This is a genomic window from Halolamina sp., assembly GCF_036626355.1.
Lineage (GTDB): Archaea > Halobacteriota > Halobacteria > Halobacteriales > Haloferacaceae > Halolamina.
The window spans coordinates 1-56,024 of record NZ_JAZKRY010000006.1; the positions used below are offsets into that span (position 1 = coordinate 1).

The following is a 56,024-nucleotide window of genomic DNA, read 5'->3' on the forward strand; positions in this document are numbered from 1 at the left end:
GCGAGTTCCTCGAGGAGTGTGGCGTCCGGAGCCGGTCGCTCCGCTCGCTGTTCGGCCTCTGATAGTGATTACGGCGAATAGGTTCATCGACGGTGTCGAACGACGCCGGTTCAGGGGCTCCCATCACCGACACGGATGGTCACGGCGGGACAGACTCGCAGTACTCACTATGAGTCGACTCAGGCGACGACTCAACAGTCGCGCTGGAACCGGCCAGGCCTTTCGACTCAACAGCAGAACAGGAACGGATACACCAGTGCGACCCGGTCGCTGTCGGACAGTTCAGTCGCGAAGCCGTCGAGGAGTTCGTTGAACCGGCCGTTGACCAGAACGCGAGCGAACGCCCGGGTCCGTTCGCCTTCCGGGTTCCGCTCCCACCGGCCCGGGAGTTCGCCGGGGTGGTCGGCCCAGCCGCCAGTTGTCTCCTCGGCTTCGGTTTCGGCCAGCAACAGGTCCGCACAGCCGTGTTCCTCGAAGAAGGCATCTAGGAACTCCCCGAGCGTCTCCCCCTCGAATGTGAACTCGAAGCGGTGCTCGCCCAGCTCCCGGCGCACGTGGCCGGTCGCTCGGACCTCCACCATCGTCGTCTGTTCTGCGTCGAGCGCGCTCATACGTGAGTATCACCGCGTGTGCTGCATACGAATACTCCCGAACATGTTCGCGTAACCAGCCGTGTTCGGGCGCCCGACGAACCTCCCCCGGACGACTGGCGACGGCACAGTTCACGGTGCTGTTCGACATGTCGGCGTCGGAAGCCGCGACGGTGGTGTCCGACGTGAAAGCCGCCGCGGCGGAAGCGGACGACAACATCGTCACGCATCAGGTCGAGTCCGAGCCCACCCCCCAGCGGTGTATCAGGCGTTCGACGACCGGGCGACTGCCACCAGTAGCTCGGAAACTGGGGGCGGTGGTTGGGTGAACCATGCTTTCCTCGAGGGCGACCGGGAGTTCGGCCGGTTCAGCATCGTCGTTCCGAGTGTCCGAATCGTCACCACGGACGATGGGCACGAGTACCGGATCAAACTGGACCGACTCGGCGGACTCAATCTCGCTATGCTGCTCGATCCCGGCGAAACGATGCCGGAGTCGGAGTATCGCGGCGTGTTTTCTCACATGTTCGAGACACTGGGACTGCCCGCCGAGCGCGTCGACGACTACGAGTTCGAGTACACGCCGAGCAACTGGTGAGGCTGGCCGACCCGCAAAAGCTTAAACCCTTCTGTCCCGTAGGGAGCAACGAAATGATGCTCCCGACCCACGCGCTGGCGGGGATGCTGCTCGCCCTGCCAGTCGCGATTCTCGCACCCGAGCACGCAGCCGCCGTGCTGGCTGCAGGGCTGTTCGGGGGTGTTCTCCCGGACCTCGACCTCTATACGGGTCACCGGAAGACGCTCCACTATCCGGTGTACTACAGTCTGCTCGCGGGCGTGACCGGCGTCGCCGCCGTGCTCCAACCCACCGGGCTGACAGTCGCCGTAGCGGTGCTGTTCGCCGCCGCCGCAGTCCACTGTCTCGGCGACGCGTTCGGTGGCGGGCTGGAACTCCGGCCGTGGGAAGGGACCTCCGAGCGGGCGGTGTACAACCACCACCGCGGGCGCTGGATCACCCCGCGGCGGTGGGTGCGCTACGACGGCGCGCCCGAGGATTTCCTCCTCACACTCGCGCTCGCAGCCCCGCTCTGGCTGACAGTCAGTGAGCCGTACCGCCCGGTCGTTCTGCTCGCGGTCGTCATCGCGGCAGGCTACGCCGCGACGCGTCGACTGCTCCCCCGGTTGGCGAGCCTCCTGTTCTCGACGGTGCTCCCCCGGTATCTCCCGGCGTCGCTGCTGGCAGTCGCGCCGGACAGATATCTCGCCGACGGGGAGTAGGGCCAGCCCGGCAGGCGACTACTCTTGGCAGTCAGAGCATTCTTCACGACGCCGTGGTGAGAGCACAACCGCACGATGACGAGCCTGCTCAGCCTTCTGTCGATGGAGGCTCCGCTGTTCGCGCTGCTTTACGCCGGCTATCGGCAGCAGAACGGGGCGGCTCTTTTCAACACGGTCGTCGCCATCCTCGCCACAGCCACCCCTGGCGCAGTCGAACTCGCGCTCCGCGCCCAGGGCGCGCCGCAGGCGTCGTTCACCTCGCTTCTCACGCTCTGGGTCGGCGTCGCCAGTGTCCTCCACTGTCTGGGGATGCTGGGCCTGTACGAATCGCTGGAGTGGTGGGACCACCTCACCCACACGATCTCCGCCGCGCTCACCGCGGCGCTCCTCTACGCGGCGCTGCTCGTCGCAGTCGGGCCGGCATCTGGCGGCGGGACGGCCCATCTCGCAGTCGCGACGCTTGGATTGGTTCTGGTGCTCAGCCTGCTCTGGGAACTCACCGAACTGGTGATGCGTGGCCTCGGGAAGCGGTACGGGATCGAACCGGTGCTGGTTCACTACGGCTGGCAGGATACCGAGTTCGACCTCGTGTTCGATATCGTCGGCGCCGTGCTCGTGCTCGCGCTCGACGTTCGGCTGTTCGTCCCCGTCTTCGAGACGCTGCACACAGCACTCTAAGCTCCCGAGAGCCTCGGCGCCACGTCCGCTACTTCACCGTCGCGTACGTCAGAAACGCGATTGCGACGAACTGCAGCCCACGCATCCCGAGCAGCACCATCCCGACCACCGGGTCCGAACCGTAGAGGGAGGTCATGCTGCCGAAAAAGAAGTAGAGCCCGACGAGGTTCTCGAGCAGCAGAACGGAGCCGAACCCGACCAGTCCGAGCACCATCGTCGACCGGAACTCCCGGTAGTTCCGAACCCAGACGCCGACGAGCACCAGCAGGAGGATGGCGTTGACGGCCGTGAGAACCATTCCACCTGTCGCCGGAAGCCCCATCGCCATCTCAGCTCACCTCCTCGCTGATGGACTCGAACGCCTCCCAGTGCTGTTCGAACCGGTCGGTGAGGAAAAACAGCGTCCCGTAGTCGGTGCCGCCGGATTCGACGACGTCGTGGTCCTGTAACATATCGAGATGGTGTGAAACGGTGTTGTAGTCCAGGTCGAGCCGATCTGCGAGTTCGTTCGTGTTGCGGGGCCTGGCCTCGAGTTCCCGCACTATGCGGACCCTGTTTGCTCCCCCGCGACTGCCGGCGAACAGGTACCACAGGGCCTTTTCCATCGACTGTCAGGTGCTGCAAGCGGTACGTGCAAAGGCGTTTCGCCGACAACCCAAAGGCAGCGATGAGCGACTCACTCCTCGCCGGTTACACCTCGATGGTTCGTCGCACCCAGCCTGTTGCACCGCTTGGGGCTGGGTCCGACGGGTCCTGGGTCTGAACGTTTCCGGACTGGTCGACCGCGCGGACGACAACCTCGTGGGTCGTGTCCGGGTCGTATCGATACCGCCACTGGCGCCAGACGTCCTCGTCCGGGAGCGGTTCAGAGAGCGTCGCGTCCGTCCAGCGTTCGCCGCCGTCGGTCGATACCTCGACGCGCTGGACGCCGCGCAGGCCAGCGTACGCGTGGCCGGCCAGCTCCATCCGGCCATCCTCGAGTTGCGTAATCCCCTCGTCCCAGAGCTTGGTGACGGTGGTCACCGTGCCAGTCCCTTCCCAGCCGCGCCGCTCCCAGTAGCCGTCCATCTCCTCGTCCAGGAGTTCAATCTCCGTGAGCCACTTCACGTTGGTCTCGCCCCAGTGGCCGGGAATGAGGATTCGCACGGGGTGGCCGTGGGAGCGGGGCAGCTTCCTGCCGTTCATCCCCCACGCGAGAAACCCGGTCCTGAGCACGTCCGTCGGGAACTCGACGAAGTAGTCGTCTGCCCCGCGGAGGAGCACACAGCCACAGTCGCTGTCTGGGTCGACCTCGTCGAGCAGCGGCTCGAGCGGCGTCCCCGTCCAGACCGCCGTATCCAGTTTGTGGCCGTTGATGCGCTCACCGACGCAGCGCAACGTGACGTAGCGATTCTCCGTGGGCAGCTCCTCCAGGTCGTCGGAGCTGATCGTCAGGTCGTCCTCGCGAGTCTCTCCCGTAATCGTCATCGACCAGTCCTCGGCTGTCAACTCCGGGTCGAACTCCGCGATATCGGTGTTGTAGAACCGCTCCGTCGAACTGACGAGACCGGGGAGGCTGTCGCTATCGACGCTGAGCGACCGCTCGGCCGCCGTCTGAAGCTTCTCATCCACAGCCATCGTGCGTGAGACAGTCCCGGTCGAGTCACCCCGAGAACGCACGGTTCCGACGCCCGCCGCGACGCCGACGAAGCCGAGGACTGCTCCGACCGACCCGAGTGTTCGTCTGCGCGAGGCGTCGAACGTGCCAGTCGCCGACCCTGGCTTGTTCGCCGGAACGAACACCGCAATCGGCGCCGCGGCGCCAATCGCGAGCAGCGGTTCGCCCGTGGTTGCTGCCGCGACTGCCCACGCCAGGATACCGCCCACGACGCCACCAGCGACCGAACTCTCGAAACGCGTGGCAGCCCGAAGCCCGGCGAGTACGACACCGCTGAACAGACAGAGCGCGAGCAGCAGTGAGAGCCCGATATGGAGCAGATGTCCCGCCGTGCCGATGGTCTCGATGACGAACGTCACGATCGCCCCCGGCGTCAGGCTGACCACGAGCGCGTCGATGGGGGCGACCACGAACGATGGCGTATAGCCCGAGACGGCATAGGAGCCCGCGACGCCGGTCACCCCGCCGAGCGTCGCCAGCCAAAGTTCGGAGCGTGTGGGAGATTCGAGCATTGGGCGTTACTGTGGCGTCAGCGTGAGTTCGAGAGCATCACTCGCGTCGGGGTAGTCGTAGCCGTCGTCGACATCCGCGAGACGGCGAACGACGCCATCCTCGTCGGCGCCCTGGTCGGGACTGTCCTGGGCGGGCGCCTGGTCGGGCCCCAGCCCCGGTTGTTGGTTGAGCTCAGTGCCAGCGTCCCAGAGCGCGATGCTCTCGGTCACGTCACCCTCAACGGGGGCATCGTCCATATCGAACAGCGGGATCGACGACTCCCCGGGCGCGAAGAACACGTCGTTCGACGGGACGAACATCGACGCGAGCGCGAGTCGCTGTCCGGGTTCGGCCTCGATTTCGAACTCGAACGCGCCGTCGGGAGCGATTGGCGGTGCGCCGGGCACCTCCCCAGTCGGGTCGTTCGGGTCCTCGACGGTGTCCTCGGGCGTGTAGGCGCCGGCGTGGGCGACCGAATCGGTGTTCTGTAGCTCCGTCACCAGGCCGTCCTCCATCTCGAACCCCGTCGGCGGGCCGGCTTCGGCCAGCGCTTCGAGACCCAGTGAGGCCGACTCTTCGGCTGTGAACACCGGGTTCGTCTCACTGTGCACCGCGTACGCGCCTGCTGTGATCCAGATCTGCCCACCCGTCGAGCCGTCCGAGGCGTAGAAATCCGTCGGCGCGACGTTCGCGATCCGGACGGTGAACGTCGTCGGACTCGCGTCCATCATCTCCTCGTCGGTGGATTCGTCATCCATCGACTCGTTCTCCATTGACTCGTCGTCCATGTCCTCCTCGGTCATGGTGTCGGTCACCATCGAGTCGTCCTCCATACTGTCGTCCTCACCACTGGCGCCGGAACAGCCGGCGAGACCGACGAGTGCCGCGCTACTCGTGAGCTGCAGGAACCGTCGTCGTGAACTGTCGTCTGACATACGGGAGAACGGAGGACCGACTCCCGAAAGTAAATTTTTCAACATCTCTTCGAACTCCGTTCGAGGTCCGACCAAACTCCGTTCAGTTTCGTCGGGGGAGTCCGCGCAGATGATCGAGTGGAGTCGCTCTCACGTTCACTCCACGAGCACGGACTCGGGAAGATACGCCGTCACCGTCCAGTTCGGCGCGTCGACCACTTCGCTGATTTTGAGGTCCACAGCCGCCGAACAGAGCACGTAGGCGTCCGCGCGCGAGAACCCCCGGCGCTCGTGGAGGTGGCCGATCATGTGCCACACTGCGTTCTTCGTCGCGTCCATCAGGTCCGGCGCGATCCCGGTCGTTGCGTACATCGGCTCGTCCTGCCCTGTCGGCGTGAACGGCCCCGACGTCTCGAACTCGGGCTGGGTGACCGACCGGTCGACCAGGTCGAACCGCGCAGTCACGGCCATCGGCGCCTCGATTCCGGTGATACAGACCTCACCGTCCCCCTGGGCGGCGTGGCAGTCGCCGATGGAGAACAGCGCGCCCGCGGCCTCGACGGGGAGGTAGAGCGACGAGCCAGCGGTGAGATGTTTCACGTCCATGTTGCCGCCGACCTGTCGTGGCGGCATGGTGTCGTGGGTTCCGTCGTCGCCCGGTGCGAGGCCGAGGTTTCCAGGGAACGGGTGGAGGGGAACGCCAACTGCCGGGGCGTCATCGTCGGCGAAGCGGGCCACGCGTCCGGTGTCGGTCGTCTCGTCCAGCTCCCAGCCCCGAACGTGCGCGTCCGGGAACTTCTCTGGGAGGAGCCCACCCTCCCGCTCGCCCGGCGGGACGACCGAGACACCCCACCCCTCGTGTTCGAACGCGAGGAGGTCGACCCGAAGGGTGTCTCCGGGTTCAGCGCCCTCGACAGCAACTGGCCCGGTGAGCGGGTGGCCCGCAGTCTCGACCGCCGCCAGGTCCGCGACGGTCCCGTCGACCGGGAGCTGCCGGTCGAACGCGTCCCGGCAGTCGAACTCCACGACTGCTCCGGGCTCGACGGTGAGGGCCGGCTCGATGGCGTTGTCCCACGTGTAGTGGAGATTCTCCGGGTCCTCAGTGAGCCGGTGATCGGGCGTCGGTGCGTCGTCGACGGCGAAGCGGCGGTCGGGCACGAAACGGTGTGTGCGCGCGGTACGTATAACTCTCCGTTCGGCGGTCGGCGGCTGGGGGCTGCGGGCGATGGCAACGGACCGCCGGTAGCTGAACGCTTTTGCATAGGCGACCCAACGCTTCACTGGATGACTGACACAGACCTCGAGTTCGTCTCGCTGGGCGAGAGCGGGCTACAGACCAGCGAGCTCCAGTTCGGCACCTGGCGCTTCGGCCGAGAGACCGCCGAGGGGAACCTCGAAATCGGCGAGGAGCGCGCCTACGAACTCCTCGACGCCTACGCCGACGCCGGTGGGCGCTACATCGACACCGCCGACGTCTACGGCGGCGGCGACAGCGAGCGCTGGATCGGCAACTGGCTGGCCGAGCGCGACCGGGAGCAGTACACGGTGGCCTCCAAGATCTACTGGCAGATTCGCGAGGGCGACCCCAACAGCAAGGGGACCAACCGGAAGAGTCTGCGTCACCGCCTCGACGCCATCCTCGACCGGCTGGACACCGACTACCTCGACGTGCTCTATCTCCACCGCTGGGACGACGAAACGCCCACCCGCGAGACCATGAAGACGCTCAATTCCTTCGTCGAGGCGGGGACGGTCCACTATCTCGGCGCCTCGACGGCCCGCCCCAACGCCTGGCGCGTCGCGAAGGCGAACGAGCGGGCGCGCGCGGAGGGCTGGGAGCCGTTCAGCGTGCTCCAGCCCCGCTACAACCTCGTCGACCGCGAAATCGAGGGAGACTACCTGGAGATGGCCCGAAACGAAGGGCTCGGCGTCTGTCCGTGGAGCCCGCTCGGCCAGGGGTTCCTCACCGGGAAGTACGACCGCGAGGAAGGACTGACCGGCGAGTCCCGCGCAGCCGAGTCGACCCGCTTCGAGGAGGCCTACCTCACCCCGGAGAACTTCGACGTCCACGACGAACTCGACACGGTGGCGCAGGCGGTCGATGCAAGCCCCGCACAGGTCGCGCTCGCGTGGCTAATGCACCGTGACGGCGTCACCGCACCGATTGTGGGGGCTCGGACGGCCGAACAGCTGGAGGAGAACCTCGGCGCCGCCGACATCGACCTCTCACAGGAGCAGGTCGACCGACTCACCGAGGCGAAGGGCGGGCCGTACGCCGACCTGTAGCCTGCACGGAGCAGTTTTCGTTCCAGCGCAATCGCTCACCGCACCGCTTAACCTTCGGCCACCCCCAGCGACGGGTATGGTCGTAGACCTTCGCTCTGACACTGTCACCAGACCCTCAGAAGAGATGCGGGAAGCTGCCAAAACCGCCGACGTCGGCGACGACGTCTACCGCGACGATCCGAGTGTCAACGAACTTGAACGCCGGGCCGCAGAGATGCTGGGCAAGGACGCCGCGCTCTTTCTCCCGACCGGGACGATGGCGAACCACGTCGCCATCCGGACCCATACCGACCGGGGCCAGGAGCTCGTCTGTGACGAGCACGCCCACGCGTTCAAGTGGGAGCTCGGCGGCGCCGCTCAACTGAACGGCCTCCAGACACATCCCATCGATTTCGGCGAGGACGCCGTGCCGGAGCCCGACCGTGTCGAGGAGGCGTTCGTCGAGGAGGGGCTCCACGAACCGGGTAGCGGGCTGGTCTGTCTGGAGAACACCCACAACTACCGTGGCGGCGTCGCCGTCTCGAAGGACGATATCGACGCCGTGGCCGAGGTGTGCCACGACCACGACATCCCGTTCCACATCGACGGCGCCCGGATATTCAACGCGAGCGTCGCGCTCGATACCCCTGTCGCCGATCTCGTCGAGGACGCCGACAGCGCGATGTTCTGTCTCTCGAAGGGGCTCGGTGCCCCCGTCGGCTCGATGCTAGTGGGTGATCAGGCGTTCATCGACGCCGCCCGGCGCGCCCGGAAGCTGTTCGGCGGCGGGATGCGACAGGCTGGCGTTATCGCCGCCCCGGGGCTGCTGGCGCTGGAGAACCGCGAGAACCTGTCGACCGACCACGAGAACGCCACCCGACTGGCCGAGGGGCTGGAGGGAATCCCGGGTATCGAGACGAACGACCCGGACACGAACATGGTCGTGGCTGACGTGTCCGGGGCGGGCTACACCGCCGAGGAGTTCGTCGCCGAGATCGAGCGCCACGACGTGCTCGCGGTGCCGTTCACCGAGACGACCGTTCGTCTCACCACGAACTGGGACGTGAGCGAGGGCGACATCGAGAGCGCCGTCGACTCCGTGCGGACCGCGCTGGCGGACTGAGACCGCGACTCACTCGACCCGGAACTCGAAGCGCGCGCCCCCATCATCGCTCTCCGCTGCCGTCACCGACCAGCCGTGGGCCTCGGCGATTCCCTCGACGATAGCGAGACCGAAGCCCGTCCCCTCCTCGCTGGTCGTCGTCCCCGTCTCGAACGGATCGATAGACGGATCGATACCGACGCCGTTGTCGGCGACGACGAAGCCGCGCCACTCCGCACCCTCGCAGAGATCCGAGACCGTCACCGTGAGCGCGTCGTTGGCGTCTGTGCCGCCCCCAGCCGGGGTGTTCTCCCTCCGGTGTTCCACCGTGTTCCGGTAGAGGTTCTCGAGCAGTTCGATCAACCGGTCCTGGTCTGCCTCGATACGCCGGTCCGTCTCGACGGCAAGTCTGACGCCCTCACTCGCAACGTGACTCCGTGCCGCCCGCGCGGTCTGGTCGAGCGCGATCGGCTCCGTCTCGCCAACGTCCCGCCCCTCACGGGCGAGCTCGAGATACCCCGAGGCGACGTTCAGCGGGTTGCGGAGGTCGTGAGAGACGACGCTCGCGAACTGGGCGAGCCGCTCGTTCTGTCGGCGGAGCGCCGCCTCCCGCTCGCGCTGGTCGGTTACGTCGGTGTAGATAGCGTACCCACGGGAGTTTTCCTCGCCGATCTCCAGCGGGATGACCTGCAGCAGAAACTGGCGGCGCCCGTCGACGGTCTGACGCTCGACCTCCGCCTGGATGCGCTCACCACGCTCCAGCCGGTCGCGCTGGGCACGCAGATCCGCTTTCGCACGCACTCGCTCGAGCGATACCGCGACGTGTGCCATCAGCAGTTCGGCCAGAGACACGTCGCCGGCGTCGAACGCGTTCGGCTCGGTCGCGATCGCCTGAAACACACCGAGATCGCCGATCGGGATGCTGATTCCCGAACGGTACTCCGGACGCGTCGGCTCCGTGCCGTTGCCATCAGCGATCTCGTCGACACGGAACGATTCGCCCGTTCTGGCCGTTTTCCTTTTCAGCCGCTCGGAACCGTGCATCGCTCGCGTGCCGTCGGGAGAAGTATCGCTCGACTGGATGGCGGGGACGAGCGTCTCCCCCTCCCGGAGCCCGATGGAGCACTGGTGGAACGCGAGTACCTCCTCGGCGGCGGCGATATCCGTCGCCGCGTCGTGGAGTCCCTCGCTGGGCTGTCGGGGCTCGCGGAGCGCCTGCTCCGAGCGGATGCGCGACAGCGCCGCGCCCGCGGAGGCAGCGAGCAGTTCAGCGTGTTCCAGATCCGTCTCGTCGAACGCCCCCGCCTCCGAGGAGAGCGCCTGGAAAACGACACCGTCGCCGACGGGGACGCTTAGCACAGAGTTGGTCGTCTCGTAAGTGGGGGAGGCCGCCGGCAGCCCCATCGACGGCCACCGTGATCCGGGCCGCGAGCGCGTCGGTGTCGACTGCCTCCTCGGACGGGAGGTCGACGACGGGGCAGTTCTCACGCGAGGCGCGGGCCGCAAGCGCCACGGGGATGGTTTCCACGCAGGTGACGAGACAGTCCGGGCGGCGCTCCTCGAACGCCGCCAGGGCCGCAGCTGGCTCCCGGGTTCGTGCGGTGAACCGATCCCGGTCCAACAGCGCTGCTCCCGAACCGCCGTGGCGCTGGCTGACGATGAGAAGATCGATAGCGTGAGACACTGGTTATGTCGGTCTACCGGTAGCTCACGGTAGCGTTTGATAGGCGTTTCGGTCAGTACGGGTGGTCGGGGGCGGCACAACCCCGGAATCCTTTTTGCCAGCGGTAGCCGATTGCGGCTAATGAGCGAGCTCGAGAGCGAATACCGCCTCGACTACTTCGCGGAGAACGGGTTCGACCGGCGAGCCTGTTCTGCCTGTGGTGCCCACTTCTGGAGTCGCGACCCCGAGCGGGAGACCTGCGGCGAGCCCCCCTGTGAGGAGTACGACTTCATCGACGACCCAGGCTTCGGCGAGGAGTTCTCCCTGTCGGAGATGCGAGAGGAGTTCCTCTCCTTCTTCGAGGAGCACGGCCACGAGCGGGTCGACCCCGCACCCGTCGCCGCCAACCGCTGGCGCGACGACGTGCTGTTGACACAGGCGTCTATCTACGACTTCCAGCCCCACGTCACCAGCGGCCAGTCGCCACCGCCGGCCAACCCGCTCGTCGTCTCCCAGCCCTGCATCCGGATGCAGGATATCGACAACGTCGGGAAAACCGGCCGCCACACGATGGCGTTCGAGATGGGCGGCCACCACGCGTTCAACGCCGACGAAGGCACCGACTACGCCTACCAGGGCGAGGTGTACTGGAAAGAGGAGTGCGTGGAGTACTGCGAGGACTTCTTCGCCTCGCTTGGCGTCGACCGGCAGGAGATCACGTTCATCGAGGACCCGTGGGTCGGCGGCGGCAACGCCGGCCCCGCTTTCGAGGTCATCTACAAAGGACTCGAACTGGCGACGCTCGTCTTCATGATGCTCGAGCAGGACCCCGACGGGGATATCGAGATGAAAGACGGGAACAGCTACTCCCGGATGGACCGACGGGTCGTCGACACCGGCTACGGCATCGAACGCTGGACCTGGATGAGCCAGGGCACCCCCACCGTCTACGAGGCGATCTACCCTGAGACGATCGAGTTCCTGAAAGAGAACGCCGGCGTCGAGTACGACGAGGAGGAGGCGGAGCTGGTCCACCGGGCCTCGAAGCTGGCGGGCCACATGGATATCGACGAGGCCGAGGACATGGACGCCGCTCGGAGCACTATCGCCGATCAGCTGGGTGTCGCCACCGCCCGGCTGGCGGAGCTGATGGAGCCCCTGGAGACCATCTACGCCGTTGCCGACCACTCGCGCTGTCTCGCCTACATGTTCGGCGACGAGATCGTCCCCTCGAACGTCGGGACAGGCTATCTCGCCCGGATGGTGCTCCGGCGAACCAAGCGACTGGTCGACGACGTGGGTATCGATGCCCCGCTCGACGAACTGGTCGACATGCAGGCCGGGCGGCTGGGCTACGAGAACCGCGACACCATCCGCGATATCGTCCGGACCGAGGAGCGGAAATACCGGGAGACGCTCGAACGCGGCGGCCGGAAGGTTCGCCAGCTCGCCGACGAGCACGCCGCGGCGGGCACCCCCATCCCGACCGAGACGCTCATCGAGCTCTACGATTCCCACGGCATCCAGCCCGCGATGGTGACGGAGATCGCCGAGGAGCGCGGCGCGACCGTCGACGAGCCCGACGATTTCTACTCGCTGGTCGCCGCGCGCCACGACTCCGGGGCCGCATTCGAGGAGGAAACGGAAGCACTCGACCGGGTCGAGGACCTCCCCGAGACCGAGAAGCTCTACTACGACGACCAGGAGCGCATGGAGTTCGAAGCGGTCGTCCTCGACGTGCTCGAGCGCGAAGCGGGGTGCGACGTGGTGCTCGACCAGACGATGTTCTACCCCGAGGGCGGGGGACAGCCGGCCGACCACGGCCGCCTCGTCTCCGAGGAAGGAAGCGTCGACGTGACTGACGTCCAGATTCAGGACGGCGTGATCCTCCACCGCACTGCCGAGAGCCCCGGGAAAGGCGAGTTCGTCACCGGGAAGGTCGACGCCGAGCGTCGCCGCCGGCTGATGCAGCACCACACCGCGACCCACATCGTCGGCGCCGCCGCCCGGCGGGTGCTCGGCGACCACATCCGGCAGGCCGGCGCCCAGAAAGGCGTCGACAGCTCCCGCCTGGACGTCGGCCACTACGAGCGGGTCAGCCGCGAGGAGGTCAAGGAGATCGAGCGGGTCGCCAACGAGATGGTGACCGAGAACACGCAGGTGAAAGCCGAGTGGCCCGGCCGCCACGAGGCCGAGGCCGAGCACGGCTTCGACCTCTACCAGGGCGGGATTCCGGCAGGCGAGAACATCCGGCTCATCCACGTCGGCGAGGACGTTCAGGCCTGCGGGGGGACGCACGTCAGCCGGACCGGCGACGTGGGCACCATCAAGATTCTCGACACCGAGCCCGTGCAGGACGGCGTCGAGCGGTTCGTCTTCGCGGCCGGCCAGGCGGCCATCGCGGCGACCCAGCGCACCGAGGACGCGCTCTACGGGGCCGCCGAGACGTTCGATGTGAACCCCGAGGAGGTGCCCGACACCGCCGAGCGCTTCTTCACGGAGTGGAAAGAACGGGGGAAAACGATCGAACAGCTGAAAGAGGAGCTGGCCGAGGCCCGCGCGAGCGGTGGTGGGGGCGGCGAGGAGGTCGACATCGACGGCACCACTGCGGTGATCCAGCGTCTCGACGCCGACGCCGACGAACTTCGCGCGACGGCGAACGCGCTTGTCGAGGAGGGGCAGGTCGCGGTACTGGGCTCGGGCGCCGGCGGCTCCGCACAGGTTGTCGTGGGCGTTCCCGACACCGTCGATATCGATGCCGGTGAGGTTATCAGCGAACTCGCCCGGAAAGTCGGCGGCGGTGGCGGCGGCCCGCCGGACTTCGCGCAGGGCGGCGGCCCAGACGTCGACGCCCTCGACGACGCACTGGCGGGCGCACCCGAGGTGCTTCGGGAGAAGAAGACGGCCTGAGACGCCCGAAAAACAACGAGCCGGCGACTACCGTTTTTTCAGCGTTCCGTCACACCGCGGGCAGTTCTCGGGTCCCCGGCCGGTCAGTCCGACGATGCGCTCGGGATTCCACGACGAACAGAGCAGCACGCCGCAGGGTCCACACTCGTCGCCGTCGTAGCTCCAGAGGCCGAATCCGTGCTTCAGGCCCCGAGTTTCCCGTCAAGTCCGCTGCCACAGCGTTCGCACTCGGGGATGGACGAACCCACTCAGGAACGCGGTCGACGCTGGTTACCAGCTCGGCGACCCGACAGGCGCCGCCCGGAACGGTCAACACGTGCCCGCTCGAACGTTCGGCCATGCCTTCCGCCAACAGCGACGGCGTCTCGCTCTACTACGAGGCCGATGGCGACGGCGAACCGGTGCTCTGCTGTGGCGATATCGGACTGGGTGCGTGGCAGTGGGGCTGGCAACACGCCGCCCTGGCCGGCCCCTACGAACTGCTGGTCGGCGATACTCGGGGCTGCGGGCGCTCGGACGACCCGCCTGCGCCTTGCACCATCGAGACATTGACTGCGGACGCCGTTTCACTGCTCCGGGACCACGGCGTTCGGTCAGCGCACGTCGTCGGCGCCGGCCTGGGCGGGATGGTCGCGCTCGAACTCGCCCGCACGACCGGCCGGGTGCGCTCGCTCACGCTCGTCGGGACGGCACTCGCCGGCGACGGCTACCGCCCCGAGCCGATGCGAGGTGACCCGACTGACGACCAGGAGCTCAGGCAGTCCCTCGAGGCCGCGTTCTCCCGAGAGTTCGTCGATGCCCAGCCCGGGGCCATCGGGGATATCATCGAGTGGCGGGCCGCCGAGGATGCCGACCCCGACTCGTGGGAGAAACAGGCTGCCGCCCTCGACACGTTCGCTATCGGCGCTCCCTACGAGATTACGGAGCCCGCGCTGGTGGTTCACGGCACCGACGACCGGCTCTGTCCGCCGGCTCGAGGCGAAGAACTCGCCGCCGACCTGCCGAAGGGCGAGCTGTACGAGGTGGAGGGTGCCGGGCATCTCGCCCACATCGAGGCGTCTCGAGCGGTCAACGATCAGCTACTGGCCTTCCTCGCCGAGCACTGAGTCCGCTATCGAGGGCGTTCGCCGGAACCGAACTCCTCTTGCCCGCCCCGCCGGGAGCGGTGGGTAGTGGCGCTGCTCGATATCTTCGCCTCGGCGATCCTTCCCATCGTGCTCATCGCAGCGGTAGGGTTCGTCCTCGGGCGAAGGAAGGACGTCGACCCCGGGCCCCTCAACACCGCCGTGGTCTACGTGCTCGCGCCCGCGCTGGTGCTGCACAGCCTCGCGGCGACTGAGATCGCCGGCGCGACGCTGCTCAAACTCGCCGCCGCGGCGACCGCGTACACGCTGGGGATGGTGGTGCTGGTAGAGCTCCTGGGTCGAGCGGTCGGTCTCGAAGATCCGACGCTCGCGGCGCTCGTGCTGGTCGCCACGTTCCCCAACGCCGGCAACTACGGGATTCCCGTCTCCTCGTTCGCCTTCGGCTCGGTCGGCCGTGGCACGGCGGTGCTGTATATCGCGGTCCAGGCAGTGCTCATCTACACCGTCGGCGTCTACATCGCCTCCCGGAGCGGCGGGAGCGCGGGTCTGGGCGCCGTGAAACGGGTGTTCCGCATCCCGCTGGTCTACGCCGTCGCCGTTGCCCTGCTGGCGCGGGCGCTCGGAGTCGTGCCCGCCCTCGACTCCACGACGATGCAGACGCTCCAACTGGTCGGGGACTCATCCATCCCGGTGATGCTGCTGATTCTCGGGCTGCAGCTCGCGGACACGGATTTCGGTGCCGCGCTCTCGACGGTCGGGGCGGCGACGGTGCTGAAGATGGCTGTCGCGCCGGTCGTGGCCGTCGCGATCGCGCTCGTCATCGGTTTCGAGAACCCGACTGTGGCCCGGACGTTCATCCTGGAGTCGTCGATGCCCGCGGCGGTGACGCCGCTGATTCTGCTCATCGAGTTCGCCGGCGACGTGGAGGTGGGCGGGGTGACGGCGCCGGAGTTCGTCTCGACGGTGGTCGCGGTGACGACGGTGCTGTCGGTGCCGCTGCTGACGCTCCTGATCGCGTTGCTCCAGTCCGGCGTGATCGTGTGAGCCCGTCACCGTTCTGGCCGGTGAGCACTGTCTGCGTGCTCAGTCCACACCATCTGGGCAAGAGATCGTGGGGCATCGCAGGTCGAGCTATCTGGCGGCCGGTTCCTCGAGCGAGCCGTCAGTCGCTGGGCGGAGACCATGCCACGTGAACACGTCGCATCCTACCAGAAAACTAAAATTTGTGGTGTGGTATACAGCCACTCGAGATGGCGGCACGGCGGCTCCCACCGGGCGAGATTCTGCGGTACTACGCGTTCCGGGCCAGCCAGTCAGCGACGTTCAGCCTCCCGATCCACGTCCTGTTTTTCCAGTCCCGTGGACTCTCGCTGGCTGAGATCGGTGGTATCGAGGCGCTCTACACCGTCGTCGTCCTGCTCGCGGAGACGCCGACGGGGTATCTCGGCGACCGGTTCGGCCGGCGGGCGAGCCTGCTCGCCGCCACCGCACTGTCGGCACTGGGGATTGTCGGATTCGTCTTCGCTCACAGCGTCGCCGTGTTCGCCGCGGTCGTCGTCATCCGGGCCTTCGCCGGCGCGTTCCGATCGGGAACGACCGACGCGTGGCTCTACGAGACGCTCGCCGGCGAGGCCGAGAGCGATTCCGACCGCTTCGCACACGTCTCCGGGCGCGCGAGCGCCTCCGGGCTGGCGACCCTCGCTGTCGCGTCGCTCGCCGGTGGGGCGCTCTACGCGATGGACCCGCTCTACCCCTGGCTGCTCGAAGGCGCGGCCGGTTCGGTTGGGCTCCTCGTCCTGCTCACGATGAGCGAACCCGAGCGAACCGAGGAACGCGAGCAGGGAGAGAACGCAGACGCACCCACGTTCGACGTACTGGCGACACTGGGTGCAGTCCGGTCGACACTCGGAAGCCGCACAATCGGGCCGCTGGTGCTCGCGGTGGGACTCCTCGCCGGCATCAGCAACACGATGGCGTTCTACCTCCAGCCGGTCGCCGTGGCCACGCCCGGGCTCTCGCCGACGTCGCTCGGCCCGCTTTACGCCGGGCTCACGCTGGTCTCGGCCGGCGTGGCCGCCCGAGTGGGCTGGCTGCAGGACCGCCTCGGGGTCCGGGGCTGGTTCCTCACTGGTCCGCCGCTGCTGGCGGTCGGGCTGATTACTGTGGGGCTCGTGCCCACGCTGGCGCTTCCCGTGTTCGTGCTCGCTCGCGCGGTAGGCAGCGCGACGAACCCCCTGTTCGGGCAGTACCTCAACGACCGGACCGGTGAGAGCCGGGCGACCGTGCTCTCGGCGGCGTCGACGGTCCGCTCGCTGTTCACCGCCCCACTAAATCTCGTCGGTGGAGGTCTCGCAACGGCGTACGCGCTCTCGACCGGGCTGGGCGCGCTGGGCATGGTGCTGCTCGTCGGGCTCGCGGTCACGCTCGGCGCGTGGGTCGTGGGTGAGCGGAAGCGACCGTCGACGACGACCGCCTAAAACCGGACTCGGTCGTCGAGCAGCGCCGTCTCCGAAGTGGATGCCGTCCCGACACCGGTGCCGGGTTTCTCGACGATACCGCGCTTCCACGTGCGCGGGAGAACCATGCAAGCGCCACCGGACAGCCGACGACGTCGGCAAGTGCGATGGCGACCCAGATGCCGGTCGGGCCCCAGCCCAACGGGAACGCCAGGCTAAGCACACCGACGTTCACGGAGCGAAGCGAGTGAGAGTACGTCAGATCTTGCGCTGACGGAGCGAGCCTTCCGCTACCTGAGCGGGCAGGGGTTTTCCCAGTGTTGCTATCTGCGATAATCTCGCCGTCGAAGTAGCGCAGAACCAAGAGGTCAGTCGACGGAAAATCACCCCAATTTACGCACCACCCAACCGAACTCCGACGTATGACTATCGGCTTCATCGGCGGCTCAGGAATCTACGAATCCCTGCCCCTCGAGAACATCCGCGACGTGGAGACCACCACCCCCTACGGCGACCCATCCGCCGCAGTAACCATCGGCGAGTTCGGCGACACCGGGCGCGAAGTCGCGTTCCTCCCTCGGCACGGCCCCGACCACCAGCACTCCCCAACCAACCTGCCCTACCACGCCAATATCTACGCGCTGAAGCAGGTGGGGGTCACCCACGTGCTCGCGACCAACGCCGTCGGAAGCCTGACCGAGGCGCTCTCGCCCCGGACGCTCGTCGTCCCGGACCAGATCTACGACCGCACGAAGAACCGCGACCTCTCCTTCTTCGGCGACGGCATCGTCGTCCACCAGCCGTTCGCCGAGCCCTACTGCCCCGAGATGGTCGAGCATCTCGCCGACTCCGCCGAGGCCGTCGATGCAGCGGTCAGTCAGGGCGGCACCTACGTCTGCATCGAGGGGCCACAGTACTCCACCAGAGCCGAGTCGGAGTTCTACCGTGCCCAGGGCTGGGACGTCGTCGGGATGACCGCGATTCCGGAGGCCAAACTGGCTCGCGAGGCCGAGATGTGCTACGCCACCCTCGCCGGCGTCACCGACTACGACGTCTGGAAGGAGGACCACGAGGTCACGCTGGAGGAGGTGCTCGAGAACGCCGCTGCGAACGAAGACGCCATCAAGGCAGCCATCGAGGAGGCCATCCGAGCGTTCCCCGAGGACCACGACTGCTCCTGTCACAGTTCGCTGGAGGGAACGATCAACACGTCGAGCGAGGCGATTCCCGAAGAAACTCGCAAGCGGGTCGAGCTACTGGTCGGGGAGTATCTGGACTGACGTCGGAGGCGACCGTCGAACCACCCAGACGGTCGTGCGTACCGATTCTCAGCGACTTTCGGAACATTGTCGTTTCAACACCGAGAGACGGAACTCGTCTCTGCGAGGCGCTACCGGATTACGCACGACCGTATCAGTCGTCGACGGCGGCCGTCGAGGCGTCGGCCCCGGATTCCTCCCTCGCCTCCTCGACCCCTGCACCGCCGGGACTGTCCGCCTCGACGGCCGCCGGGTCCTGCACCCAGAGGTCGCCGAACAGGTCGTCCTGGCTGAGCCGGGCATCGCCGCGGTGGGAGAGAAACAGCAGGCCCAGATACGTCATCATCGGTCGGCCGCCGGCATCCTGGATCTCGGCGAACAGCACCTCGTCGCGGCCGCGGTCGTACTGCTCGGCCAGCGCGGCCCAGACGCTCTCGATGACCTCGTCGATCCCCTCGTCGTGGGCCGTTCCCGTCACGTCCCCCTCCGTCGGCTCGTCGTCACGACGCACGTCATCAGCAGCATGATAATCGAGCGTCTGGGTCCCCCTGGCGAACCCCCGCGGGGAGTCTGAAGTGTCGTAGCTCCGGGACTCCTTCCAGGGGCTGTCCCGCTCGGCCTCCCGAAGCTCTCGGACCAGTTCGTCCAGCGTCTCGGGGGTCCCTCGGGTGGATTTGCGCTCCAGCCGGCGGTCCATCTCCTCCTCGAGCGCGTCGACGGGGTCGAACTCGTCCATCTCGTCGTGCCGGCGCTCGTCGAGCGGGGCGCCACCCTCCAGCGCCGCCTCCCACGGTTCAGGTTCCGGGTCCGCCGGCTCGTCCCCGCCAAGCATCGCGTCGGATTTCATGCGCAACAGCACCGAAGCGTAGAACAGCGCCCGGCCGGAGGCGCGCAGGTCAGCCTCGTCCAACTTTTCGAGGAACGCGTCGGTGACGGCGACGATGTCGATATCCCACGGGTCGATTTTGCCGTTCTCTGCGAGCGTGACCAGCACTTCGACCGGTTCGACCTCGCCGTTGTCCGCCGCGCCTGCCCCTGCCGCGGCGCCGTTGTCCGCCGCGCCTGCCCCTGCCGCGGCGCCGTTGTCCGCCGCGCCTGCCCCTGCCGCGGCGCCCTTGTCGGCAGCCGGTTCGGTGCCCGCATCGGCGTCCAACGCAGAATCTCCGTTCGCCATGGCGGGGTCCTCGCCATCAGCTGCTGCGTTCTCCTCGGCCAGCAGGCCGCTATCGACTGACGACTCGCCCGTGTCGGGGTTGTCCGGCGAGAGGCTGAACGAGAACTCCTCGTCGTTTTCGCTCATGGGTGCCTCCGCGACCGTCGCTCTGGGGGTTGAGTCTCAGTCGTCATTGGCGAGCACCTCGTCTGGCTCCTGGCCGTCGCCGAGGTCGATCCCCGTCACCGCCGAGATGTTGTTCTCCTGCATCGTGACGCCGATGGCGCGCTCGGAGCGGTCGAGCAGCGCCGAGCGGTGGCTGACGACGATGAACTGCGCTTGGCCCGCCAGGTCGTCGACCATCTTGCCGACCCGCTCGGCGTTGACCGCGTCGAGGAACGCGTCGATCTCGTCCAGCGCGTAGAACGGCGCGGGGTTGTAGCGCTGGATAGCGAAGATGAACGCGAGCGCGGTCAGGGACTTCTCCCCGCCGCTCATCGCGTCCAGCCGCTGAACCGGCTTGTCCCCTGGCTGGGCCTTCATCGTCAGTCCCTCCTCGAAGGGGTCCTCCGGGTCCTCGAGCACGAGCTCCCCGCTCCCCTCCGAGAGCCGGGAGAAGATGCGCTCGAACTGCTCGTTGATGGCCTCGAAAGAGTCCATGAACGTCTCGACCTTCCGCTGTTCGAACCCCTCGATGCGCTCCTCGATGCCGTCGCGCTCCTCGGCGAGTACGCGCCGCTGTTCCCGGAGTTCGTCGAGTTTGGCCTCCACCTCGTCGTAGTCGTCGATGGCGAGCATGTTCACCGGCTCGAGGTCCTCCATCTCGGCGGTGAGGCGCTCGATCTCGCTTTCGACCTCGTCGTGGTCGGGGATTTCCTCCGGGTCGTACTCGCCGACCTGGGCTTCGAGTTCCTCGATCTCCGTTTCGAGCCGCTCGGCACTGTTGAGCAGCGATTCGAGTTTCGACTCGACTTTGTCGACGATATCGCGGCGCTCGTCCCGCGTGGACCGGGCCTCCCGGACCTCGGCCTTGAGCTCCTCGCGCTCGGCTTTGAGCTCCGAGAGCTCCTCCTCCAGTTCGTCGACCTGCTCGTGTTTCTCCGCGAGCAGCGCCTCCTGGTCCTCGATATTCGCCTCGTACTCCTCGATGTTCCCCTCGAGTTCGGCTTTCTTGTTCTGTGCCTCCTCGACCGTGTCGTGGAGGTCGTCGATGGACTCCTCGACGTACTCCTTCTCCCGTCGGAGCTCGTTCAGGTCGGCGTCGATGCTATCGCTCCGGCCCTCGAGGGCCGAAATCTCGTCACGAATCTCGTCGGCCCGCGCCGAGAGCTCGGGGATGTCGGATTCGGCCATCTCGGCCTCGATATCGGCGACGCGCTCCTCGGTCGCAGCGATTTCGGTATCGAGATCCGAGATCTCCTCGTCGAGTGCCGTCATCTGCTCGTCGACGGACTCTCGCTCTTCGCGCAGTTCGTCGAGTTCGGCGTGCAACTCGTCGATGCGCTCCTCGGCCTCCTCGACGTCGCTCTCGGCGCGCTCGATGTCGGCCTCGATGGAGCGAACCTTCTCGGCGGCGTCGCTCTTTCGCTCGCGGGCGTCGGTGAGCTTCGACTCCACGCCGTCGATGTCGCCCTGGATGGACTGGCGCTCCTCCTCGAGGTCGTGGATCTCCTCGGCGAGCCGTTCCAGCCGGCCACCCCCGGATTTCGAGAACGAGTAGCGCGAGCCGCCGCCCGAGCCACCGGTCATGGCGCCGGATTTCTCGACCAGGTCGCCGCCGAGCGTCACCATCCGGAACTGGCCCATGAACTGCCGGGCGGTCTCCATGTCCTCGACGACCAGCGTCGAGCCGAGGACGTACGAGAAGATTCCCGAGTAGCGCTCGTCGTAGTCGACGAGTTCGCGCGCGAAGCCGACGACGCCAGGGTCGGTGGGCTCGCGGGGGAGGCCGCGGTCGTCCATCTCCGTCATCGGGAGGAACGTCGCCCGGCCTGCGTTACGCGATTTGAGGTAGTCGATACAGGAGGAGCCGACGCCGTCGTCGTCGACGACCACGTTCGCGAGCCGGCCGCCGGCGGCCGTCTCACACGCCTCGGCGTACTCCCGCGGGACGGACGCCAGTTCACCGACGGGACCATGGGCGCCCGCCATCCCGGCGTTCTTGATCGTCGTCACCGCGCGCGGCCACGAGCTATCGCCCGTGTCGCCGGCTTTGGCCTCCAGTTCGGCGTACTCGTTGCGACGCTCCCGTAGCGTCTCCTCCACGTCGGAGAGCGACCCCTTCAGCTCCCCTTTCTCGGCTTTCAGCTCCGAGAGCATCGAATCGGCTTTCGACTCGTTCTTTTTGGCCTTGTCCAGCTCCGAGTGGAGGTTCGAGACGCGCTCCCGGAGGGAGGGGAGCGAGTTCCGGGTCTCCTGCAGTTCGTCCTCGGTGTCGCTCACGCGGTTCGAGCGGCGGCGGGCCTCGTCCAGCAGCCGGTCTTTCTCGCGCTGTGTGTCGTTTTTCTCCGAACGGAGCTCCTCCAGCGCCGCCTTCTCTGCTTCGAGGTCTGCCTTCAGCTCGTCGAACTCGGTGTCGACGTTCTCAATCTCCTCCTCGATCTCTTTGAGCTCCGTCTCCTCCGAGACGATATCGCTTTTGAGGTTCGCCTTCTCGACTTTGAGGCTCCTGAGCTCGTCCTCGAGTTCGTCGACCTTCTCGGTTTTCCGGTCGATTTCGACGAACGCGCTCCGGCGGTCGGACTCGGCCTCGTCGATGCGCTCCTCGGATGCGTCGATGCGGTCCTCCAGGCGGGAGATCTCGCCTTTCACTTCCTCGATCTCGGCTTTGACCCGGAGCTGCTCCTCCTCGCCTTTCCGCTCGATTTCGGCGTTGAGCTCCTCCAGTTCGTCCTCCAGCCGGTCGAGCTTCCCGGCGGCCGCGTCGAGCTCGCCCTGTTTCTCCTCAAGGGTCCCCTCTTTGGTCTCGATGCGGCCCTCGGTGCGTTCGTAATCCGCGCGTTTTTCTTCTAGCTCCGCAGCCCGGAGATACCCCTCGTACTCCTCGCGCTCGTCACGCAGCTCCTGGTACTGGAGCGCCGTCTCGCGCTCCTCGCGAAGCTGGTCGAGGCGCTCTTCTTTCTCCTCGATGCGGAGGTCGGCCTCGTCGATACGCTCTTCGACGACGCCGAGCTCCTCGCGAGCCGACTCCTTTTTCGCGTCGAACTCCGCGACGCCGGCGATCTCGTCGATGATCCCCCGCCGCTGGTAGGCGGTCATGTTGATGATCTCGGTCACGTCGCCCTGCATCACGACGTTGTACCCCTCCGGCGTGACGCCGGCCTGGGCGAGCAGGTCCTGGATGTCCGAGAGGTTCGTCGACCGACCGTTGAGATAGTAGTAGGAGTAGTAGTTCTCCTCGGTCTCTTTCACCCGGCGCTTGACTCGGATCTCGTCGACGTCGCCGACGTTCTCGCTGCCGGCAGCGGTCGTTACCTGCGAGCGAGAGAGCGTGCCCTCCCTGTTGTCGAGGACGACGGTGACTGACGCCTCACGCGGGCCGCCGGTGGGCGTGCCCTCGCCACCGGGGTTGTAGATGAGGTCAGTGAGCTTCTCCGCGCGGATGCCGCGGGTACGCGCGAGTCCGAGAGCGAACAGCACCCCGTCGATGATGTTGGATTTCCCAGAGCCGTTCGGACCAGTGACGACGGTGAAGTCCTCGTAGAACGGAATCCGGGTTTTCCGCCCGAAGCTCTTGAAGTCGTCCAGAACGAGTTCCTGGATATGCATATGAGCCTACGCAACGATGATTCCGTCGTCGTCGTCATCGTCCTCGGCCTCTTCAGCAGGGGCGTCGGTCGGCTCCTCGGCCGCCGCGTCCGCCGCCTCTGCCTCAGCCTCGACTGGCTCCTGGTTCTCGACGATCTGGGCGTCTCGGCGCTCGTCCGTGCCGCGGGCCTCGGCCTGCTGCTCGGCAGTCGTCTGGGCCTGTTTGGCTCGCGGGGGCGCCTGCTCGGCGCTCGCCGAGACAACGAGATCCTCGAACTCCTCGGTCTGGGCTTCCAGCTCTCGCACCCGCTCTTTTGTTTCTACGAGTTCCTCGGTCAGCCCGTCGATGGTTGCCTGTAGCTCGGCGACCTGGTTTTCGAGGTCCTCCACCCGGTTGCTCATGGGCGGGATACCGCGTCCACCGATATAAAGCCACGGTAGCGTCAGACGAAAATAACCCGACTCGATAAACCGAATATAACGATAGCGAAGCTGTCGCGTGGCTGCTCGGTTGCCCTGGATGGCGTCGATCACCATCGCGGCGGCGATGACTGGTTCGGTCGGCACGTCGCTCGCGTCATCAACAGAGACGTCGTAGGTATCCCGGAACGAGAAGCGGCCCTCGATGCTCCCGACGTGGTCGTCATCGAGGTCCGTTATCTCGTACTTGTGGGGGATCCAGTGGCCGAACGAGAGCACGTTCCGAAACAGCGTCGTGAACGCGCCGCGGGAGGTAATCTCCGCGAGTTTCGCCTCCGTCTCGGCATCACGAATCGTCCACCTGTCCTGGAGAACCGAGTAGTCGTTATCCGGAACGACGAGGTCCTGGCCCGTCTGGGTGTCGGTCAGCACGTAGTTGCCGGCCACGTCCACGATGCCGCCGGCCTTGACCTCGAACACGTCGTTGCCCTCGCCGTCGGTGAGCGGGAACTGCTCGTTCAGCTTCACGATCTTCTGTTTCCCGCGCGGCGCCACGCTACCGTCGCTGTCCGTCGCTTTGAACGTGTTCCGGAGCCACCCTTGAACAACGGTGTAGGAGTCGTCGTCGAGGTCGATACCCGCGATGTCGTAGGTGGTCTCGCTCATGGCCCGCAGGAAAGCGGTGGGGGGATAAACGTTCGCTCCAGCTGGCAGCTTCGAGACGACCGGTGGGTCACACGACGGAACCGTTCCCGACACGCTTAACCACGAACCGGCGGAATCCACAGTTAATGAGCCAGACGCTCCAGGACCGCGAACTCGCGGCCGTCATCGGACTGGAGGTCCACGTCCAGTTGGAGACCGAGACGAAGATCTTCTGCAACTGTTCGACGACGGCCACCGAGAACGAGGAGCCTAACACCCGCACCTGCCCGGTCTGTCTCGGACTGCCCGGCGCGCTCCCGGTACTCAACGAGGCCGCCGTTGAGTCGGCGGTGAAGATCGGGAAGGCGCTCTCGGCGGATATCCCCGAGGAGACGACGTTCCACCGGAAGAACTACTTCTACCCCGATCTTCCGAAGGGGTTCCAGCTCACCCAGTACGACGCCCCGATCTGTGCCGACGGGGAACTGGAACTCCGCGTCGAGGGCGAGCGCCGCAGTATCGGCATCCGGCGCGCACACCTGGAGGAGGACCCGGGCAGTCTCCAGCACGAGGGGGGCAACATCGACACCGCCGACTACACGCTGGTGAACTACAACCGCGCGGGCACGCCGCTGATGGAGATCGTCACCAGGCCCGACTTCCGCTCACCGGCCGAGACCCGGGCGTTCCTCGCCAAACTGGAGGAGGTGCTCGAGTATCTCGGCGTCTTCGACGCCACCCGTGACGGCAGCCTCCGCGTCGACGCCAACATCTCGATAGTCGCCGCCGCCGACGTTTCCGAGGGCGGGGAGATCAGCGAGGCGGTGCTCGAGAACGCCAACCGGACGGAGGTGAAGAACATCTCCAGCCACAGGGCCGCCGAGGATGCGCTGGCCTACGAGGTGACCCGGCAGCGCAACGCGGTCCAGCGTGGTCGTGCCGTCGAGCAGGAGACCCGTCACTGGGACGAGAGCCGCGGCGTCACCGTCTCGATGCGCTCGAAGGAGGCCGAGAAGGATTACCGCTACTTCCGCGAAGCCGACCTCCCGCCACTCCAGGTCGCCGACTGGAAAGAGCGCATCCCCATCCCCGAACTCCCCGACGCCCGCCGCGAGCGGTTCCAGGCCGAGTACGACCGGAGCGAGGAGGCGGCCTCGAAGCTCACCTCCCGGAAAGCCGTCGCCGACCTCTACGAGGAGGTGGCCGAGGAGTTCGATCCCGGTCTCGCCGCGACGTGGGTCGCCGACAACCTGCTGGGCGAGCTCAACTACCGCGACATGACCGTCGCCGACATCACAGCCCGCCTCGACGAGTTCGAGGAGCTGGTCCGGCTCGTCGCCGAGGACGAGGTGACCACGAAGAACGCCGAGGAGGTCATCCTCCGGCAGATGCTCGACGACGGCGAGTCGCCACACGAGGTCATCGAGGCCGAAGGGTTGGGGAAAGCCTCCGGCGGCGAAGTCGAGCAGGCCGTGACCGAGGCCATCGAGGAGAACCCCGAGGCCGTCGAAGATTACCACGCCGGTGAGGGCGGTGCGCTCAACTTCCTGGTCGGTCAGGTGATGGCCAAGACCGGCGGCTCCGCCGACCCCGGAACGGTGAACCAGCTCCTTCGTGAGGAGCTGGCGTCCTGACCGATCATGCACAGTAGTAATTTTTCGGAGACTGCCGTATTACCGCGCTACGACAAGGTTTATTCGGAAATCACACCGAGCGTGAGGTATGGGAGACCGTGACGATCACCGCTTTGCAACTCGGGCTGTCTCGTGGGGCGAGGATCCGGCGAGTTCGGAGGTCGGCGACGTGGTCTCGCCGATCCACCTGAGCTCGACGTACGCCGTTCCCGGCATCGACGAGGAGTTCAAACTCGACGAGGCCGACCCCGACGCCGGCGAATTCCTCTATGGCCGGCTTTCGAACCCGACGCGCCACGCCGCCGAGAAGCGGCTGGCGGCGCTGGAGGACGGCGCCCACGGGCTCGCATTCGCCTCGGGCACCGCCGCCATCTCGACGCTGTTTTTCGCGACGCTGACACCGGGTGACCACGTCGTCGCCTTCGACGACCTCTACGCCGGCACCCGGCGGATGCTCGAAACGCTATTCCGCGACCGATTAACCGTCGACGTGTCGTTCGTCGACGCCACCGACGCCGGAAACGTCGCCGACGCGATGCGACGCGAGACGGCGCTGGTGTACATGGAGACGCCGACGAATCCGCTGTTGCGGTGCTGTGACCTCGCTGCCATCGCCGATGTCGCCGACGCGGGCGACGCGCTGCTGGCTGTCGACAACACCTTCCCCTCGCCGTTTCTCCAGAGACCGCTGGAGTTGGGTGCGGATATCGTTGCCCACAGCACGACGAAGTATCTCAACGGCCACTCCGACTCCATCGGCGGTGCGCTCGTGCTGGACGACGACGACCTCGCGGCGGAGTGTTACCACCTACAGCGCGTGCTACTGGGGAACACAATGGCACCGTTCGACGCCTACCTCACCCTCCGCGGGATGAAGACGCTCCCGATGCGGATGCGCCAGCACGAGGCCAACGCCCGCGAGATCGCGAGGTTCCTCGACGAGCACCCGAAGGTCGAAACGGTCCACTACCCCGGGCTGGAGAGCCACCCCCAGCACGAGCTCGCGAGCCAGCAGATGGCGGGCTACGGCGGGATGCTCTCCTTCGAGCTCGACGGCGACATGGACGACGCCGCGGCGTTTCTCGAGGCGCTCACGACGTTCACGCTCGCGGTGTCGCTCGGCGGCGTCGAGTCCCTCGTGGAGCTGCCCGCCGGGATGACCCACGAGCCCATTCCGAAAGCGGAACGCGAGAAGCTGGGCATTACGGACACGCTCGTCCGGATGTCCGTCGGCGTCGAGGCCGTCGAGGATCTGCTGGCAGATCTGGAGCGCGGGTTCGCGGCGATGGGCGAGTTCGCCGAGCACCGGCCGTCGGCCGACGACTGAGCCGGCTCAGCCGGCCCGCGAAGAGCGCCTTTCCGCCTGAACGCCGTCGCTCGTCGTCGTTCCCGATTTCGCCGGAGCGCAGGCCGTATCGAGTCGTCGACCGCCTCGGTGAGCACGCTGTTGGCCGTGACCGAAACGGCGTCTGCGAACGCCGGGGCGGCCGCTCGGGGGCAGGCGGCGAACGGTATCGGCCTCGTAGTGGCCGGCAGCCCGGGAGCGTTCGTCGACGTTGCCGAGGCTCGGGACCGTACTTCGGGCTCCGGACCGGCCGAGAACGGCTGCTCTCTGGTGAGGATCGGTCCCGGGGTCAGTCCTCGGCTACCGCAGAGGCCGCTTCCTCCGTTTGGCCCCGGTCGAGCACACCCTTCTGCCACCGGCCCAGCCTGAACCAGGCGGCACCGATGACGAACGTGATGACGCCCGAGAACGCCATCGCCCACCAGAGCCCGTTGGCATCCCAGGCCCAGTAGTAGGCCAGCAGCCACGCCACAGGGATGCGGAACAGCCAGCGCGAGGCCAACGAGAGCGCCATCGCCTGCTTGGTCTGGCCGGCGCCACGGAAGCCGCCCTGGAGCACCATCAGCCCGCCCATGAACGCCCAGAACGGCGCGATGATGCGCAGCAGCTCCACCCCGGCCTGGATGACGGCAGCGTCGTCGACGAAGATATCGATCGCCACGGCGGGGAAAACAAAGGCGAGCGCGCCCGCGGCGAAAAGGAACACCATCGTCGCACCGGTCGCCTTCCACGCCACCTCCTCGGCGCGCTCGGGCGTGTCGGCGCCGAGGTTCTGGCCCACACCGGTGGCCGTCGCCTGCCCCACAGCGCCGGAGACAGTCCAGGAGACGGACATCAGCCGGATGCCGATTCCGTATGCTGCGGTGGCGACGGGGCCGAACCGAGCGACCAGCGCGGCGAAGAAGACGGCGGCGAACGAACGCGCGAGGCCGTCAGCCGTGCCGGGGACGCCGATACGGACCAGCTTGGTCAGCACCTCCGGGTCGGGTTTGAGGTCCGCTATGTGGAGTTTGACCCCCCAACTGCCGTCGAGCAGGACGTAGAACCCGACGAGCGCGACGAGCACGCGGGAGATGAGCGTCGCGATCCCTGCACCGCGGACCCCCATCACCGGGAACGGCCCCCAGCCGAGGATGAGGAACGGGTCGAGCAGTACGTTGATGCCCGCCGAGACGACGACAAGCCACATCGCCGTGCGCACGTCGCCCGCCGCGCGCAGCACCGCGCGGAACGCGAAAAAGAGGAACGTGAAGGGAATCGCCGCCAGAATCGGCTCGAGATAATCCAACGAGTAATCGAACACCTGCCCCTGTGCGCCGATGAGCGTCACGAGCGGGTAGCGAACGAGATACCCGATGGCGGCGAGCGCGAGACCGACAGCCACCGTCAGCAACACCGTCTGGGCGACGGCGTGGTCGGCTTTGCGATCCTCGCCGGCGCCGACGTACTGGGAAACCAGTGCGACTGCGGCGGCGGTGATTCCCATCGCCACCGAGACGAACATCCAGCCGGTGGGGAACATCAGCGAGACGGCGGCGACCGCCTCGGCGTTCACCCGACCGACCCAGAACATGTCTGCGAGATTGTACATCGTCTGGACGATGTTCCCGAGGACGAGCGGCCACGCTAGCGAGAACAGCTTCGGCGTCACCGCTCCCGTGGTCATATCCACGCGCGAGTCGCTTCCGCTCACATCTCAGAGGAAGATACCTTTCCGGATAAACCCCGCCGTTGCGGTCGGGTTGTGGGGGTTCTTGGCCGTTCGTCCTGCGGTCGCGGTGGCGCGAACCAGGAGCACCCTGGGGAGGGACCAGCGCGGGGACGAGGGAGCGCGAGGGACCGAATCGGCTGGAGATGTGTGGGCGGTGCGGTCGGATGGCGGTGCTGTGCAATTGTCCACGCTTCGAGACGCCGTTGCTGTTGCCGATACGCGACGAGAACGAGAACACTGTCGTAGGGGTGGCATAGACAGAAGCGTTCCCGAAGTTGCTGCTCCGACACCAGCCGGCAACCAGTCCGCCAAAATTCCATACCGGCACAGCCGGCCCGGGCCTGAATCCTTTTCCCCGAACCGGAACACCACCTGACCATGAGCCACGGAGTCGAACGCTACCTCAGTATCGACAGCACCGACACGCCGACGTTCACCCCCGACGGTAACCTGGCGTTCCTCGCGGACACGACCGGCACGCCGCAGGTGTATCGTCTCGACGCCGCAGGCGAGTGGCCCGAACGCCTCACCGCCCACTCCGAACGGGTGTCGTTCGTCGACGGCTCGCCCAGCCACGACGAACTCGTGTTCGGGATGGACGAGGGGAGCAACGAACGCGACCAGCTCTATCGCTACGACCTGGACACCGGCGAGGAGCTGCCGCTGACCGAAGAGCCCGATGCCAAACATCTCTGGGGCGGCTGGGGGCCCGAGGGCGAGCAGTTCGCCTTCGCCGCCAACCGCCGGCAGACCGACACGTTCGACGTGTACGTCCAGGACCGCGACGCCGAGGAAGCAGACCTGCTCTGGGAAGGCCCCGGCGGCTTCGTCGGCGTCGCCGCCTGGCACCCCGACGGCGATGCGCTGGTGCTCCAGGAGTCGAACTCCAGTGCCGACCAAGTGCTCTACCGTCTGGATATCGACTCTGGCGAGATCGAGCAGGCCACCGACCCGGACGAGGAGGCCCGCTACGGCCACGTCAGCTACGGACCCAACGGTGGGCTCTACGCCGTCACGGACTACACCGAAGAAACGGCGTACGTCGGCCGCATCGAGAACGGCTCGGTCGAGCGTATCGAGGCGGGGCCCGAGGAGTGGAACGTCGACTCGCTCGTCCTCGACGACGACACGGGCCGGGTCGGGTACACAGTGAACGTCGACGGCTACACCGAGGCCACGGTCGGCACACTACGCGAGGGAGACATCGTCGACACCGCAGCGGTCGACCTGCCGGATGGCGTCGTCGCCGACGTCGAACTCGGGCCGGACGCGGAGCGCCTGGCCGTCACGTTCAGCGCCGACGACCACCCCTACTCCATCTACGTCGCCGACGTGACCTCGGGTGAAACTGAGCGCTGGACCACGCCCGGCACGCTCGGCATCCCCGAGGACCGGTTCCTGCAGTCGGAGACCATCCGCTACGAGACGTTCGACGGACGGGAGATTCCGGCGTACTGGACGCTCCCCGCGGGGGTCGAGCCGGATGACGACGAGCAGGTGCCGGTGATGGTCGACATTCACGGCGGCCCCGAACACCAGCGCCGCCCGTGGTTCTACCCGACCAAGCAGTACTTCCTGAACCAGGGCTACGCCGTGCTGGAGCCGAACGTCCGGGGCTCCTCGGGCTACGGGAAGGCGTACACCCATCTCGACGACAAGGAAAAGCGCCTCGACTCGGTGAAAGACATCAACTACGCAACCGAGTGGCTGGCGGACCAGCCGGCCGCCGACACCGACCGATTGGTCGTCTATGGACGCTCCTACGGCGGCTTCATGGTACTCTCGGCGATCACGGAGTACCCCGATCTCTGGGCCGCCGCGATCGATTTCGTCGGCATTGCCGACTTCGAGACGTTCCTCGAGAACACCGGGGAGTGGCGGCGTGAGCACCGCGCCGCCGAGTACGGCAGCCTGGATACCCCGGAGCTGCTGGAGCGCATCTCGCCGATCCACAACGTCGAGAAGATCCAATGCCCGCTGTTCATCCAGCACGGCGCGAACGACCCGCGGGTGCCCGTGAGCGAGGCCGAACAGATCGCCGAGGCCGTCGAGAAGCGCGGAATCCCGGTCGAGACCTGCATCTTCGAGGACGAGGGGCACCACACGACCGACCGCGACAACCTCATCGAGGAGTTCGAGCGCATCTCGACGTTCCTCGACGAGCACGTCTGATAGTGATTACTGCGAATAATGTCATCGACGGTGTCGAACGCCGCCGGTTCAAGGGCTCCCATCACCGACACGGATGGTCACGGCGGGACAGACTCGCAGTAATCACTACGAAGCCGTGGCGCTCTCGGAGACGACGAAGCGCGCCGCGCTGCTGCTCGCCCTGCTGTTCGTCGCCGCGATGGTGGCCGGCTACGTCGCGCTGGCGGCCTACACCGCGCTCACCGGCGGCGCGCTCCCCTCGCTACGCTTCGTCGGCGGGGGAATCGCGGTGTTCAGCCTGCTCCTGCTGATTGGGGTGCGCATCTACCGCCGGTTCTGAGTGCTCACCCGCAGATTATCGTGCGTTCTCGAGGGTCCAGAGCTGGCCATGTCGCCGTCCACTAGCGGCTCACCATCGAAGCCGCCGGCGACCGACCAACTGCCGAACGACGACGCCAACCCAGCAGTTCGACCTGCTCTTTCGGGAGCATCGAAAGTTGACCGTCCCTGGGGGCGCCGACGCCGGCGTCACAGCGCGAGCTTACCAGCCCGCCTCGATATCCTCAGTGAGCGCCTCCAGAATGTCGTCAGTGGCCTCCTCGACGACGTCGCCCATGAACTCGGGGTCGGAGTTGGTCGGGTCCCCCAGCCCGCCCTGTTCGGTTAGCTCGTCGAAGTAGGCGTAGGAACGGGTCTCGGGGTACTCCTTGGTTGTCTGCGGTTCCTTCTTCTCCTGCTTGACCAGGTCGGGACGGAAATGCTCGATGACGCTCGTCTCGTGGTCACCGGCATGGCCCCAGTCGTCGCCGAACTCGTCCTCCAGCCGGTCGCGGGCGAAATCCGTCCAGTTGATGATGTGGGTTGCGACGCCGTGGTCCCGGACGATGCGGTCGGCAGCCAGACTCAGCGGGTCCAGGTTGCCGCCGTGGCAGTTGACGATGACCAGCCGGTCGACGCCGTGCCGGGAGAGGCTCCCGGCGATGTCGACGACGACGTCCTGGTAGGTATCCGGCGAGAGCGTGACCGTGCCCCCGAAGTTCATGTGGTGCTCGGACTCGCCGTACGGGAGCGTCGGAAGCCGGACGAACTGCATCCCGTGGTCGCCGGCGGCGTCGACGAGTTTCTCGGTCAGATGCTCGGCGCGCAGCGTGTCGACGGAGAGGGGGAGGTGGATCGAGTGCTGTTCGACGCTGCCGGTACCGAGTAAGGCGGCGTCGGCGTCCGCGAATGCGTCCTCGGCGTCCTCCCAGCTCATCGTCATCAGGTCGGCATCGGTCTCGGGCATGCCCATGGCTGTGGTGGGTTCGGGCATAGAGCTACGGGAAGCGGAAGCTATCGGCCCAGCGGCTACTCGACGACGAGGTCCGCCACCATTCCCAGCCCCTCGTGGGGCACGCAGACGTAGTGGTACTCGCCGGTTACCTCGAAGGTGTGTTCGTGCGTGTGGCCGGAGTGATAGATGGCGGAGCCCTCCGTCCCCTGCCAGTCGGCGGCGTCGGGCTGTTCGTCAACCCTGATGTTGTGGTTGGCCGAGCGCCAGTCCCACTGGACGCGGGTGCCGGCCTCGATGGTGAGCGGCTCGTCGGTACCGGGTGAGAAGACGTTCCTCGCGTTCGGGCCGACGATGACCACCGGACCGTCGAACTCGTTCTTCTCGGTATCGCCGCCGAGACAGCCCGCTGTCGAGAGCGCTGCGAGCGCGGCGCCGCTTTTCCGCAGCAGCGAGCGCCGAGTAGGGGGGGTCGTCCGGGTCATAGGGAAGGACGACGACGCGCGGGCAACTGTGTTCCGGATTCCGACGGGCCCACGTGGGTTGTGCGCGTGCTCGGACGCCCGCACAGGCAGGCGCAGGCCCGCGCTGGCAGGCGAATTCGGGGAGCGCGAACCGCGAAACTTTTAGGCCGGGGAGCGGCGTAGCTCCGATACCGAATGGAACTCATCGTCACCGAGAAAGACAACGCGGCCCGTCGCATCGCCGATATCCTCAGCGACGGCACCGCCGACGCCGAGCGGGTCAATGGCGTCAACGTCTACGGCTGGGGAGGCACGCGGGTCATCGGGCTCTCCGGCCACGTCGTCGGCGTCGACTTCCCGCCGGAGTACGACGACTGGCGGGACGTCGAGCCCCACGAGCTCATCGACGCCCCGATCGACACCCAGCCCACCCAGGAGGGCATCGTCGCGGCGCTGCGCCGGCTGGCCCGCGACGCCGACCGCGTGGTCATCGCCACGGACTACGACCGCGAGGGCGAACTCATCGGGAAGGAGGCGTTCGACCTCATCCGCGAGGTCGACGAACACGTCCCGGTCGACCGCGCGCGGTTCTCCTCGATCACGGACCGGGAGGTGATCGAGGCGTTCGAGAACCCCGGCTCGATCGACTTCGACCTCGCGGCTGCCGGCGAGGCGCGCCAGACCATCGATCTGGTCTGGGGCGCGGCGCTGACCCGCTTCCTCTCGCTCTCTGCGGGCCAGCTCGGCGAGGATTTCATCTCCGTTGGCCGGGTGCAGGGGCCGACGCTAAAGCTGCTGGTCGACCGCGAGCGGGAGATCCAGGCGTTCGACCCGGAGGACTACTGGGAGCTGTTCGCGACCCTCACCGGTGACGAGGGGGCGTTCGAAGCGCAGTACTTCTACCTCGACGAGGAGGGCAACGAGGCCCGGCGCGTCTGGGACGGGGCCGCCGCCGAGGCAACCGACGAGTCGCTCGCGGCTGCGGAGGACGCGACTGTGGAAGAAGTGAACCGCCGGACGCGGAGCGACGAGCCACCGGCGCCGTTCAACACCACGCAGTTCATTCGCGCGGCGAGCGGGCTCGGCTACTCCGCCCAGCGCGCGATGAGTATCGCCGAGGAGCTCTACACCGCCGGCTACATCACCTACCCGCGGACCGACAACACGGTCTACCCGGAGGACTTAGAGCCCGAGGAGCTGCTCGAATCGTTCCGAAAGACGTTCTTCGGCGAATCCGTCGAGGAACTGCTCGACCAGGACGAGATCGAGCCCACCGAGGGCGACGAGGAGACGACCGACCACCCGCCGATCCATCCGACCGGCGAGATGCCGACGGACCTGGACGACGACGAGTGGGAGGTGTTCGAACTCGTCGTCCGGCGGTTCTTCGCGACGTGTGCGCCCGCGGCAACGTGGGAGCACCTGCGCGTTGTCGCCGGCATCGCGGGCGAGTCGCCGCTCCCCTCGGGCGGCGGGCGCGGACTCTCGCTCAAGGCTAACGGCAAACGGCTGCTCTCTGCGGGCTACCACTCCGTCTACCCCTACTCCTCCGCGGACGAGACGATCGTGCCTGACGTAGAGACCGGCGACGAACTCGCGGTGAGCGAGAGCCACCTCGACGCCAAGGAGACCCAGCCGCCGCGGCGCTACGGCCAGTCGCGGCTCATCGAGACGATGGAGTCCATGGGGGTGGGAACAAAATCTACCCGCCATAATACCATCGAGAAGCTCTACGACCGCAACTACGTCGAGAGCGACCCGCCACGGCCCACGCAGTTGGCCCACGCGGTCGTCGAGGCCGCCGAGGAGTTCGCGGACCTCATCGTCAGCGAGCAGATGACCGCACAGTTGGAGGAGGATATGCGGGCCATCGCCGACGGCGAGAAGGGGTTCGACGAGGTGACCGAGGAGTCCCGCGAGCTCCTCGGCCGGGTGTTCGAGGACCTCACCGACTCCCGGGAGGAGGTCGGCGACCACCTCCGGAACTCAATGAAGGCCGACAAGATCCTCGGCCCCTGCCCGGAGTGTGGCGAGGACCTGCTGGTGCGGAAATCCCGCTACGGCAGCTACTTCGTCGGCTGTGACGGCTACCCCGATTGTGAGTACACGCTGCCGCTGCCCTCGACGGGGAAGCCGCTCATCCTGGACGAGGAGTGCCAAGAGCACGGCCTCAATCACGTGAAGATGCTCGCCGGGCGGAAAACGTTCGTCCACGGCTGCCCGCTCTGCAAGGCCGAGGAGGCCGACGCTGAGGAGGACCGGATTATCGGTGAGTGTCCGGAGTGCAATGAGGAAGAGGGGGGCGAGCTGGCGGTCAAACAGCTCCGCTCTGGCTCCCGGCTCGTGGGTTGTACGCGCTACCCCGACTGTGACTACTCGCTGCCGCTCCCCCGCCGCGGCGAGATCGAGGTGACCGACGAGCTCTGTGACGAGCACGACCTGCCGCATCTGGTGGTCCACAGCGGCGACGACGACGAGCCCTGGCAGCTCGGCTGTCCAATCTGTAACTACCGGGAGTTCCAGGCCCGCGATGTCGGGTCGGAGCTGGAAACCGTCGAGGGGATTGGGGAGAAGACGGCCGAGAAACTAGAGAGTGTGGGTATCGAGGACATCGAGGGGCTGAAGCAGGCCGACCCCGAGGAGCTTGCAGCGGGTGTGGATGGTGTCGGTGCCGGGACGGTTCGGGACTGGCAGGCGAAAGCGGACTGAGACGCGGTTTTTTTTGCGGTCGGAGGAGCCGGTCAGGGGAAAACTGTGGAAATCATGCGTACACTACCTCACCAGTCAAATCACGATCACCGTTCCGTTCCAGCGCGGCGTGAATTCGCCGCACGAGCGTCCCCACGTCGCGACGGTCCTGCGCGATGAAGACGACACCAGCGTGGTCGTCCCCGAACTCACCACTCTCGACGAGCCGGAGAAAATCGTCGTCGAACGTCAGAATCGTCCATTCTCGGTCTGCCGCGTAGTGGAGGTGTTCCCGGTCAGTGTAGCCGAGTGTCCCTTCCTCGTTCGCATTCGTCACGTCCCAGCCGCGCCGGCGAAGTCCGTCGACCACCGGCTGCCAGACGTTCTCGTCGGCGTAGATCACGCCGGCGTCCCGTCATCGCCGCCGGTCGCTGGCGTCGTTTCGAACTCCTCGGGATGGCCGTAGAAGTACGCGATAGCGGTGTGGATATCCTCTAGTGTCAGCGCCGGGTAGAAATCGGCGATCTCGTCGGGTGAGTAGCCGTTGTACTCGTAGGCGCCAGCGACGTTCGCGACCCGGATGCCTGTGTCGCCGATGGTCGGCGCCCCATCGCTGTGTTCGGTGTCGTGCACGATTTCGGTCATACGTGGCCTTTGGGCGTTCTGGTCCTTAAGCCTCGGCTCACAGTACGTTTTCGAGCACGCGTCGGAGGTTCCCTTCCACTTCGGAGGCCTGGAGAATCCGGATGGACTCCTGATCGTCCAGATCGGCCGTCTCCTCGCCCTCGATGTCCTGGATCACGAGGACACCGTTCCAGCCCGTGCCGAACGGCGTACCGTCTTCGAACACCAGGTCCCCGTCCTGCCGGAGAAAGGCGAGGTACTCCAGCGTCTCCTTGATCCCCGAGCGAACGGTGTCGTAGCTGGTCGAGTTCTTCACCTCCGTCACCAGATACTGTCGCTCCTCCTCGCTCCGGACCTCCAGAACGATGACGTCAGGTCTGCCGGTCGAGAGCCGGAGTTCGCGGTCCTGGAAGTAGGACTCGGCGACCGATTGCGCCTCGCGCTGGACGAGGCCGGCCCGGGAAAGCTCCGCTTGCGGGCGCTCGAACTCCTCCGGGACGAAGGAGAGTCCACGTTCCCGCGCCGAGTTGTCGTGGTAGAGCACGACCTCTTGGTCGCCTCGCTCCATCCGCGCGACCTCCTGCGAGCCGGATTCGATGGTCTGGAGCCGGAAGCGCTGGTCACTGAGTTCCTCGACCGTCGAGACGTAGCGGAACAGCACGTAGAGTTCCAGCAGCGTCTCCTCGTCGTCTGGCGTGATCGCCGTCTCCCGGAGTAGGTCCGCGATAGCCTCCTCGTCTGCAGCCAAGTTGCGTCGGTACGTCTCGAGCAGCTCCGCCGCCTCGCGGTAGAGTTCGCTCCGTGACGACGCCGCCCGCTGGAGCATTCTGTCTGTCGGCTCGTACTCCGCTGGATTCCGAATCCGCGTGACGTGGACGTTCCGCTCGAAGATGCTCCGTAGCTGGTCGACCAGTTCGAGCTTCTCCTGCCAGCGCTCGGTCACCCAGTCGTAGCCGCGCTCGAACAGCTCCGCACAGTCCGCGAGCGTCCGGTGAATCAGCGCGAGGAGTCGTTTCAACACGACGTTCTGGTCGGTGTCGTAGTTCTCCGACCGGCTCTCATAGACGAACACCGAGCGGTCGTTCGGGTTCCGGGAGTAGCGCTGTTTGACCGTCTTCGGCCAGTTGATCCGGCCATCGACCTGTCCACGAGACCTGTTTGCGACGTTCTCCGTCGCCGTCTCGATGCTGCGAAGTCGCCGCGGGAGCCGCTCGACGAACTCGACCACGTCGGGGCGGAGCACGAAGTGGAGCCGAATCAGGCTCTCGTAATCCTCGAATCGCCCGTCGATTCCCTCGGGCTCCAGTTCCTCGACGACGTGTTGTTCGGGGAAGGAGCCGTGCATCACGTACGCGAGGATATCCTGTGAGAGCCCCTCGACCAGCTGCTCGCGCTTCATCGCTGTCCAGAGAGGCGAACCTGCAGCATATCGCGGGCCAAGCTAACCAGCCGATCCCGGTCGAGACACTCCAGCTCAGCGAGTTCCGAGACGATTGCCTCACGACGTGCAACGCCCTCCAACTGCGGGAAGATGTAGTCCGTCACCGCGCGAGTGAGTGCCGCGTCACTGGGGAGTCTGGAGCCGTCGACGTGGCCGAGCATATCTTTCACCACTGCGGGGCCGAGCTTCCGGCCGTCGATGGTGCTGTTGGTGATCCGCCAGATGCGACCGAGGTCTTCGAGCAGGTCGTCGTCGGCCTCGATACCCCACACCTCGGCGTATCGCCGAGTCAGCGCGGCTTCCTCACCCTCCGGGATAGTGGGCGCGTCGACGTGGACGAACGCGAACCGACGCATGAACGCGTAGGACATCTCGTAGAGCGCAGTCTTGTCGTAGCTGTTCATCGTCGCGAACAGTCGCCACGAGGTCGGCATGACGTACTGGTGGGGCTCCAGCGTTCCTTCGAACTCGCCAGCGGGGTGAATCTCGATCTCCGTCCCATCACGCGTGAACGGAAGCTGTACCCCGTGCCCGGAGAGCAGCGTGAACAGCTGGCCGAACGATTTATCGATATCCGCCCGGTTGATCTCGTCGATAACCAGTGGTTCGTTCTGCTGGACCCCGTCGCGCTTGAACCGCCTGAGCACCTGTCCCGGGTTGAACGCCAGGTCGCCGTCGCCGTTCTCCTCGGGCATGTAGCCGCCGACGGTTTCGAAGGTGGACCAGTCGGCGGTCGCCGTCGTCATCTCGGAACCGGAGTAGATGTCGCCGTGACTGTCGACGAGATACTGGGAGACTCGTCGGGCGATTTCGGTCTTCCCAGTTCCGGGCGGCCCGGTGAAGACGACGTGTTTGTCGGCGTTGAGCGCCGAGTTAACCTGGTCGAGGATCTCCGTAGCCTGGTCCCCCGGGAAATACAGGTCTGAGAGCACCGGCTCCGGAACTCGGACTTCTGGACTGGTCCGGATATCCACCTCCGGCGTCGGTTCATCGCTGCCCTCCGAGTCGCCGTAGATGAACTCCTCGACGGACCCCCACCGCCCGCGTATCCCGCCGATACCCATCTCGTTCAGCGGGCTGAACCCCATCGTGTGGGTCATGTTGTAACCGGCCAGATCGTGAATCTCCGCGGAATCGACGCCCAACTCGACAGGTTCGTCGAGGTAGATGATGCAGATCCAGGGAGATCCCTCCTCGTGGTTGGGCCAGATCTCCCTGCCAAGCGCCTCGTTGCGCTCGGTACCGAGCACTTCCGCGCCGTACTCGTAGGCTCCGTCGCGGTAGAAGATGAGGAAATCGCCCTCCTCGACGTGTTTCCACGACCCTTCGACAGATTCCTTCGTTCCCCAGAGTCGGGTCCTCTCACCGGTCAACTCTCGCTCAGTGTCGGTATCGATAGTGTCCACGTCAACGCCTTCCAGAACCGTCCGCTCGAAGTTCTCCTGTGCCGCCTGATTGCCAAACGGTGCCCGGTAGATCTCCGGCCCGCCGTATCCCATTGCCCACACGTTCCCCGTGGTGGGTACAAAAACCCACACGCCGACGGACCCCGGAATTGAGGTACGATCGGGCGAGGAGAACCGGCGATGCATCTGCGACGGCACGACTGGGCGGAGTGTCCGACCTGTGGCTCCCGGCTCTGGTACGGGCTGAAGGCCGAGGCCACAGGGTGGACCGTCTACTACGAATGTGACGATTGTTGCTTCGATAAGCGGGTTGGTTGGGTCGCGATGGCCGACGTCGAAAGCCGTGACGACGCCGCGAACCGTGCCAGAGAGATGGGAGCAAAGCTGTAAGTCCGAAACCGACTCAACGAGAACTCGTCGAGACGCCCCGGAACGGTTCGCGCCCTTTTTACCCCCGGACCGACCACTCAGACCCCATGACCGGTCCGTGGACTGAGTGGGACCACGTGCTCAAGGTGGACCCCGATAAGGAGCTACTGGCGGGCGAGACGTTCGACGACGTCGCCGCGACGGGCACGGACGCACTCGAGATCGGCGGCACGCGCGGAATGACCGCCGAGAAGATGGCGGCGGTCGTCAGCGCCTGCGCCGCCCACGATATTCCCATCTATCAGGAGCCGTCCAACCCTGCCGTCGTCATCGAGCACGACGCCCTCGACGGCTATCTGGTGCCCACCGTACTCAACGCAGGCGACCCGTTCTGGATCACCGGCGCCCACAAGGAGTGGGCTCGCATCGACGGCGAGCTCGACTGGGAGCGCACGCGTACGGAGGCGTACATCGTGCTCAACCCGGCGGCCTCCGTCGCCGAGTACACCGATGCCGACTGCGACCTGGCCGCCGACGACGTGGCCGCCTACGCCCGCGTCGCCGAGCACATGTTCGGCCAGGAGATCGTCTACGTGGAGTACTCCGGCACCTACGGGGATATCGAGACGGTCGCCGCCGCCAACAAGGCGCTGGACGACGCCACCCTGTTCTACGGCGGCGGCATCCACGATTACGAGAGTGCCCGCGAGATGGGCAGCCACGCCGACGTTATCGTCGTCGGCGACCTGCTCCACGACGAGGGCTGCGAGGCCGTGCGGGAGACCGTCGAGGGCGCGAAGGACGCCAACTGAGCGCGCCAGGTGGGAGGCCACCCGGACCGATGTTCGACGTGACCATCACCCACACCACCGAGGAGTGCATCAGCCGGCAGGCTCCCCGCTCGCCCCGGAAACGGGGCGTTTAAAGACGGCGCGAGCGAACCGCCAGCCATGCAGGACCGAACCTACGCGGCAGACGTGGACGCTGGCGAGTCGGCCACCGTGGCCGGCTGGGTCCACGAGATCCGCGACCTCGGCGGCATCGCCTTCCTCATCCTCCGGGACCGCTCGGGCAAACTCCAGATCAAGCTGGAGAAAGACGAGATGGACGAGGAACTGGTCGACACCGGGCTGGGCGTCCACCGCGAGTCAGTCGTCTCCGTCTCCGGCGACGTGAAGGAGGAGCCCCGCGCCCCGACCGGCTTCGAACTCGTCCCCGAGGAGATGGAAGTCATCTCCGAGGCCGACCCGGAGCTCCCGCTCGACCCCTCCGGCAAGGTCGACGCCGAGCTGCCGACCCGGCTGGACAACCGGACGCTCGACCTCCGCAAGCCCGAGGTCAAGGCCGTCTTCGAGATCCGCGCCGAGGTGCTGCGGGCCGTGCGCGAGGAGTTCCGCTCGATGGACTGTACGGAGATCAACACGCCGAAGATCGTCGCCACGGGGACCGAGGGCGGCACCGAGCTGTTCCCCATCACCTACTTCGGCCAGGAGGCGTTCATGAACCAGAGCCCGCAACTGTTCAAGCAGCTGCTGGCCGGCTCCGGCCTCGAGCGCGTCTTCGAGATCGGCCCGATCTTCCGCGCCGAGGAGCACAACACGCCCCGGCACCTGAACGAGGCGACATCCATCGACTTCGAGGCGGCCTTCGCCGACCAGCACGAGGCGATGGACGCCGCCGAGGACATCATCCGCGCGGCCTACGGCGCCGTCGGCGAGAACTGCACGGAGCAACTCGACGCCCTCGGCTTCGAGGAAGAAGAGTTCGGCGTGCCCGAGGGTGAGTTCCCCCGGCTCACCTACGAGGAGGCCATCGAGCGCGTCAACGCGACGGGCGTACTCGACACGCAGCTCGTGTTCGGCGACGACCTCAGCACCGAGGCCGAGCGCGCCCTCGGCGACGACGTGGGCACGTTCTACTTCATCACGGGCTGGCCAAGCCACGTGAAGCCGTTCTACATCATGGACCAGGAGGACGACGACAGTCTCTCGACCGGGTTCGACATGATGCACCCGCGGATGGAGCTCGTCTCCGGCGGCCAGCGTGAACACCGCTACGAGGAGCTTGTCGAGGGGTTCGAGCAGCAGGGCCTCGATCCCGAGCAGTTCGACTACTACACGAAGATGTTCAAATACGGCATGCCGCCCCACGCCGGCTGGGGGATGGGCGCCGAGCGGGTCGTGATGACGATGCTCGGCCTCGAGAACATCCGAGAGGCCGTCGTCTTCCCGCGAGACAGACAGCGACTCTCGCCCTGAGAGGCGCCCGCGGCGAGCGGGAGCCAGAGGAACGAGCGGAGCAAGTTCCTCGCGTTCCCGTAAGCGAACGCTCATGCTGAACCGTCCCTCGGTTTTTCCACGCTTGGTCCGCCACGGAGCGACGGATAGCCCCCTCCATCGATTCTCGCCGAGAGCCTTCGATCAGACCTGGCCCACAGAACGGCTGGTTCAGGTCTTTGGATGTGTTTAAGGGGTATTAGGGGCGCGCTTACAACTCTGGAAATTCGGATTATGCGTGTGATGATACCCCACGCACCAAACGACGCCGCGGACGAGAAGCTCTACGAATGCGGGTCGTGTCTCAGCAGAACAGCCGCGAGTAGCCGTCCGACCGCCTGCCCCGAATGCGACGGCTCGCTCCGCAACATCGCCGTCCCGCGCGAGTGACCACGAGGATGCGCACCCACGGAGTGGCCGGATGGACGAACTGAACACACAACAGAGCGACGCCTAGCCGTCGGGGACGGAGCAGACGATCCTGCTCCCCGTCGGCAGAAGCGACCTGAGCCGTCTCGACAGTCTCGCAACGGTGGTCGAGGGCGGACACAGAGCGTCGACTGAGGTCCGCGTCCTGCGGGTTCTCTCGCCGTCGTCGGTCGACACGGGAGCCGAGGGTATCGGGGCCAACGGCTCCAGCGGCGGGGCAGCGACAGCGGTGGCCGGTCGCTCAAAAGCGGTCCGGGCGATAACCGACCAGTTGTCGGTGGGGATGACCCTCACCGTCGACGGGCGGGTGAGCGAGTTCGTCGGCGAGACCATCGTCGCCGTCGCCGACGAGGTAAACGCCGACCACCTCGTCATCGGAAGACCCAAACGCACGCCGGCGGGGAAAGTCGTGTTCGGCAGGACCGCCCAGCACGTCCTGTTGAACGCGCCCTGCCGGTGACGTTCACGCGTGACGGCGAGGGCTGGGGGACCTTATACGTCCTAAAACACCTTTGCGGGTATCCTTTTCAAGGAGATTACCCAGCGTGAGGTATGTCGGCTCAGGAGAGGTTCGTCGAGAAGTCGTACGCCTACATCACCCGGAACGAGGAGGAACTGCTCGTCTTCCGCGGCCCCGACCACGAGGGCTTTCAGATTCCGAAGGGGACGGTCGAACCCGCCGAGGATGCCCGTGACGCCGCGATACGCGAGGCCGTCGAGGAGACGGGGGTGGCGACGTTCGGCGAGTTCGAGCACCTGACGACGGACGTGTGGACTCGTCGCGACCAGCCACCGGAGCGGTACGTCCGCCACTTCTTCCACGCGAACGTCTACGAGCCACGGGACGAGTGGACCCACGTCGTTTCGGGACGGGGCGAGGAGTCCGGCACCGAGTTCGAGTTCTCCTGGGTCCCGGTCCCGCCGATGGCGGAGTTCGCGCTCGAAGCCGACGAGTACGTCGGCCTCGTCGACTGCGGCGACGCGTAACTGTCGGTCGGAAAAGGGAGCGGCGAAGGGAACCGCGGCTCAGACGGCGTCGACGCCGCTCTCCCCGGTCCTGACCTGGACCGCCTCGGCCACCGGCAGGACGAACACCTTCCCATCCCCGGGTTCGCCCGTGTGTGCGGCGTCCCGAAGCGCCTCGACGACGTCCTCGGCGGGCACGTCGGCGACGACGCACTCGATTTTTACCTTCTCGTGCAGATCCACGGTGTACTTCTCGCCCCGCCACTGGCTGGTCTTGGGCGGTTGGCTCCCGCGTCCGCTGACGTTGGTGACCGTCAGGGAGGACGCGCCGACCGCCGACAGCGCCTTCTTCGCGTCGGTCAGCCTGTCGGGGTGGATGACGGCGACGATCATCTCGATGTCGCTGTCGGTGTAGCTTCCCATCGTTACTCACCCCCCGAATCCGAGGTGACGTCGCCGCCGTCGGTCGCCACGGGAGTCCCGCGTTCCTCGGACCGGCTTCCGGTCTCCACGAACTCGGGGTAGGCCGTGACGCCGTGCTCCGAACGGTCGAGCCCCAGCGACTCCTCCTCGTCGCTCACGCGAAGGCCGACCGTCGCGGCGGCGAGTTTGAACACGAGGAACGTGGTCACCACGGTCCAGGTGCCGATGACGAGGATGCCGAGCGCCTGCATCGCCAACTGCACCGCCGAGAAGCCGGCAACGGCGAAGGCGGGAATGAGGAACGTCCCGATAGCGCCCGCGCTCCCGTGGACCGCAAAGACGCCGCAGACGTCGTCGACGTTGAGTTCCTCGACGACCCAGCGGTAGACCAGCGGGGTTTGGATGCCACCGATGAGGCCGAGCGCCAGCCCACCGAACCACGTGACGTGCGGGACAGCGCCCGTGACGGCAACGAGACCCGCCAGCAACCCGTTCGCGGTGAACAGCGGGTCGGGGCTCCCGTCGGTGTAGGCCGTCATCAGCGCGGCACCGTTGAACGCGAGTGCGCCGTCCTCGACGGCGAGCACCGTCGCCTGCGTCCCGACGTTGAACCCGTACCAGCCGAACGCGAGGATGAACGTCCCGAGCACGACGAAGGTGATGGAGTGGCCCGGAATCGGTTGACTCCCGCCGTCGTCGTCGAACCGGCCCTTCCGCGGCCCGACGACCCACGCGCCCACGAGGCCGGCCAGACCGCCGAGCATGTGGACCACCGTCGCGCCCGCGAAGTCCTGATAGCCGACCCCGACCCCGTCGCCGTCAGCGTCCCGGCGATGCCGGCGATGCCGAGACCGACGACGAAGTAGACGATGACGCCAATCCCCCAGTCCATCAGGTTCTTCATCAGCACGTTCGCGACGTTCTTGGCCCGCACCTGCCCGGCCTCCAGCAGTGCGAACCCCGGCTGCATGAAGAAGATGAGGAAGGAGACGGTGAGCACCCAGACGGTGTTGATGCCGCTGGCGAGGGCGCTCAGGTCAACCATCCAGTCCACCCCCGACCGGGACTGCACGGTCGCTCTCGAGCCACGCGCCGGGGCTCTCGCGGTCGTGCACCACGACTGTCTCGTCACCGAGTTCCAGCGTCCCGTACCGGTCGTCAATGGGCGACGGCCCCGGCCGCGTGGCCGCGTCGTCCCCCGAGTCGGTGTGCTCGACTGGCGATGCGTCGGTCGACGTATCGGGTGCGTCGTTGTCCGAGTTCATGCGTCACCTTCGACCGGCCTGTGGTCGCGGCCTTCGGCCCAATCGTCGCCGCTATTCGAGGGGGAAGGTGTTTCAGTTATCATCGATTTTAGTACAGTTTGTTATGAAATACGCCGAACTACTGCCGATAACGACAGTAACTGACTCGAAATCCGTTCGTTCATCCATAGTAGCGTTTCGTCGGCCGAGTTTGCGTCCCTCCCCCGCGGTGTTGGTATGTCCTAATATCCCACCCCATCGTACCCCCCCTTATTAGGGGTAGGCTTTCCCGAGGGGTTCGGTTGTGTACCAGTACCATGGACGAACCCGCACGCGGAGACGCGAACCGCCTCGCCGACCCCACGGACCACCGGGCGAACTGCGGCGTCGGCGTCGTGATGGAGTTCACGGGCGACGCCGACCACACCGTCGTCGCCGACAGCCTCGACCTGCTGGCCAATCTTGAACACCGGGGAACGACCGGTGCCGAGGAGAACACCGGCGACGGTGCCGGTATCGTCATCGAACGACCGACCGCGTTCTTCGCCGACGTGACCGAGTTCCCCCTCCCCGAGGAGTACGCGGTCGGTACCCTCTTTTTCCCCCGCGACGCCGACGACGCCGCGGCGCTGGAATCGCTCGTCGAGGAGACGTTGGCCGACCACGACCTCGACGTCCTTGGCTGGCGCGACGTGCCGACGGAGAACGCCGACCTCGGCGAGACGGCGCGCCGGAGCGAGCCGAACGTGGTGCAGGTGTTCGTCGCCCCGGATGGCCTCTCGACCGACGCGTTCGACCGGGCGCTCTACCTCGGCCGTCGGGCCGTCGAGACCCGCGTTTCGGACGCCGACGTCGCTGGCACCGAGCGGTTCTACGTCTGCTCGCTGGACCGCCAGATTGTGGTCTACAAGGGCCTGCTCACGAGTACCCAACTGGCGGACTACTACCCGGACCTTCGGGACGAGCGTGTCCGCTCGACGTTCGCCGTCGTCCACGCGCGGTTCTCCACCAACACCCTCGGCGCGTGGCATCTCGCCCACCCGTTCCGGCGCATCTCCCACAACGGCGAGTTCAACACGATTCAGGGGAACATCAACTGGATGCGGGCCCGGGAGGGCGATCTCGCCCACGACGCCTTCGGTGACGACATCGAGACGGTGATCCCCATCATCGACGACCCCGAGCAGTCCGACACCGCGAGCGTGGACAACGCGCTGGAGTTACTGCTGCAGGGTGGTCGGAGCCTCCCCCACGCCCTCCGGATGCTGGTCCCCGAGGCGTGGCGCGCCGAGGACAACGACCTCTCGGAACCCGAGCGGGCCTTCTACGACTACCACGCCTCGCTGGTCGAACCGTGGGACGGCCCGGCGCTGGTCATCGGCACCGACGGCGACCGAGTCGCCGGCGTGCTCGACCGAAACGGCCTCAGGCCCTGTCGCTACGCCGTCGCCGACGGCCGACTCGTGCTCTCCAGCGAGGCGGGGGCGCTGGAACTCGACCCCGCCGCCGTCGAGCAACGCGGCCGGCTTCAACCGGGGGAACTGTTCGTCGCGGATCCCGACGAAGGTATCCTCCCCGAATCCGAGGTCGTCGACGGCCTCACCGACGAGCGGTACGCCGAGTGGGTCGCCGCGGAGCAGGTCCAACTCTCAGACCTGCCGGGCGACGACGCGAACGACCCCGCGGCGGCGACCGACGGCGGACCGGCGACGGCGGCCGATGGCCGAGCAACCTTCGGCGGCGAACCCGCTTCCGACGACACCCTCCGCGCCCGACAGGCGGCGTTCGGCTACACCCACGACGAACTCGACGACCTCGTCCAGCCGATGGTCGAGGACGGGAAAGACCCGGTGGGGTCGATGGGCGACGACACCCCGCTGCCGGTGCTGTCGTCGTTCAACCGCCCGCTGTCGTCGTACTTCACCCAGCGGTTCGCCCAGGTGTCGAACCCGCCGGTAGACCACATCCGGGAGCGCCTCGTGTTCAGTCTGGAGACGCGCCTCGGCCCGCAGCGCAACCTCTTGTCGGAGACGCCCGAGCACGCCCGACAACTGGTGCTCGACTCGCCCGTGCTCCGGGACGACGAACTGACGGCGGTGACGGGCGTGGCGGAGAACGGCTTGACTGCGGCGACCCTCGACCTCACTTTCGCCGACGACGAGGGCCTCGCGGCCGCCGTCGAGCGACTGCACGAACGCGCGACCGCGGCGGCAGCGGAGCACGACGTGCTGGTGCTCTCGGACCGCGGCGTCGACGCGGATTCCCTGGCGATACCCGGGCTGCTGGCGACGGCCGCGGTCCACCACCACCTCGTCCGTGCGAGCGAGCGCACGCAGGTCGGCCTTGTCGTCGAGACGGGCGCGGTGCGGACGGTTCATCAACTCGCCACGCTGGTGGGTTACGGCGCTGGCGCGGTGAACCCCTACCTCGCGCTCGAAACAGTGTCGGACCTCGTCGCCGGGCCAGAGGGGATGGGCGACGCGGACGCACGGGAGCGCTACGTCGACGCCATGGAGGAGGGCCTGCTGACGGTGATGGCGAAGATGGGAATCTCCACCGTCGAGTCCTACCGTGGCGCGCAGATGTTCGACGCCCTGGGGTTGGACGCCGACTTCGTCGCGGAGTACTTCGCGGGCACCGACACCCGGACCGAGGGAATCGACATGGAGCAGGTCGCCGCGGACCTCCGGGAGCGCCACGCGCTCGCCTTCGAGGACGACGACCTGCCACGGACCGGCGAGTTCGAGTTCCGCTCGGAGGGCCGGTCCCACCAGTGGAACCCCGAGACGGTGCGGACCCTCCAGCAGGCCGTGCGGAACGGGGACTACGAAATCTACCGGGAGTTCGCTGCGATGGCCGACGCGGAGGACGGCGGCCACGGGAGCCTCCGCGGCCTGCTCTCGTTCGACTCGGGCCGGGAGTCGGTTCCCGTCGAGGAGGTCGAACCAGTCGCGGACATCGTCGAGCGGTTCTCGACGGCAGCGATGTCGCTTGGGTCGATTTCGCCGGAGGCCCACGAGACCAACGCCAGAGCGATGAACCGACTCGGTGCGAAATCCAACACCGGGGAGGGCGGCGAACCGCCGGAACGGTTCGACACCGCGACCGAGTGCACCGTCAAACAGGTCGCCTCCGGCCGGTTCGGGGTGACCAACGCCTACCTCGCCAGCGCGGACGAGCTCCAAATCAAGATGGCACAGGGGTCAAAACCCGGCGAGGGCGGCCACCTCCCGGGCCACAAGGTAGTCGAGCATATCGCCCACACCCGCCAGACCGTTCCGGGCGTGGACCTCATCTCGCCCCCGCCCCAGCACGACATCTACTCCATCGAGGACCTGAAGCAGTTGATCTACGACCTGAAGGCGACCAACCCCGAGGCGGGGGTGAACGTCAAACTCGTCTCGGAGACCGGCGTCGGCACCATCGCCGCCGGCGTGGCGAAGGCCGACGCCGACACGGTCCACATCTCCGGGCGCTCCGGCGGGACGGGCGCGTCGGCGAAAACCTCCATCAAGCACGCCGGCGCGCCGTGGGAACTCGGTCTCGCGGAGGCGAACCAGATGCTCCACGCGACGGGGCTCCGGGACCGCATCCGGGTCGCCGTCGACGGCGGCTTCCAGACCGGTCGCGACGTGACGGTGGCCGCGCTCCTCGGTGCCGAGGAGTACGTGTTCGGGACGGCCAGCCTCGTGACCTCGGGGTGTGTGATGGCGCGGGCCTGCCACACCAACCGCTGTCCGGTCGGCATCGCGACCCAGGACGAGGACCTCCGGGAACGCTTCCCCGGCGAACCCGCCCACGTCGTGAACTACATGGAGTTCATCGCACGCGACGTGCGCGAACGCCTCGCCGACCTCGGGTTCCGCTCCGTTGAGGAGATGGTGGGACGCGTGGACGCGCTTGTCCAGCGAACCGACGTGGCCCACCCGAGTGCAAAAACCCTCGACCTCGGGGCACTGCTCGCGGACCCGGAGGGCGAGTACGACGTCGACCGCACCAAGACCCGGCCCACGGACCTCGGCCTCGGCGACCGACTCGACTGGGACCTCATCGACGCCTGCGGGCCGGCCCTCGCGCGTGGGGAGTCGGTGCATCTCCGCCGCGGTATCGATAATCAGGACCGGGCGGTCGGGGCGACGCTCTCGGGGCGTATCGCCGAGGAGTGCGGACCCGAGGGACTGGCCGACGACACCGTCTCCGTCGCGTTCGACGGCGCGGCGGGACAGAGTTTCGGCGCGTTCCTCGCGCCCGGAGTGACGTTCACGCTCGACGGCGTCGCCAACGACTACGTGGGGAAGGGGCTCTCCGGCGGGAAACTCCTCTGCCGAACGCCCGACGACACCGGGGTCGACCCGACGGCGAACACGCTGGTCGGCAACGTGGCGCTCTACGGCGCGACCGACGGCGAATGCTACGTCAACGGCGTCGCCGGCGAGCGGTTCGCGGTCCGGAACTCCGGTGCAAAGGCCGTCGTGGAGGGCCTCGGCGACCACGGCTGTGAGTACATGACCGGCGGGGTGGTCGTGGCGCTGGGGACGCCCGGCAAGAACTTCGCGGCCGGGATGTCCGGCGGCGTCGCCTACGTCTACGACCCGGAGAACGACCTGCGGGCGCGAACCAACACGGCGATGGTGTCGCTCCACGGCGAGTTGGACGAGCGAGACGAGCGGATGCTCCGCCGCCTGGTGGAGAACCACGCCGCCGCGACCGGCAGCGACCAGGCGGACGCGCTACTGGCGGAGTGGGACACCGCGCTCGACGCGTTCACGAAGGTGCTGCCGGGGGCCTACGCCGAAGCGGTCCAGAAACACGAGGGCGCGGACGTTCGGGACAGCCTCCCCGACGCGGTGGGGCCGAGCGGCACGGTCCGCTCCGTCTCGGGGCAGGACGACTGAGAGCTACGCTCCCGACTCCACGCTCACGTTCTCTGAGTCGCCGTGGAGCGCGAGGTTCGCGGCGATTTCGGCGTTCTGCATGGCGTACTGGGCCGTCTCCTGGAGCCTCACCAGCACCTCGCGGATTCCGAGGAGTTGGTCGTTCGGGAGTTCCGGCAGGTCCGAGAGCAGTTGCTCCTCGCGGTCCTTGATCTCGTGGAACCGACGCCGGACCTCGGTGGTCAACCGGTAGTCGCGGTCGATGACCGCCTCGACGGCGAGGGCGCTTATCTCGTTCACGTCGTCGGTAAGTTCGCCAATCTTCCGCATCGTCGACTGCCCCACGTCGAGGGCCTCACCGTCGCTCTCGACGACGATGGTGGCGATGTCCTCGGCGTTGTCCGCGGTGAGTTCGAGGTTCTTGGCGATAGAGCGGTAGCCGACCAGCGGCAGGGTCTCGTCCAGGCCCATCGACCGCGCTATCGAGGGGTCCTGATGGACGGTGTAGATGAGCCGCAACAGCAGGACGAACAGTTTGTTCGCCTGTCGCTCCCGGTTGATGGCCCGCTGGGCCAACTCCGGGTTCCCCCTACTGAGGGCTTTGACCGACTCCTCACGCATCGTCCCGCCGGTGCTTTCGAGGCGCTCCAGGAGGTTCTCCAGCGTGAAATCCGCGGGGTCAACCGAACACCGGACCGTGATGCGTTCCGGCGTCTCCTCGACGATACCCAGCCCCATCAGTTGGGACTCCGCGCGGTAGACGGCGTCGATGGTTCCGCCCCTGAGCGCTCCCTCGGACTGCTCGACGTGGATAATCCGGCGTCCCAGGACGTACTGCCCGATGATAGCGCGTTCGACGGCGTCGTCCTCGAGTTCGTCGACGTGGATGATTGCTTCTCCCTCCTCGGTACCGACGGTTTTCGTGGTCGCGGTCAGCGTCCCCGTCCCCTCGTGAATCACAAGTTCATCGCCCTTCTCCACGCCGTACTCCGACGTCCACGCGGCTGGAAGGGTCATCGCGAGCGTCGACGGGCCGAGTTGCTGTACTTTGCGAGTTTCCATACGATGTCACACTGTTCCACATCCTTAGTTCTCACTCACAAAACAGAGGGTGGTTAATACACATACTAGGTGTATAAGGACAGGGAGCGGGCTCCGACGATGAACTGGCGACTACGTATCCCGGATACGAACGGACGGTTCCCCGGGACTCCCCTCCGACTGAGGAACACACCAAACCGGTGGGTCACCCGGTACAGTAGTCGATAGCCTCTCGAACGGCTTCCGTCCGCCCGATGAACGTCAGGTGGTCGCCGCGCTGAATCCGGTCCTCCGGGTGTGGAAGCTGATTCACCCCGTCTCGACTCAGCAGTGCGAGGTGGCAGTCCTCCGGGAGCTCCGCCATCACTTCCGAGACGGTTTTCCCGACGTTCGCTTCGTTCGTCACCTCGACCTCCTGGACGTCGCCGGACTCCCCGAGTTCGGTCATCCAGCGGGAGATTGCCGGGCGCTCGATCACGTTGTCCATCGACCACGCCACCGACATCCCGGTCGAGATCGCCTCCACGTCGAGGTCGTCGAACGCGTCCAGATTGTCCGGCTGGTTCACCCGTGCGACGACGCGGTCGACGTCGAACGTGTTCTTGGCGAGCTGGGAGATCAGCAGGTTCACGTCGTCGGTCCGGGTGGCCGCCGCGACCACCGTCGCGTTATCGGCGCCGACAGACTCCAGTAGCTCCCGGTCAGTGCCGTCGCCGTACCGGGCGGAGAACCCCTCCGCGCGGAGCTGTTCGACGACCTGTTCGTCGTGGTCGAGGATCAGCACCTCCTCCCCGCGTTCCTCCAGTCGCTCGCCGAGTGCGCGACCGACGCGCCCGCCGCCGACGATGATCGTCCGTTTCGGTATCACGTCCATCGCTTGTGCGATATGACGGGCTAATCCCCCTTGAAACACGACCGTCGCGACGATGACGAGAAACACCGTCCCGACGAGCGTCGTCGCCGTCATCGGGTTCTGTGACTGGAGCTCCAGTGCGAACAGCGTGGCGACGCTCGCCGGGATGATCCCCCGTGGCCCGATAGCGCTGATGTAGAGACGTTCGTCGACGGTCAGCCGGTCGCCGACCGTACAGAGCATCACCAGTGCCGGGCGAATCACGCCAGCGACGGCGACGACGACGATGAGCCCGCCGGGGCCGAGGGCGAACAGGTCCTTGAGCGAGAGCAGGGAGGAGAGCGTGATGAAGACGAACGAGATGATCAGCAGCGTGATATCGCCTTTGAACCGCTCGATCGCGTCACGATACGGGATATCGAGGTTGCCGAGAACGAACCCCCCTGTGGCGACGGCGGCGATGCCGGCCTCGGAGGCGATCAGTTCGGCCACCCCGTACATGATGAGCGAGGAGACGAGAACGACCAGCCGTGCGTTCTGTGGCGTGTTCTCGATGGCGGGGGCCGCGTATCTTAGCAGATACCAGACCAGCCCCGCGACGACGCTGCCGACGAGTATCCCGACCCCGAACCGCAGCCCGAACTCGCGGACGAGCGTCGGAAGCCCGCGGGTCTCCAGGACGACGAACTCGAACATTACGATGGCGAGGATTGCGGCCGTCACGTCGTTGACGACCCCTTCAGTTTCGAGCGTGGAGGCAACGCGGTCGCGAACGGGAACAACGTTCATGATGGGGGTGATGACCGTCGGCCCGGTTGCGATTAGGAGCGAACCGATCAACAGCGAAACATCCCATGGCGCGCCGAGTGCGTACCTGACAACCAGGGCGGTCCCGCCGAAGGAGATGACGGCGCCGATGGTGACGAGCCGGAGCGTCTCACGCGGAGCCTCGTACAGCCGTTCGATCTGGAGGTTGAACGCCCCCTCGAAGACGATGACCGCGACGCTGAGGCCAACGATCGCCGGCAGCGAATCGCCGAACACCGCCGGCGTGATAATCCCGAGCCCCTCCGGGCCGACGGCGACGCCGGCGAGGATGAGGAAGATGACACTCGGCACCCGCAATCGGTCGGCGAGAATCTGTGCGGCCACTCCCAAGCCCAGAATCGTCACGACGACGGTGATCGTCTCGAGCGGAGCAGCCACAGGTCGTTTCTATCTCGGAGCACGTCATAATGAATGCCCCGCTTGGTGGGCCAAACCGTTGCCCGGCGCACCGTCGATGCCGGCCGCCTAAAACCGCCCGCTACTCGGCTTGCTCGTCCTCGACTTCGATGGCGCCCTCGACGTCCTCGTCCTCGTAGTACTCATCGGTGATAGTCAGCCGGGCGCGCTTGATACGCGTGGTGTCGACCTCCTCGACGCGGATGAGCACGCCGTTGTACTCGAGCTCCTCGCCCTCCTCCACCAGCCGGCCGGCGCGGTTGAAGATGAATCCCGCAAGCGTCTCGAACTCCTCGCCCTCGGGAAGGTTGAGGCCGAGGGCCTCGTTCACTTCGTCGATATTGACCTCGCCTCGGACCAGTGCGGTGTCGTCGTCGACGAACTCGACGGCCTCTTCCTCGTCGCCTTCGAGGATGTCGCCGACGATCTCCTCGACCATGTCCTCGAGCGTGATGAGCCCCTCAGTGGTGCCGAACTCGTCGATGACGATGACCATCTGGAGGCGGTTATCCTGGATCTCCTGGAGCAGTTCGTCGACGTTCTTCGATTCGGGGACGTGGAGTGTGGGCTGGACCGCGTCCGCAAGTGTGGGCTCACCCTCGGCGTAGCGGGCCGCGCGCACGAGGTTCCGGACGTTGACGATGCCGATGATGTTGTCGAGGTTCCCATCGTACACCGGCACGCGCTCGTGATCGGACTGGACACACTCCTCGATCGCCTCCTCGATGGTGGCGTCTTTGGGCACCGCGGTCATATCCAGCCGCGGCGTCATCACCTCCTTGGCGATGGTCTGGTTGAACCGGAAGATGCGCTGGAGCATCTCGCGTTCGTCCTCTTCGATGACCCCTTCGCGCTCCCCGGTCTGGATCATGCTCTGGATCTCGTCTCGGGTGACGTAGGAGTCCTCGATGGCCGAGCCACCGCCGGTGACGCGGTTGATTATCCGGGTGAGCCTGTCGAAGACGATGATGAGCGGCAACAGCGCGTACTCGCTGTACTTCAGCGGCCGCGCGATGCGCAGCGCCCAGGACTCGGTGTTCTCGACGGCGTAGGATTTCGGCGCACTCTCGCCGAACAACAGAACAATAGTGGTGATACCGAACGTCGCCGCCAGCACCGCCTCCCCCTGGCTCATGTAGAGCGCGAACAGCCCCGTGGCGATGGAGGACATCGCGATGTTGACGATGTTGTTGCCGACCAGAATCGTCACGAGCAGCCGGTGTGGGTTGTCCTTGAGCTGCTGGACCACTTCCGCGGACGGGACGCCGTCCTCGACGAGCGCCTCGACGCGATGGCTCGCGAGCGAGAACATGGCGATCTCCGAGGAGGAGAAAAAGCCCGAAAGGAGGATGAGCGTGAAGATGATGATGGCACCCACAATCGTCTGCGCCTCTCGGGAGAGTTGACCGATCACTATCGACTGCAGAACCCCCCTGCTAAGGGTGGTAGCGACCGTCGGAAGCAAGCCCATGTCGAGTTTTAATTGTTCGTCACCGGGATTAAGCGTTTTCCTCGCAGAATCCGGTCCGTAGCGCCATCAGATGACCAGATTGCCCGGATCGAGCCCTACCGTCGCCGACGGCTTTAGGCCGCTCCCGGCCAAACTATGGCTATGTCCGAGGAACCGCCCATCACGCTGTACCGGCTGCAGGCCTGTCCGTTCTGTGAACGGGTCGTCAGAAAACTCGACGAGTACGATCTCGACTACCAGTCCCGGTTCGTCGAAGCGATGCACTCCGACCGGGATGTCGTCAAACGAATCAGCGGCAAGCGGACGGTGCCGGCCATCGTCGACGAGACCACCGGGCTCACCATGTCCGAGTCGGGGAATATCGTCGAGTATCTCGACAAAACCTACGGCGGCGAGGAGGCGCACGCCTGATGGAACTCGAGTTCGACATTGTCGACCTCCCCGAAGCCAATCACGTCGACGTCGGCGACACCGCGCCCGATTTCACCCGCCCGCTCGTCAACGAGGAGTTCTGGGAGGACCGCTCGCTCGCCTCGTTGACCGAGGACGGACAGGTGCTACTCGTGGCGTTCCCGATGGACGGCGGCTTCCCGGCAACGTATATCTGGAACGAGATCAGCGACCGCGAGTGGGGTGGTGAGGGCCTCACCGTCGTCGGGGTCTCCATCTCGACGCCCTACGAGCACAAGAGCTTCATCCTCGAGCGGGAGATGGGTTACGAGCTGTTCTCGGATCCCGCCGCCAGCGTCGCCGACGAATACGGTATCGAGAACCCCCTCGACGGGATGGCTGGCATCACCGAGCACCGGCCCGCCGTCTTCCTCATCGACGAGGACCGCACCATCGAGTACGCGTGGGTCGCCGAGGAGTGGCCCGACTTTCCGGATTACGACGAAATCGAAGCGGAATTGTAACCAGTCACGGCGCGTGCCCTGCCGTGACCGTCGTGTCACGGCAACGAAAACTATGCCGTGACTGTGCGAGAGTATCATCACGCCCAACCACGCCGCTTTTTTCCGTTCCTTCCGATCGAATAGCTATGCGCGACGACATCATCCAAGCGACGAACCTGCTCGCGCTGGGTGAGCTGGCGGTCTACCCGACCGACACCGTCTACGGCCTCGGCGCGGACGCCATCGCGAGCGACGCCGTGGAGCGGGTGTACGAACTGAAAGGTCGCTCCTGCGACCGGCCGCTCTCGATGGCTATCCCCGACGTGGACGCCGCGCTCGAACACGTCGTGCCGACCGAGCGGGAGGAGGCGTTCCTGCGCGAGTTCCTGCCCGGCCCCGTCACCGTGGTCCTCGAGCGGGAGTCACACGTCCCGAACGCGCTCACGGCCGGGCGCGACCGGGTCGGCATCCGCATCCCGGACCACGACGTGGCACTGGAGCTGCTCGAGGAGTTCGCTCCCGTCACCGCAACCAGCGCCAACCCCAGCGGCGAGCCCAACGCGAGCCATCCGGACGAACTCGATCCGGCGATCCGTGAGGGCGTCGGCGCCGTCGTCGACGCCGGCAACACCCCCGGTGGCGAGAGCACCGTCGTCGACCCCGGAAGCGACGTGATTCACCGCCGCGGTAAGCGCGCCGACGAGGTCGCGCGCTGGCTGGACGAGCACTGACGCCAGTTAGCGGCGGCCGTTTCACCTTGCTCTCGACTCATAGTGAGTACTGCGAGTCTGTCCCGCCGTGACCATCCGTGTCGGTGATGGGAGCCCCTGAACCGGCGGCGTTCGACACCGTCGATGCACCGATTCGCCGTAATCACTATCAGTCCGGCCCCCACCGTTTTGCTCGTCCGGTT

The 56,024-nt window shown here is 66.4% G+C and carries 46 protein-coding genes and 2 pseudogenes; 25 read left to right on the forward strand and 23 right to left on the reverse strand.

What is annotated here, in order from left to right; all coding sequences use genetic code 11:
* Positions 1-227 precede the first annotated feature (227 nt).
* Positions 228-611 (reverse strand): pterin cluster protein, encoded by a 384-nt coding sequence (locus tag V5A38_RS01675; protein ID WP_332324010.1) that lies wholly within the window; start codon positions 609-611, stop codon positions 228-230.
* A 304-nt stretch (positions 612-915) separates the two neighbouring features.
* Between V5A38_RS01675 and V5A38_RS01680 the strand changes: the two genes are divergently transcribed.
* From V5A38_RS01680 to V5A38_RS01690, 3 genes are all read left to right on the forward strand, one after another.
* On the forward strand, positions 916-1,188 hold the full coding sequence (locus V5A38_RS01680; protein WP_332324011.1) for a hypothetical protein: 273 nt from the start codon (positions 916-918) through the stop codon (positions 1,186-1,188).
* 53 nt (positions 1,189-1,241) lie between these two features.
* Positions 1,242-1,868: a metal-dependent hydrolase gene (locus V5A38_RS01685; protein ID WP_332324012.1), complete on the forward strand. Its 627-nt coding sequence runs from the start codon at positions 1,242-1,244 to the stop codon at positions 1,866-1,868.
* Between the two features lie 75 nt (positions 1,869-1,943).
* Entirely contained in the window at positions 1,944-2,546 is a 603-nt protein-coding gene (locus tag V5A38_RS01690) for a hypothetical protein (RefSeq protein WP_332324013.1), read from the forward strand.
* A 28-nt stretch (positions 2,547-2,574) separates the two neighbouring features.
* Here the strand turns inward: V5A38_RS01690 and V5A38_RS01695 are convergent, their stop codons facing one another.
* The 5 genes from V5A38_RS01695 to V5A38_RS01715 form a co-directional block, all read right to left on the reverse strand.
* The gene (locus V5A38_RS01695) at positions 2,575-2,844 is read right to left on the reverse strand and encodes a hypothetical protein (RefSeq protein ID WP_332324014.1); all 270 of its coding nucleotides are present in this window, start codon (positions 2,842-2,844) and stop codon (positions 2,575-2,577) included.
* A 31-nt stretch (positions 2,845-2,875) separates the two neighbouring features.
* A complete protein-coding gene (locus V5A38_RS01700) occupies positions 2,876-3,151 on the reverse strand; it encodes a winged helix-turn-helix domain-containing protein (RefSeq protein WP_332324015.1) in 276 nt (91 codons plus the stop codon).
* A gap of 85 nt (positions 3,152-3,236) precedes the next feature.
* Complete coding sequence (locus V5A38_RS01705) at positions 3,237-4,715, reverse strand: molybdopterin-dependent oxidoreductase (protein WP_332324016.1); 1,479 nt, start codon at positions 4,713-4,715, stop codon at positions 3,237-3,239.
* 6 nt (positions 4,716-4,721) lie between these two features.
* Entirely contained in the window at positions 4,722-5,630 is a 909-nt protein-coding gene (locus V5A38_RS01710) for a spondin domain-containing protein (RefSeq protein WP_332324017.1), read from the reverse strand.
* Between the two features lie 135 nt (positions 5,631-5,765).
* The gene (locus V5A38_RS01715) at positions 5,766-6,767 is read right to left on the reverse strand and encodes an acetamidase/formamidase family protein (protein ID WP_332324018.1); all 1,002 of its coding nucleotides are present in this window, start codon (positions 6,765-6,767) and stop codon (positions 5,766-5,768) included.
* Positions 6,768-6,893: 126 nt separating this feature from the next.
* On the opposite strand from V5A38_RS01715, the gene V5A38_RS01720 reads away from it, so the two are divergent.
* The gene (locus V5A38_RS01720) at positions 6,894-7,895 is read left to right on the forward strand and encodes an aldo/keto reductase (RefSeq protein WP_332324019.1); all 1,002 of its coding nucleotides are present in this window, start codon (positions 6,894-6,896) and stop codon (positions 7,893-7,895) included.
* 76 nt (positions 7,896-7,971) lie between these two features.
* Positions 7,972-8,997 carry a GntG family PLP-dependent aldolase gene (locus V5A38_RS01725; RefSeq protein WP_332324020.1) on the forward strand — a complete coding sequence of 342 codons (1,026 nt, stop codon included), beginning with the start codon at positions 7,972-7,974 and terminating at the stop codon, positions 8,995-8,997.
* Positions 8,998-9,006: 9 nt separating this feature from the next.
* Here V5A38_RS01725 and V5A38_RS01730 read toward each other — a convergent pair whose 3' ends face one another.
* Positions 9,007-10,335, reverse strand: coding sequence for a GAF domain-containing sensor histidine kinase (locus tag V5A38_RS01730; RefSeq protein ID WP_332324021.1), 1,329 nt, complete (start codon positions 10,333-10,335; stop codon positions 9,007-9,009).
* Between the two features lie 445 nt (positions 10,336-10,780).
* On the opposite strand from V5A38_RS01730, the gene alaS reads away from it, so the two are divergent.
* The 5 genes from alaS to mtnP all read left to right on the forward strand — a co-directional run bounded on the left by alaS (position 10,781) and on the right by mtnP (position 18,370).
* Positions 10,781-13,549, forward strand: coding sequence for an alanine--tRNA ligase (gene alaS / locus V5A38_RS01735; RefSeq protein WP_332324022.1), 2,769 nt, complete (start codon positions 10,781-10,783; stop codon positions 13,547-13,549).
* A gap of 338 nt (positions 13,550-13,887) precedes the next feature.
* Positions 13,888-14,655 (forward strand): alpha/beta fold hydrolase, encoded by a 768-nt coding sequence (locus V5A38_RS01740; RefSeq protein ID WP_332324023.1) that lies wholly within the window; start codon positions 13,888-13,890, stop codon positions 14,653-14,655.
* Between the two features lie 66 nt (positions 14,656-14,721).
* The gene (locus tag V5A38_RS01745; protein WP_332324024.1) at positions 14,722-15,678 is read left to right on the forward strand and encodes an AEC family transporter; all 957 of its coding nucleotides are present in this window, start codon (positions 14,722-14,724) and stop codon (positions 15,676-15,678) included.
* Positions 15,679-15,884: 206 nt separating this feature from the next.
* A complete protein-coding gene (locus V5A38_RS01750) occupies positions 15,885-17,111 on the forward strand; it encodes an MFS transporter (protein WP_332324025.1) in 1,227 nt (408 codons plus the stop codon).
* A 401-nt stretch (positions 17,112-17,512) separates the two neighbouring features.
* Positions 17,513-18,370, forward strand: coding sequence for an S-methyl-5'-thioadenosine phosphorylase (gene mtnP, locus V5A38_RS01755; protein WP_332324026.1), 858 nt, complete (start codon positions 17,513-17,515; stop codon positions 18,368-18,370).
* 133 nt (positions 18,371-18,503) lie between these two features.
* Here the strand turns inward: mtnP and V5A38_RS01760 are convergent, their stop codons facing one another.
* The 3 genes and pseudogenes from V5A38_RS01760 to V5A38_RS14610 all read right to left on the reverse strand — a co-directional run.
* Positions 18,504-19,523 carry a ScpA family protein gene (locus V5A38_RS01760; RefSeq protein WP_332324054.1) on the reverse strand — a complete coding sequence of 340 codons (1,020 nt, stop codon included), beginning with the start codon at positions 19,521-19,523 and terminating at the stop codon, positions 18,504-18,506.
* A gap of 162 nt (positions 19,524-19,685) precedes the next feature.
* Positions 19,686-23,270: a chromosome segregation protein SMC gene (gene smc, locus V5A38_RS01765; protein ID WP_332324027.1), complete on the reverse strand. Its 3,585-nt coding sequence runs from the start codon at positions 23,268-23,270 to the stop codon at positions 19,686-19,688.
* A 489-nt stretch (positions 23,271-23,759) separates the two neighbouring features.
* Positions 23,760-24,335 (reverse strand): annotated as a pseudogene (locus V5A38_RS14610) (hypothetical protein); the annotation flags it as partial.
* Between the two features lie 125 nt (positions 24,336-24,460).
* Here V5A38_RS14610 and gatB point away from each other — a divergent pair.
* Both gatB and V5A38_RS01780 read left to right on the forward strand, forming a co-directional pair.
* Positions 24,461-25,948 carry an Asp-tRNA(Asn)/Glu-tRNA(Gln) amidotransferase subunit GatB gene (gatB, locus tag V5A38_RS01775; protein ID WP_332324029.1) on the forward strand — a complete coding sequence of 496 codons (1,488 nt, stop codon included), beginning with the start codon at positions 24,461-24,463 and terminating at the stop codon, positions 25,946-25,948.
* A gap of 88 nt (positions 25,949-26,036) precedes the next feature.
* A complete protein-coding gene (locus V5A38_RS01780; RefSeq protein ID WP_332324030.1) occupies positions 26,037-27,275 on the forward strand; it encodes a PLP-dependent aspartate aminotransferase family protein in 1,239 nt (412 codons plus the stop codon).
* A 307-nt stretch (positions 27,276-27,582) separates the two neighbouring features.
* Here the strand turns inward: V5A38_RS01780 and V5A38_RS01785 are convergent, their stop codons facing one another.
* Complete coding sequence (locus tag V5A38_RS01785) at positions 27,583-28,986, reverse strand: MATE family efflux transporter (protein WP_332324031.1); 1,404 nt, start codon at positions 28,984-28,986, stop codon at positions 27,583-27,585.
* Between the two features lie 396 nt (positions 28,987-29,382).
* Between V5A38_RS01785 and V5A38_RS01790 the strand changes: the two genes are divergently transcribed.
* Both V5A38_RS01790 and V5A38_RS01795 read left to right on the forward strand, forming a co-directional pair.
* On the forward strand, positions 29,383-31,176 hold the full coding sequence (locus V5A38_RS01790) for a S9 family peptidase (RefSeq protein WP_332324032.1): 1,794 nt from the start codon (positions 29,383-29,385) through the stop codon (positions 31,174-31,176).
* 73 nt (positions 31,177-31,249) lie between these two features.
* Positions 31,250-31,495, forward strand: a complete 246-nt coding sequence (locus tag V5A38_RS01795) for a hypothetical protein (protein ID WP_332324033.1) — start codon at positions 31,250-31,252, stop codon at positions 31,493-31,495.
* A gap of 201 nt (positions 31,496-31,696) precedes the next feature.
* Here the strand turns inward: V5A38_RS01795 and V5A38_RS01800 are convergent, their stop codons facing one another.
* Both V5A38_RS01800 and V5A38_RS01805 read right to left on the reverse strand, forming a co-directional pair.
* A complete protein-coding gene (locus V5A38_RS01800; protein WP_332324034.1) occupies positions 31,697-32,440 on the reverse strand; it encodes a creatininase family protein in 744 nt (247 codons plus the stop codon).
* Positions 32,441-32,502: 62 nt separating this feature from the next.
* Positions 32,503-32,910: a plastocyanin/azurin family copper-binding protein gene (locus tag V5A38_RS01805; RefSeq protein WP_332324035.1), complete on the reverse strand. Its 408-nt coding sequence runs from the start codon at positions 32,908-32,910 to the stop codon at positions 32,503-32,505.
* 174 nt (positions 32,911-33,084) lie between these two features.
* On the opposite strand from V5A38_RS01805, the gene V5A38_RS01810 reads away from it, so the two are divergent.
* Positions 33,085-35,598, forward strand: coding sequence for a DNA topoisomerase I (locus tag V5A38_RS01810; RefSeq protein ID WP_332324036.1), 2,514 nt, complete (start codon positions 33,085-33,087; stop codon positions 35,596-35,598).
* 52 nt (positions 35,599-35,650) lie between these two features.
* Here the strand turns inward: V5A38_RS01810 and V5A38_RS01815 are convergent, their stop codons facing one another.
* Genes V5A38_RS01815 through V5A38_RS01830 form a run of 4 tightly spaced genes read right to left on the reverse strand, consistent with a single transcriptional unit; the run spans position 35,651 to position 39,141 of the window.
* On the reverse strand, positions 35,651-35,980 hold the full coding sequence (locus tag V5A38_RS01815) for a DUF5615 family PIN-like protein (RefSeq protein WP_332324037.1): 330 nt from the start codon (positions 35,978-35,980) through the stop codon (positions 35,651-35,653).
* Entirely contained in the window at positions 35,977-36,222 is a 246-nt protein-coding gene (locus tag V5A38_RS01820) for a DUF433 domain-containing protein (protein WP_332324038.1), read from the reverse strand. Before V5A38_RS01820 ends, V5A38_RS01815 begins: the two co-directional genes overlap by 4 nt.
* A gap of 37 nt (positions 36,223-36,259) precedes the next feature.
* The gene (locus tag V5A38_RS01825) at positions 36,260-37,600 is read right to left on the reverse strand and encodes a hypothetical protein (RefSeq protein WP_332324039.1); all 1,341 of its coding nucleotides are present in this window, start codon (positions 37,598-37,600) and stop codon (positions 36,260-36,262) included.
* Complete coding sequence (locus V5A38_RS01830; protein WP_332324040.1) at positions 37,597-39,141, reverse strand: MoxR family ATPase; 1,545 nt, start codon at positions 39,139-39,141, stop codon at positions 37,597-37,599. The genes V5A38_RS01825 and V5A38_RS01830 overlap by 4 nt, the downstream gene beginning before the upstream one ends.
* An 87-nt stretch (positions 39,142-39,228) precedes the next feature.
* Between V5A38_RS01830 and V5A38_RS01835 the strand changes: the two genes are divergently transcribed.
* The 6 genes from V5A38_RS01835 (at position 39,229) to V5A38_RS01860 (ending at position 43,109) form a co-directional block, all read left to right on the forward strand.
* Positions 39,229-39,438, forward strand: a complete 210-nt coding sequence (locus V5A38_RS01835; protein ID WP_332324041.1) for a hypothetical protein — start codon at positions 39,229-39,231, stop codon at positions 39,436-39,438.
* An 86-nt stretch (positions 39,439-39,524) separates the two neighbouring features.
* The gene (locus V5A38_RS01840; protein ID WP_332324042.1) at positions 39,525-40,229 is read left to right on the forward strand and encodes a phosphoglycerol geranylgeranyltransferase; all 705 of its coding nucleotides are present in this window, start codon (positions 39,525-39,527) and stop codon (positions 40,227-40,229) included.
* 138 nt (positions 40,230-40,367) lie between these two features.
* Complete coding sequence (gene aspS, locus V5A38_RS01845) at positions 40,368-41,675, forward strand: aspartate--tRNA(Asn) ligase (RefSeq protein WP_332324043.1); 1,308 nt, start codon at positions 40,368-40,370, stop codon at positions 41,673-41,675.
* Between the two features lie 261 nt (positions 41,676-41,936).
* Positions 41,937-42,083: a rubrerythrin-like domain-containing protein gene (locus V5A38_RS01850; RefSeq protein ID WP_332324055.1), complete on the forward strand. Its 147-nt coding sequence runs from the start codon at positions 41,937-41,939 to the stop codon at positions 42,081-42,083.
* Between the two features lie 91 nt (positions 42,084-42,174).
* Positions 42,175-42,582 (forward strand): universal stress protein, encoded by a 408-nt coding sequence (locus V5A38_RS01855; protein WP_332324056.1) that lies wholly within the window; start codon positions 42,175-42,177, stop codon positions 42,580-42,582.
* Positions 42,583-42,674: 92 nt separating this feature from the next.
* Positions 42,675-43,109 (forward strand): NUDIX domain-containing protein, encoded by a 435-nt coding sequence (locus tag V5A38_RS01860; protein ID WP_332324044.1) that lies wholly within the window; start codon positions 42,675-42,677, stop codon positions 43,107-43,109.
* A gap of 39 nt (positions 43,110-43,148) precedes the next feature.
* On the opposite strand, the gene V5A38_RS01865 is transcribed toward V5A38_RS01860, so the two are convergent.
* The 3 genes and pseudogenes from V5A38_RS01865 to V5A38_RS01875 all read right to left on the reverse strand — a co-directional run bounded on the left by V5A38_RS01865 (position 43,149) and on the right by V5A38_RS01875 (position 44,776).
* Positions 43,149-43,511 carry a P-II family nitrogen regulator gene (locus V5A38_RS01865; protein ID WP_332324045.1) on the reverse strand — a complete coding sequence of 121 codons (363 nt, stop codon included), beginning with the start codon at positions 43,509-43,511 and terminating at the stop codon, positions 43,149-43,151.
* A 2-nt stretch (positions 43,512-43,513) separates the two neighbouring features.
* A pseudogene (locus V5A38_RS01870) lies at positions 43,514-44,556 on the reverse strand (ammonium transporter).
* On the reverse strand, positions 44,549-44,776 hold the full coding sequence (locus V5A38_RS01875) for a hypothetical protein (RefSeq protein WP_332324046.1): 228 nt from the start codon (positions 44,774-44,776) through the stop codon (positions 44,549-44,551). Before V5A38_RS01875 ends, V5A38_RS01870 begins: the two are co-directional and overlap by 8 nt.
* 296 nt (positions 44,777-45,072) lie before the next feature.
* Here V5A38_RS01875 and gltB point away from each other — a divergent pair, with 296 nt between their 5' ends.
* On the forward strand, positions 45,073-49,650 hold the full coding sequence (gltB, locus tag V5A38_RS01880; RefSeq protein WP_332324047.1) for a glutamate synthase large subunit: 4,578 nt from the start codon (positions 45,073-45,075) through the stop codon (positions 49,648-49,650).
* A 3-nt stretch (positions 49,651-49,653) separates the two neighbouring features.
* Here the strand turns inward: gltB and V5A38_RS01885 are convergent, their stop codons facing one another.
* The 3 genes from V5A38_RS01885 to V5A38_RS01895 form a co-directional block, all read right to left on the reverse strand.
* Complete coding sequence (locus tag V5A38_RS01885; protein WP_332324048.1) at positions 49,654-50,691, reverse strand: phosphate uptake regulator PhoU; 1,038 nt, start codon at positions 50,689-50,691, stop codon at positions 49,654-49,656.
* A gap of 184 nt (positions 50,692-50,875) precedes the next feature.
* Positions 50,876-52,729: a cation:proton antiporter gene (locus V5A38_RS01890; protein ID WP_332324049.1), complete on the reverse strand. Its 1,854-nt coding sequence runs from the start codon at positions 52,727-52,729 to the stop codon at positions 50,876-50,878.
* Positions 52,730-52,829: 100 nt separating this feature from the next.
* Positions 52,830-54,218 (reverse strand): hemolysin family protein, encoded by a 1,389-nt coding sequence (locus V5A38_RS01895; RefSeq protein ID WP_332324050.1) that lies wholly within the window; start codon positions 54,216-54,218, stop codon positions 52,830-52,832.
* 135 nt (positions 54,219-54,353) lie between these two features.
* Between V5A38_RS01895 and V5A38_RS01900 the strand changes: the two genes are divergently transcribed.
* The 3 genes from V5A38_RS01900 (at position 54,354) to V5A38_RS01910 (ending at position 55,842) form a co-directional block, all read left to right on the forward strand.
* Positions 54,354-54,629, forward strand: a complete 276-nt coding sequence (locus V5A38_RS01900; RefSeq protein WP_345786264.1) for a glutathione S-transferase N-terminal domain-containing protein — start codon at positions 54,354-54,356, stop codon at positions 54,627-54,629.
* A complete protein-coding gene (locus V5A38_RS01905) occupies positions 54,629-55,132 on the forward strand; it encodes a redoxin domain-containing protein (protein ID WP_332324052.1) in 504 nt (167 codons plus the stop codon). Before V5A38_RS01900 ends, V5A38_RS01905 begins: the two co-directional genes overlap by 1 nt.
* 125 nt (positions 55,133-55,257) lie before the next feature.
* Positions 55,258-55,842: an L-threonylcarbamoyladenylate synthase gene (locus tag V5A38_RS01910; RefSeq protein ID WP_332324053.1), complete on the forward strand. Its 585-nt coding sequence runs from the start codon at positions 55,258-55,260 to the stop codon at positions 55,840-55,842.
* The last annotated feature ends 182 nt before the right edge of the window (positions 55,843-56,024 follow it).

Bases quoted from the DNA above. Each gene is read 5' to 3' on its own strand.
- V5A38_RS01740 (WP_332324023.1), top strand. From the start codon at position 13,888: ATGCCTTCCGCCAACAGCGACGGCGTCTCGCTCTACTACGAGGCCGAT.
- V5A38_RS01825 (WP_332324039.1), bottom strand. From the start codon at position 37,600: ATGAAGCGCGAGCAGCTGGTCGAGGGGCTCTCACAGGATATCCTCGCG.
- V5A38_RS01790 (WP_332324032.1), top strand. From the start codon at position 29,383: ATGAGCCACGGAGTCGAACGCTACCTCAGTATCGACAGCACCGACACG.
- mtnP (WP_332324026.1), top strand. From the start codon at position 17,513: ATGACTATCGGCTTCATCGGCGGCTCAGGAATCTACGAATCCCTGCCC.
- V5A38_RS01725 (WP_332324020.1), top strand. From the start codon at position 7,972: ATGGTCGTAGACCTTCGCTCTGACACTGTCACCAGACCCTCAGAAGAG.
- V5A38_RS01805 (WP_332324035.1), bottom strand. From the start codon at position 32,910: ATGACCCGGACGACCCCCCCTACTCGGCGCTCGCTGCTGCGGAAAAGC.
- V5A38_RS01800 (WP_332324034.1), bottom strand. From the start codon at position 32,440: ATGCCCGAGACCGATGCCGACCTGATGACGATGAGCTGGGAGGACGCC.
- V5A38_RS01685 (WP_332324012.1), top strand. From the start codon at position 1,242: ATGATGCTCCCGACCCACGCGCTGGCGGGGATGCTGCTCGCCCTGCCA.
- V5A38_RS01910 (WP_332324053.1), top strand. From the start codon at position 55,258: ATGCGCGACGACATCATCCAAGCGACGAACCTGCTCGCGCTGGGTGAG.
- V5A38_RS01700 (WP_332324015.1), bottom strand. From the start codon at position 3,151: ATGGAAAAGGCCCTGTGGTACCTGTTCGCCGGCAGTCGCGGGGGAGCA.
- V5A38_RS01760 (WP_332324054.1), bottom strand. From the start codon at position 19,523: ATGGCGAACGGAGATTCTGCGTTGGACGCCGATGCGGGCACCGAACCG.
- V5A38_RS01860 (WP_332324044.1), top strand. From the start codon at position 42,675: ATGTCGGCTCAGGAGAGGTTCGTCGAGAAGTCGTACGCCTACATCACC.
- V5A38_RS01695 (WP_332324014.1), bottom strand. From the start codon at position 2,844: ATGGTTCTCACGGCCGTCAACGCCATCCTCCTGCTGGTGCTCGTCGGC.
- V5A38_RS01850 (WP_332324055.1), top strand. From the start codon at position 41,937: ATGATACCCCACGCACCAAACGACGCCGCGGACGAGAAGCTCTACGAA.
- V5A38_RS01780 (WP_332324030.1), top strand. From the start codon at position 26,037: ATGGGAGACCGTGACGATCACCGCTTTGCAACTCGGGCTGTCTCGTGG.
- V5A38_RS01905 (WP_332324052.1), top strand. From the start codon at position 54,629: ATGGAACTCGAGTTCGACATTGTCGACCTCCCCGAAGCCAATCACGTC.
- V5A38_RS01900 (WP_345786264.1), top strand. From the start codon at position 54,354: ATGGCTATGTCCGAGGAACCGCCCATCACGCTGTACCGGCTGCAGGCC.
- V5A38_RS01865 (WP_332324045.1), bottom strand. From the start codon at position 43,511: ATGGGAAGCTACACCGACAGCGACATCGAGATGATCGTCGCCGTCATC.
- aspS (WP_332324043.1), top strand. From the start codon at position 40,368: ATGCAGGACCGAACCTACGCGGCAGACGTGGACGCTGGCGAGTCGGCC.
- V5A38_RS01835 (WP_332324041.1), top strand. From the start codon at position 39,229: ATGCATCTGCGACGGCACGACTGGGCGGAGTGTCCGACCTGTGGCTCC.
- V5A38_RS01820 (WP_332324038.1), bottom strand. From the start codon at position 36,222: ATGACCGAAATCGTGCACGACACCGAACACAGCGATGGGGCGCCGACC.
- V5A38_RS01675 (WP_332324010.1), bottom strand. From the start codon at position 611: ATGAGCGCGCTCGACGCAGAACAGACGACGATGGTGGAGGTCCGAGCG.
- V5A38_RS01885 (WP_332324048.1), bottom strand. From the start codon at position 50,691: ATGGAAACTCGCAAAGTACAGCAACTCGGCCCGTCGACGCTCGCGATG.
- gltB (WP_332324047.1), top strand. From the start codon at position 45,073: ATGGACGAACCCGCACGCGGAGACGCGAACCGCCTCGCCGACCCCACG.
- V5A38_RS01875 (WP_332324046.1), bottom strand. From the start codon at position 44,776: ATGAACTCGGACAACGACGCACCCGATACGTCGACCGACGCATCGCCA.
- V5A38_RS01690 (WP_332324013.1), top strand. From the start codon at position 1,944: ATGACGAGCCTGCTCAGCCTTCTGTCGATGGAGGCTCCGCTGTTCGCG.
- alaS (WP_332324022.1), top strand. From the start codon at position 10,781: ATGAGCGAGCTCGAGAGCGAATACCGCCTCGACTACTTCGCGGAGAAC.
- V5A38_RS01705 (WP_332324016.1), bottom strand. From the start codon at position 4,715: ATGCTCGAATCTCCCACACGCTCCGAACTTTGGCTGGCGACGCTCGGC.
- V5A38_RS01750 (WP_332324025.1), top strand. From the start codon at position 15,885: ATGGCGGCACGGCGGCTCCCACCGGGCGAGATTCTGCGGTACTACGCG.
- V5A38_RS01830 (WP_332324040.1), bottom strand. From the start codon at position 39,141: ATGGGATACGGCGGGCCGGAGATCTACCGGGCACCGTTTGGCAATCAG.
- gatB (WP_332324029.1), top strand. From the start codon at position 24,461: ATGAGCCAGACGCTCCAGGACCGCGAACTCGCGGCCGTCATCGGACTG.
- V5A38_RS01710 (WP_332324017.1), bottom strand. From the start codon at position 5,630: ATGTCAGACGACAGTTCACGACGACGGTTCCTGCAGCTCACGAGTAGC.
- V5A38_RS01810 (WP_332324036.1), top strand. From the start codon at position 33,085: ATGGAACTCATCGTCACCGAGAAAGACAACGCGGCCCGTCGCATCGCC.
- V5A38_RS01840 (WP_332324042.1), top strand. From the start codon at position 39,525: ATGACCGGTCCGTGGACTGAGTGGGACCACGTGCTCAAGGTGGACCCC.
- smc (WP_332324027.1), bottom strand. From the start codon at position 23,270: ATGCATATCCAGGAACTCGTTCTGGACGACTTCAAGAGCTTCGGGCGG.
- V5A38_RS01895 (WP_332324050.1), bottom strand. From the start codon at position 54,218: ATGGGCTTGCTTCCGACGGTCGCTACCACCCTTAGCAGGGGGGTTCTG.
- V5A38_RS01795 (WP_332324033.1), top strand. From the start codon at position 31,250: ATGGTCACGGCGGGACAGACTCGCAGTAATCACTACGAAGCCGTGGCG.
- V5A38_RS01720 (WP_332324019.1), top strand. From the start codon at position 6,894: ATGACTGACACAGACCTCGAGTTCGTCTCGCTGGGCGAGAGCGGGCTA.